Origin of the sequence: Microcoleus sp. EPA2 (assembly GCA_020882975.1) — a bacterium.
Taxonomy (GTDB): domain Bacteria; phylum Cyanobacteriota; class Cyanobacteriia; order Cyanobacteriales; family Microcoleaceae; genus Microcoleus.
In genome coordinates this window covers 1-57,671 of sequence record JAHRFD010000004.1, presented here as the reverse complement: position 1 = coordinate 57,671, position 57,671 = coordinate 1, and the positions used below count along the sequence as shown (strand labels likewise).

General features: G+C 43.5%; 45 protein-coding genes and 3 pseudogenes (1 of these 48 running past the window's edge). 26 read left to right on the top strand and 22 right to left on the bottom strand.

Features of this window, described 5'->3' with window-relative positions:
• Positions 1 to 474: the start of a hypothetical protein gene (locus tag AAFP14_RS05995; RefSeq protein WP_341731385.1), read on the bottom strand. It extends 1,488 nt beyond the left edge of the window; 474 of the gene's 1,962 nt are visible here — the first part of the coding sequence; the start codon lies at positions 472 to 474; its stop codon lies off the left edge, out of view.
• A gap of 58 nt (positions 475 to 532) precedes the next feature.
• On the opposite strand from AAFP14_RS05995, the pseudogene AAFP14_RS05990 reads away from it, so the two are divergent.
• Positions 533 to 2,182 (top strand): annotated as a pseudogene (locus AAFP14_RS05990) (glycoside hydrolase family 38 N-terminal domain-containing protein); the annotation flags it as partial.
• Between the two features lie 39 nt (positions 2,183 to 2,221).
• Entirely contained in the window at positions 2,222 to 4,969 is a 2,748-nt protein-coding gene (locus tag AAFP14_RS05985; protein WP_341731550.1) for an alpha-mannosidase, read from the top strand.
• A 215-nt stretch (positions 4,970 to 5,184) separates the two neighbouring features.
• On the opposite strand, the gene AAFP14_RS05980 is transcribed toward AAFP14_RS05985, so the two are convergent.
• The gene (locus AAFP14_RS05980) at positions 5,185 to 5,421 is read right to left on the bottom strand and encodes a hypothetical protein (RefSeq protein WP_341731384.1); all 237 of its coding nucleotides are present in this window, start codon (positions 5,419 to 5,421) and stop codon (positions 5,185 to 5,187) included.
• 189 nt (positions 5,422 to 5,610) lie between these two features.
• Here AAFP14_RS05980 and AAFP14_RS05975 point away from each other — a divergent pair, with 189 nt between their 5' ends.
• Positions 5,611 to 9,561, top strand: a complete 3,951-nt coding sequence (locus tag AAFP14_RS05975; protein ID WP_341731383.1) for a PAS domain S-box protein — start codon at positions 5,611 to 5,613, stop codon at positions 9,559 to 9,561.
• A gap of 87 nt (positions 9,562 to 9,648) precedes the next feature.
• Here AAFP14_RS05975 and AAFP14_RS05970 read toward each other — a convergent pair whose 3' ends face one another.
• Positions 9,649 to 12,903, bottom strand: coding sequence for a tetratricopeptide repeat protein (locus AAFP14_RS05970; RefSeq protein ID WP_472851027.1), 3,255 nt, complete (start codon positions 12,901 to 12,903; stop codon positions 9,649 to 9,651).
• A gap of 324 nt (positions 12,904 to 13,227) precedes the next feature.
• On the opposite strand from AAFP14_RS05970, the gene rpiA reads away from it, so the two are divergent.
• The 3 genes from rpiA (at position 13,228) to AAFP14_RS05955 (ending at position 16,202) form a co-directional block, all read left to right on the top strand.
• On the top strand, positions 13,228 to 13,950 hold the full coding sequence (gene rpiA, locus AAFP14_RS05965) for a ribose-5-phosphate isomerase RpiA (protein WP_341731381.1): 723 nt from the start codon (positions 13,228 to 13,230) through the stop codon (positions 13,948 to 13,950).
• 201 nt (positions 13,951 to 14,151) lie between these two features.
• On the top strand, positions 14,152 to 15,336 hold the full coding sequence (locus AAFP14_RS05960) for an aldo/keto reductase (protein WP_472851026.1): 1,185 nt from the start codon (positions 14,152 to 14,154) through the stop codon (positions 15,334 to 15,336).
• A 110-nt stretch (positions 15,337 to 15,446) separates the two neighbouring features.
• Positions 15,447 to 16,202 carry a superoxide dismutase gene (locus AAFP14_RS05955; RefSeq protein WP_341731380.1) on the top strand — a complete coding sequence of 252 codons (756 nt, stop codon included), beginning with the start codon at positions 15,447 to 15,449 and terminating at the stop codon, positions 16,200 to 16,202.
• 276 nt (positions 16,203 to 16,478) lie between these two features.
• Here AAFP14_RS05955 and rsmG read toward each other — a convergent pair whose 3' ends face one another.
• From rsmG to AAFP14_RS05940, 3 genes are all read right to left on the bottom strand, one after another.
• Entirely contained in the window at positions 16,479 to 17,198 is a 720-nt protein-coding gene (gene rsmG / locus AAFP14_RS05950; RefSeq protein WP_341731379.1) for a 16S rRNA (guanine(527)-N(7))-methyltransferase RsmG, read from the bottom strand.
• A gap of 349 nt (positions 17,199 to 17,547) precedes the next feature.
• Positions 17,548 to 18,219: an ABC transporter ATP-binding protein gene (locus tag AAFP14_RS05945; protein WP_341731378.1), complete on the bottom strand. Its 672-nt coding sequence runs from the start codon at positions 18,217 to 18,219 to the stop codon at positions 17,548 to 17,550.
• 317 nt (positions 18,220 to 18,536) lie between these two features.
• A complete protein-coding gene (locus tag AAFP14_RS05940; protein WP_341731377.1) occupies positions 18,537 to 18,758 on the bottom strand; it encodes a 16S rRNA (guanine(527)-N(7))-methyltransferase RsmG in 222 nt (73 codons plus the stop codon).
• Between the two features lie 110 nt (positions 18,759 to 18,868).
• Between AAFP14_RS05940 and AAFP14_RS05935 the strand changes: the two genes are divergently transcribed.
• Complete coding sequence (locus tag AAFP14_RS05935) at positions 18,869 to 19,891, top strand: Sll0314/Alr1548 family TPR repeat-containing protein (RefSeq protein WP_341731376.1); 1,023 nt, start codon at positions 18,869 to 18,871, stop codon at positions 19,889 to 19,891.
• 15 nt (positions 19,892 to 19,906) lie between these two features.
• Positions 19,907 to 20,359, top strand: coding sequence for a DUF3531 family protein (locus AAFP14_RS05930; protein WP_341731375.1), 453 nt, complete (start codon positions 19,907 to 19,909; stop codon positions 20,357 to 20,359).
• A 169-nt stretch (positions 20,360 to 20,528) separates the two neighbouring features.
• On the opposite strand, the gene AAFP14_RS05925 is transcribed toward AAFP14_RS05930, so the two are convergent.
• The 4 genes from AAFP14_RS05925 to AAFP14_RS05910 form a co-directional block, all read right to left on the bottom strand.
• The gene (locus tag AAFP14_RS05925; protein WP_341731374.1) at positions 20,529 to 20,894 is read right to left on the bottom strand and encodes a phage holin family protein; all 366 of its coding nucleotides are present in this window, start codon (positions 20,892 to 20,894) and stop codon (positions 20,529 to 20,531) included.
• Between the two features lie 21 nt (positions 20,895 to 20,915).
• Complete coding sequence (gene ychF / locus AAFP14_RS05920; protein WP_341731373.1) at positions 20,916 to 22,007, bottom strand: redox-regulated ATPase YchF; 1,092 nt, start codon at positions 22,005 to 22,007, stop codon at positions 20,916 to 20,918.
• 195 nt (positions 22,008 to 22,202) lie between these two features.
• Positions 22,203 to 22,451 (bottom strand): gamma-aminobutyric acid A receptor, epsilon-like protein, encoded by a 249-nt coding sequence (locus AAFP14_RS05915; protein ID WP_341731372.1) that lies wholly within the window; start codon positions 22,449 to 22,451, stop codon positions 22,203 to 22,205.
• A 259-nt stretch (positions 22,452 to 22,710) separates the two neighbouring features.
• A complete protein-coding gene (locus tag AAFP14_RS05910) occupies positions 22,711 to 23,370 on the bottom strand; it encodes an NAD(P)H-binding protein (RefSeq protein WP_341731371.1) in 660 nt (219 codons plus the stop codon).
• A 131-nt stretch (positions 23,371 to 23,501) separates the two neighbouring features.
• Between AAFP14_RS05910 and AAFP14_RS05905 the strand changes: the two genes are divergently transcribed.
• The 3 genes from AAFP14_RS05905 to AAFP14_RS05895 all read left to right on the top strand — a co-directional run bounded on the left by AAFP14_RS05905 (position 23,502) and on the right by AAFP14_RS05895 (position 28,301).
• Positions 23,502 to 24,215, top strand: a complete 714-nt coding sequence (locus AAFP14_RS05905; protein ID WP_341731370.1) for a DUF1997 domain-containing protein — start codon at positions 23,502 to 23,504, stop codon at positions 24,213 to 24,215.
• Between the two features lie 232 nt (positions 24,216 to 24,447).
• On the top strand, positions 24,448 to 26,661 hold the full coding sequence (locus tag AAFP14_RS05900) for an ATP-binding protein (RefSeq protein ID WP_341731369.1): 2,214 nt from the start codon (positions 24,448 to 24,450) through the stop codon (positions 26,659 to 26,661).
• Positions 26,662 to 26,837: 176 nt separating this feature from the next.
• On the top strand, positions 26,838 to 28,301 hold the full coding sequence (locus AAFP14_RS05895; protein ID WP_341731368.1) for a response regulator: 1,464 nt from the start codon (positions 26,838 to 26,840) through the stop codon (positions 28,299 to 28,301).
• A 102-nt stretch (positions 28,302 to 28,403) separates the two neighbouring features.
• On the opposite strand, the gene hisG is transcribed toward AAFP14_RS05895, so the two are convergent.
• Positions 28,404 to 29,048, bottom strand: coding sequence for an ATP phosphoribosyltransferase (hisG, locus tag AAFP14_RS05890; protein WP_340520728.1), 645 nt, complete (start codon positions 29,046 to 29,048; stop codon positions 28,404 to 28,406).
• 110 nt (positions 29,049 to 29,158) lie between these two features.
• Between hisG and rppA the strand changes: the two genes are divergently transcribed.
• Positions 29,159 to 29,845 (top strand): two-component system response regulator RppA, encoded by a 687-nt coding sequence (gene rppA, locus AAFP14_RS05885; protein WP_341731367.1) that lies wholly within the window; start codon positions 29,159 to 29,161, stop codon positions 29,843 to 29,845.
• Positions 29,846 to 29,930: 85 nt separating this feature from the next.
• On the opposite strand, the gene AAFP14_RS05880 is transcribed toward rppA, so the two are convergent.
• The 4 genes from AAFP14_RS05880 to AAFP14_RS05865 all read right to left on the bottom strand — a co-directional run bounded on the left by AAFP14_RS05880 (position 29,931) and on the right by AAFP14_RS05865 (position 36,630).
• Complete coding sequence (locus tag AAFP14_RS05880; RefSeq protein WP_341731366.1) at positions 29,931 to 30,761, bottom strand: metallophosphoesterase; 831 nt, start codon at positions 30,759 to 30,761, stop codon at positions 29,931 to 29,933.
• Between the two features lie 204 nt (positions 30,762 to 30,965).
• The gene (locus tag AAFP14_RS05875; protein ID WP_341731365.1) at positions 30,966 to 32,384 is read right to left on the bottom strand and encodes an adenylate/guanylate cyclase domain-containing protein; all 1,419 of its coding nucleotides are present in this window, start codon (positions 32,382 to 32,384) and stop codon (positions 30,966 to 30,968) included.
• Positions 32,385 to 32,499: 115 nt separating this feature from the next.
• Positions 32,500 to 32,886: a response regulator transcription factor gene (locus tag AAFP14_RS05870; RefSeq protein ID WP_340520738.1), complete on the bottom strand. Its 387-nt coding sequence runs from the start codon at positions 32,884 to 32,886 to the stop codon at positions 32,500 to 32,502.
• A gap of 132 nt (positions 32,887 to 33,018) precedes the next feature.
• A complete protein-coding gene (locus AAFP14_RS05865) occupies positions 33,019 to 36,630 on the bottom strand; it encodes a GAF domain-containing protein (RefSeq protein ID WP_341731364.1) in 3,612 nt (1,203 codons plus the stop codon).
• Positions 36,631 to 37,442: 812 nt separating this feature from the next.
• Between AAFP14_RS05865 and AAFP14_RS05860 the strand changes: the two genes are divergently transcribed.
• Positions 37,443 to 37,919 carry an ATP-binding protein gene (locus tag AAFP14_RS05860; protein WP_340520745.1) on the top strand — a complete coding sequence of 159 codons (477 nt, stop codon included), beginning with the start codon at positions 37,443 to 37,445 and terminating at the stop codon, positions 37,917 to 37,919.
• 218 nt (positions 37,920 to 38,137) lie between these two features.
• On the opposite strand, the gene AAFP14_RS05855 is transcribed toward AAFP14_RS05860, so the two are convergent.
• Positions 38,138 to 38,419: a DUF6439 family protein gene (locus tag AAFP14_RS05855; RefSeq protein WP_340520747.1), complete on the bottom strand. Its 282-nt coding sequence runs from the start codon at positions 38,417 to 38,419 to the stop codon at positions 38,138 to 38,140.
• Positions 38,420 to 38,504: 85 nt separating this feature from the next.
• Here AAFP14_RS05855 and AAFP14_RS05850 point away from each other — a divergent pair, with 85 nt between their 5' ends.
• The 3 genes from AAFP14_RS05850 to AAFP14_RS05840 all read left to right on the top strand — a co-directional run bounded on the left by AAFP14_RS05850 (position 38,505) and on the right by AAFP14_RS05840 (position 41,239).
• Positions 38,505 to 38,879: a sll0565 family protein gene (locus AAFP14_RS05850; protein WP_340520749.1), complete on the top strand. Its 375-nt coding sequence runs from the start codon at positions 38,505 to 38,507 to the stop codon at positions 38,877 to 38,879.
• A gap of 94 nt (positions 38,880 to 38,973) precedes the next feature.
• A complete protein-coding gene (asnS, locus tag AAFP14_RS05845; protein WP_341731363.1) occupies positions 38,974 to 40,365 on the top strand; it encodes an asparagine--tRNA ligase in 1,392 nt (463 codons plus the stop codon).
• 127 nt (positions 40,366 to 40,492) lie between these two features.
• Positions 40,493 to 41,239, top strand: coding sequence for a Uma2 family endonuclease (locus tag AAFP14_RS05840; RefSeq protein ID WP_341731362.1), 747 nt, complete (start codon positions 40,493 to 40,495; stop codon positions 41,237 to 41,239).
• 84 nt (positions 41,240 to 41,323) lie between these two features.
• Here the strand turns inward: AAFP14_RS05840 and AAFP14_RS05835 are convergent, their stop codons facing one another.
• The gene (locus tag AAFP14_RS05835; protein ID WP_341731361.1) at positions 41,324 to 42,805 is read right to left on the bottom strand and encodes a M16 family metallopeptidase; all 1,482 of its coding nucleotides are present in this window, start codon (positions 42,803 to 42,805) and stop codon (positions 41,324 to 41,326) included.
• A 198-nt stretch (positions 42,806 to 43,003) separates the two neighbouring features.
• Positions 43,004 to 44,602 (bottom strand): M16 family metallopeptidase, encoded by a 1,599-nt coding sequence (locus AAFP14_RS05830; protein ID WP_341731548.1) that lies wholly within the window; start codon positions 44,600 to 44,602, stop codon positions 43,004 to 43,006.
• A gap of 281 nt (positions 44,603 to 44,883) precedes the next feature.
• Between AAFP14_RS05830 and AAFP14_RS05825 the strand changes: the two genes are divergently transcribed.
• The gene (locus tag AAFP14_RS05825) at positions 44,884 to 45,501 is read left to right on the top strand and encodes a TetR/AcrR family transcriptional regulator (RefSeq protein ID WP_341731360.1); all 618 of its coding nucleotides are present in this window, start codon (positions 44,884 to 44,886) and stop codon (positions 45,499 to 45,501) included.
• On the opposite strand, the gene AAFP14_RS05820 is transcribed toward AAFP14_RS05825, so the two are convergent.
• On the bottom strand, positions 45,502 to 45,864 hold the full coding sequence (locus AAFP14_RS05820; protein ID WP_341731359.1) for a hypothetical protein: 363 nt from the start codon (positions 45,862 to 45,864) through the stop codon (positions 45,502 to 45,504).
• Positions 45,865 to 45,936: 72 nt separating this feature from the next.
• Between AAFP14_RS05820 and AAFP14_RS05815 the strand changes: the two genes are divergently transcribed.
• Positions 45,937 to 46,812 carry a cobalamin biosynthesis protein gene (locus AAFP14_RS05815; protein ID WP_341731358.1) on the top strand — a complete coding sequence of 292 codons (876 nt, stop codon included), beginning with the start codon at positions 45,937 to 45,939 and terminating at the stop codon, positions 46,810 to 46,812.
• Here AAFP14_RS05815 and AAFP14_RS05810 read toward each other — a convergent pair.
• Entirely contained in the window at positions 46,712 to 47,083 is a 372-nt protein-coding gene (locus tag AAFP14_RS05810; protein ID WP_341731547.1) for a phage holin family protein, read from the bottom strand. The genes AAFP14_RS05815 and AAFP14_RS05810 overlap by 101 nt on opposite strands.
• 109 nt (positions 47,084 to 47,192) lie before the next feature.
• Here AAFP14_RS05810 and AAFP14_RS05805 point away from each other — a divergent pair, with 109 nt between their 5' ends.
• Both AAFP14_RS05805 and AAFP14_RS05800 read left to right on the top strand, forming a co-directional pair.
• Positions 47,193 to 47,690 carry a pentapeptide repeat-containing protein gene (locus AAFP14_RS05805; RefSeq protein WP_341731357.1) on the top strand — a complete coding sequence of 166 codons (498 nt, stop codon included), beginning with the start codon at positions 47,193 to 47,195 and terminating at the stop codon, positions 47,688 to 47,690.
• Positions 47,691 to 47,785: 95 nt separating this feature from the next.
• A complete protein-coding gene (locus AAFP14_RS05800; protein WP_341731356.1) occupies positions 47,786 to 48,166 on the top strand; it encodes a hypothetical protein in 381 nt (126 codons plus the stop codon).
• Between the two features lie 61 nt (positions 48,167 to 48,227).
• On the opposite strand, the gene AAFP14_RS05795 is transcribed toward AAFP14_RS05800, so the two are convergent.
• Entirely contained in the window at positions 48,228 to 48,992 is a 765-nt protein-coding gene (locus AAFP14_RS05795) for a class I SAM-dependent methyltransferase (protein ID WP_341731355.1), read from the bottom strand.
• A gap of 240 nt (positions 48,993 to 49,232) precedes the next feature.
• Between AAFP14_RS05795 and AAFP14_RS05790 the strand changes: the two are divergent.
• From AAFP14_RS05790 to AAFP14_RS05780, 3 genes and pseudogenes are all read left to right on the top strand, one after another.
• Positions 49,233 to 49,853 (top strand): annotated as a pseudogene (locus AAFP14_RS05790) (Tll0287-like domain-containing protein); the annotation flags it as partial.
• Positions 49,854 to 49,994: 141 nt separating this feature from the next.
• A pseudogene (locus AAFP14_RS05785) lies at positions 49,995 to 50,708 on the top strand (adenylate/guanylate cyclase domain-containing protein); the annotation flags it as partial.
• Between the two features lie 91 nt (positions 50,709 to 50,799).
• A complete protein-coding gene (locus AAFP14_RS05780) occupies positions 50,800 to 52,212 on the top strand; it encodes an adenylate/guanylate cyclase domain-containing protein (protein WP_341731354.1) in 1,413 nt (470 codons plus the stop codon).
• A 236-nt stretch (positions 52,213 to 52,448) separates the two neighbouring features.
• Here the strand turns inward: AAFP14_RS05780 and AAFP14_RS05775 are convergent, their stop codons facing one another.
• Complete coding sequence (locus AAFP14_RS05775; protein ID WP_341731353.1) at positions 52,449 to 55,007, bottom strand: EAL domain-containing protein; 2,559 nt, start codon at positions 55,005 to 55,007, stop codon at positions 52,449 to 52,451.
• A gap of 288 nt (positions 55,008 to 55,295) precedes the next feature.
• Between AAFP14_RS05775 and dapB the strand changes: the two genes are divergently transcribed.
• The 3 genes from dapB to AAFP14_RS05760 all read left to right on the top strand — a co-directional run bounded on the left by dapB (position 55,296) and on the right by AAFP14_RS05760 (position 57,371).
• Positions 55,296 to 56,123 (top strand): 4-hydroxy-tetrahydrodipicolinate reductase, encoded by an 828-nt coding sequence (gene dapB / locus AAFP14_RS05770; RefSeq protein WP_341731352.1) that lies wholly within the window; start codon positions 55,296 to 55,298, stop codon positions 56,121 to 56,123.
• 54 nt (positions 56,124 to 56,177) lie between these two features.
• Complete coding sequence (locus AAFP14_RS05765; RefSeq protein ID WP_341731351.1) at positions 56,178 to 56,558, top strand: four helix bundle protein; 381 nt, start codon at positions 56,178 to 56,180, stop codon at positions 56,556 to 56,558.
• Between the two features lie 108 nt (positions 56,559 to 56,666).
• Complete coding sequence (locus AAFP14_RS05760) at positions 56,667 to 57,371, top strand: phosphate ABC transporter permease (RefSeq protein ID WP_341731350.1); 705 nt, start codon at positions 56,667 to 56,669, stop codon at positions 57,369 to 57,371.
• The last annotated feature ends 300 nt before the right edge of the window (positions 57,372 to 57,671 follow it).

Here is a 57,671-nt window from a genome sequence, read left to right as displayed (position 1 = left end):
GGCCAGGTTTCGGGTAAAGTGTGTTTGTGTCCCTAAAGCCTGTGGTGTCACTGGGGCTGGCAAATTTTCGGCTGTAATTACAAAGGATAAATTTTCGGATTTTGTCCTTGTTTGCGATGGGAGGAGTATATTTTCAGCCATGTGCACGATATCTACGATCGCACTTTCTGCGCCTATCTCCTCATCCCACCAATTTGGGGATGAATTCTGAGAAAATTTGAGATTTTCTCTTTCAGCAAATTCCTGCAATTCTGGTAAATCTATTTTTTGACTTGATTCCCGCAGTTGTCTGGCTAACATTCGCGAACTTTGCACCAGCAAGTATGCTGGATAAAGTAGAATTTGGGTAGTGTTAAGCGTTGCCGATTTAACTTGTCGCCAAGTGCGATCGCAATTTTCGGCAATTTGGCGGGACTGTTTGGATATAAATTTTAATAGTCGGCTTTGGTACGGGCCGTAGTTACTTGAAGACATAATTTAATTTGAGGTTGATTAAACCTTGTTTCTGTCTAATTCTCAATCTTAGCGAAATATGAGTGCTTCTGTGTCATCTGCTAGCAATAATATTTCTGAAGTTGTCCAAAGGTTGCGTCGCCTCACCCTATGGGATGCACAGTCTGGCTGGAGGTACTACGACTCAGACTTGGCTGTTGTCCATGGGGTAAATATTTGTAACTGGCCTGTTGCCGAACTTAACCATAAAGGACATCTTGCTTGGCCCTCTGGTAAACAAGTTTTTTATTTGGGACAAAAATTTGTTGTTCCTGCAAGTTTGTCAGCCTATCCTGTGACGGGGTTGCGTTTGCTGTTGAGCTTGACTTGGTGGGCCGACAATGTTCAGATTTTTGTGAATGGGGAGTTAGTTGGAGTCGGAGATTTATTTGATTGTACGGTGCGACTTTTGTTAAGTCCCTCTGTCCTTCCGGGAGATGAATTTTTAGTAATTTTGCGTTTGGTGAGTCCCGGTCACGATTCGGGTGCTTTGGTGAAGTCAGTTTGTGTGTATGAAGCTGCTGATTCTGCTTGTTTTGACCCTGGTTTTGTGGCTGATGAATTGGAGATTTTGCAAAATTCCCTGTCTGGTAATTTCTTAAATTTAAATTTCCAATACTCCCCCACTAAAAATATAGTCGATGGGGGGTTGGTTGTCAAGGGGGAAATGCTAAAATCTCAAGTTGAATTGGCGGTTGGTTTGATTGATTGGTCTGTGGTGGGCGATCGACAAAAGTTCGATCGTTCGCTTTCTAGTTTACGGCAAAATTTACTGGGATTTTTGGCAGGTTTTCAGGATGGTTTAAAGGTTGAAACCGCAGAGGGCACAGAGGGCGCAGAGGGAGGTGGCAGAGAGAGGTTTTTTGGGAGGGGAGAAAGTGGTGGGAGTACATCTATATATATAGGAGAATGTAGGGAAAATTGTTCTATATATAAAGGTAAAATTTATTTAGTTGGTCATGCTCATTTGGACTTGGCTTGGTTATGGCCTGTTGCGGAAACTTGGGAAGCTGCACAACGGACTTTTGAGTCAGCGTTGAAATTACAATCGGAGTTTCCTGGTTTAATTTTCTGTCATTCAACTCCTGCACTTTATGCTTGGATAGAAGAGCATCGGCCTGATTTATTTGCAGAGATTACAAAACAGGTAGTTGCTGGACTTTGGGAAGTTGTTGGTGGGATGTGGGTGGAACCAGATTTAAACTTGATTTCGGCTGAATCCATGGTGAGACAAGTTGTTTATGGACAGCGTTACTCCCTGGAAAAGTTCGGGGAGTTAATGCGGGTAGTTTGGCTACCGGATACTTTTGGTTTTGGATGGCAATTACCTCAGATTTTGCGCGATGGTGGAGTTGATTATTTTGTGACGCAAAAGTTGCGTTGGAATGATACCACTGAGTTTCCCTATGGTGCATTTTGGTGGGAAGGTTTGGATGGTACTAAAATATTTAGCATGATGTCGGGTCCGATCGGTGAAAACATCGAATCTGTGAAAATGGCGAATCATCTTTTTGATTGGCAAATTAAAACGGGTTTGCAATCTGCTGTTTGGCTACCGGGAGTTGGCGACCACGGTGGCGGCCCGACTCGTGATATGTTGGAGGTTGCTAAACGCTGGGAATTGTCGCCTTTTTTTCCGAGGTTGGAGTTTGCGAAGGCTGTGGATTATTTGGCGTTGATTGAGAGTCAGTTTTCGCCGGAAGTTTCCCAGTCTCAAGCTGATGTTTCGATGCGAGACAATTCGGCTGTGGTTGAATCTGCTAATTTGAGTGAAATTTCCGAGTTTCCAGTCGCTGTTTCGATGGGGGAAAAGCCGCCAATTTTGAAACAGGGTGAAATTGGCAATTCGGCTGCGGTTGAATCTGCTAATTTGAGTGAAATTTCCGAGTTTCCAGTCGCTGTTTCGATGGGAGACAATTCGGCTGCGGCTGAATCTGCTAATTTGGGTGAAACTTCCCTGTCTCCAGTCGATGTTTCGATGGGGGAAAAGCCACCAATTTTGAAACAGGGTGAAATTGGCAATTCGGCTGCGGCTGAATCTGCTAATTTGGGTGAAATTTCCCAGTTTCCAGTCGCTGTTTCGATGGGAGACAATGCGGCAATTTTGAAACAGGGTGAAAGTGGCAATTCGGCTGTGGTTGAATCTGCTAATTTGGGTGAAATTTCCCAGTTTCCAGTCGCTGTTTCGATGGGAGACAATGCGGCAATTTTGAAACAGGGTGAAAGTGGCAATTCGGCTGTGGTTGAATCTGCTAATTTGGGTAAAACTTCCGAGTCTCAAGCTGATGTTTCGATGCGAGACAATTCGGCTGTGGCTGAATCTGCTAATTTGGGTAAAACTTCCGAGTTTCCAGTCGATGTTTCGATGGGAGACAATTCGGCTGCGGCTGAATCTGCTAATTTGAGTGAAATTTCCGAGTTTCCAGTCGCTGTTTCGATGGGGGAAAAGCCGCCAATTTTGAAACAGGGTGAAATTGGCAATTCGGCTGCGGCTGAATCTGCTAATTTGGGTGAAACTTCCCTGTCTCCAGTCGCTGTTTCGATGCGAGACAATTCGGCTGTGGTTGAATCTGCTAATTTGGGTGAAACTTCCCTGTCTCCAGTCGCTGTTTCGATGGGAGACAATTCGGCTGCGGCTAAATCTGCTAATTTGGGTGAAATTTCCCTGTCTCAAACTGATGTTTCGAGGCTTCCTCTTCTTCCCCTGTGGAAAGATGAACTTTACCTGGAATTCCACCGAGGTTGTTACACAACTCACGCGGAGCAAAAGCGTTACAATCGCCGCTGTGAGGAGTTGCTTTACCAAGCTGAGTTGCTGTCTTCCCTCGCCACGATTGGCGCGGGTGCGATTTATCCGAAGTCTGAATTAGAAATAGCCTGGAAAAAAGTTTTATTTAACCAGTTTCATGATATTTTGCCTGGTTCTTCGATCGCCCAAGTTTATACTGATGCTAATCTAGGATGGGCTGAGGTCGATCGCACTTGTCGTTCAATTGTGCTAACATCTTTGGATGCGATCGCCAGTCAAATTTCTCTGCCTTCTCCACCCCAACCTGATGCTCAACCGATTTTAATCTTTAACTCCCTCAATTGGTCGCGTTCGGAAGTTGTCTCTTTATCCCTTCCCGATTCCGCTGCTACCACTTGGGCGATTTATGACTTGTCAGGACAACGGCTGACTACGCAAATTCAACAGTGCGATCGACCACAACCACAATCTACACTGTTATTTTTGGCAAATAATCTCCCCTCAGTCGGCTACCGGGTGTTTTGGCTCTGTCCCGAAGCTGCTGAAACCCTTGAAAATTCGTCGCCCTTACCAGAAAACTACAATCAGACATGGTTAGGTGAGGTTACAACTAATATTGCACGAAACGAGGGTGTTTGTCAAGAAACTCCTTTTGTCCCTCCAATAATGCTGCTAGAAAATGAATTTATTCGAGTAAAAGTAGACAGCGAAACTGGAAATTTATCGAGTATTTGGGATAAACTAAATGATAGGGAAGTCTTGAATGGAGCTGGAGGGAATCAACTGCAATCATTTCAAGATAGCGGTCAATATTGGGACGCTTGGAACATCGATCCAAATTATGCAAAACATCCATTAGCAGCGCCGATACTGAAAGATGTTACCTGGATATCCCAGGGAGAAATACGGCAGAGTTTGCGTGTAGTCAGACAAATTGGTAAATCGGAATTTTACCAAGATTATATAGTAGAAATTGGTTCGCCAGTGCTGAAAATTAAAACAGTGGTAGATTGGCAAGAAAAGCAGGTTTTAGTAAAAGCAGCCTTTGGGTTAAATGTAGAAGCAGATTTGGCAACGTGCGAAATTCCCGGAGGTGCGATCGAGCGCACAACTAAACCGCAGACTGCGGCGGAAAAAGCCAAGTGGGAAGTGCCGATCTTACGGTGGACAGATATCAGTAATGATGATTTTGGAGTAAGCATACTGAATGATTGTAAATATGGTTGCGACCTTCAACCAAATCAAATTCGCCTCACATTACTCAGGAGTTCGACTTGGCCCGATGCACAAGCTGATATCGGCATTCATGAATTTACTTGTGGAGTTTATCCTCACCGCGGAAATTGGCAAGATGCTGGTACTGTACGACAGGGATATGAATTGAATTTGCCACTATTAGTCAAGGTATTTCCCAAGTTAGAGGAAAATCACCACCGCACTTTGCCGACTGTAGGTAAATTCCTGGATTTGTCAGCCGACAACTTAGTTTTGATGGCTTTCAAACAGTCGGAAGACCATGCTAACTTGTGGATTTTACGGTGTTATGAATCCCAGGGTAAAGAGGCTCGGTTAGAATTAGAGAGCGATTTGAGTTTGGCGATTAGTCAGTCAGTGAACTTGTTAGAACAACCGACAACTTTACCAGAGAAATCAGAGGATGGGAAAGGTTTCCAAATATCCCCTTGGAAAATTTCCAGTTTTTCGATCGCCTATGGTGACAACAAATAAGTTTAGTAGAGCCAAAAATAAGCAATCGCCAAAGTAACCAAGGTTAGTAGGAGTCCAAAGCTAAAATGTTCCTGAAAAGTCAAATTATTACCTGATTTTGTGGCTATTGTGGTGTTGTTTAGAAAAAATGTTGATAATATACCGCTACCAAAAGTAACAGCGAGTAAAATATTGAAAGGAGAACGAGTAAAGCGAGTCAAAAACTCTAATGCTAGTTAAAAAAAGCCGGATGCTCCCAAGGTAGAATTAATAATCATCATTCCGAGTAAAAAAACGATGGTACTTGGGTCGATCGCGTCCCAGGCGGTTTTGAGATTAACTATGCCTAAAGCCACCATAAAACCTGACCCAACAATAGCGATCGCAGCCCGGTTCATCCGTAAACCCGGTACATACCCTAACCCAAAACCCAGGTCGGTTAATCCCAACAATAGATATTTCAGTGTTATCATATATATTTAAAACCTTTGATGAGCGTAAACTAACACAGGGCTGGGATTGGGAATCGCAAACGTCCCCAGGGACAGAGTTGTAAATTTGTTACAGCTAAGCAGCTTTATTGTAAAAATAGGTTTGACTTTGTTTCATAAAAAAGTTGAACCAGAGTAAGTAAATTTAATTACAATTGAGTTAATTTAAAAGTGTTTGCTAACAATAATCATTCAATTAACCCAGAAACAAACAATTCTCATGTCATCTGCATGGGGAACGAACTCGGAACATCTAAAATTTCGTGCATTCGAGAAATTGAAGGCAATTGGTATCGTAATCTTTACGATAATTTCCCAGGCATTTACTTCGTTCTCGACGCTTTGGGAAGAGTATTTTCGCTCAATCAGTTCGGTGCATCTGTCCTGGGTTACAGAGCCCAGGAATTAGTTTCTCATTCAATTTTTAACATATTTGAAAGCCAAAATCCAGGTAAATTGCACGCAGAATTTGCCGAATTTGTACAACCAGAAGATAGTGGTTATAGCCAAAAAAGGAAGACTTGGGAATGCAGTTTGACTTGCAAAAATGGTAGAAAAATCTGGGTAAAAGCAACTGCATTAACTTTGCCAGAACCAGCCTGGGAAATAGTCAAAAATAGTAATAATTCCTTTGAAAATTTTCAACTGCCAAGCGTACTGCTGGTTTGCGAAGAAATTACATTACCAACATATCTAACACCAGAGGCAAAAGCTCAGGAAATTTGGCGAAATCAAACTCAGGCGATCGCCAAATTAGCCAAAAGTCAAGCTGCTGAAAAGAAAAATGTAGAAGAATTTATCCGAGAAATCACGGAAACGGCTGTGAATGTTGTAAAATGCGATCGAGCTAGCATTTGGCTGTACAGCGAAGACCGCACCCAACTTCACTGTATGGATCTTTACGAACAAAATACCAGACTCCATTTCGTACAAATAATTGTCACAGCAGCAGACTGTCCGGCTTATTTTCGAGCGTTGAAGTCCGAAAGTACGATCGCAGCCGTGGCTGCAACCAACGATCCCAGAACGCGAGAATTAGCGGGTCTTTATTTTTCCGATCGAGGTATTACTTCCCTATTAAACGTACCAATTATGTTGGCTGGTAAAATGGTAGGAATTGTCAATATTGAGCGTGGTGCTTGTGACAGTGAGTGGACGGAAGACGAACAGTATATCACCAAAATATTAGCAGATTTTGTCTCAACAAGTTTGTCAATCAGTGAAAGATCAAAAATTGAATTGACGCGACGGGAACAGCAGCAAAACTTGCTGAATGATTTTTACGAAAAACTAGAAGCACGAGTAGAAAAACGCACAGTAGAACTCACTAAAGCCAATCAAAAACTGACCGAAAAAATATTTAAAAAAGAACAAATAGAGGCAGAAATTCGACAGCAGCAGCAAGAACAGCAAATTATTCTGGATTCCATACCAGCCATGATTTGGTACAAAGATACCGAAAGCCATTTGCTGCGAATTAACAAAGTGGCAGCAGCATCTAGAGGTTTGCCTCCAGAGCAATTAGAAGGTAAATCATTTTATGAAATCTATCCCGACGAAGCAGAGCAATATTATTTAGAAGATTTACAAGTAATTAATTCCGGCGTTCCCCGATTAGGCAAAATTCACCAATTGCCCACTGTCTCCGGTCAAAAATGCTGGGTGCGCACTGACAAAATACCTTACCACGACAGTGCAGGTAAAGTAGCAGGTGTCATAGTTTTTTCAGTAGATATTACAGAGTTAAAGCAAGTAGAAATAAGACTGCGAGAATCGCGCGATCGACTGAAAGAAAGAGTAGAAAAACGCACGGGAATGTACAGGCAGGCTATGACTGCTTTGTACTCAGCCAATATGCAGCTTCAACAACTAATAAAAAATGAGAGTTTGCCGGAAAAAATTAACCGCAAAACCGCCACTGATTACCTGCTAGAATGTGAAGCTTATTTTGAAGCTGTTGCCATCGCAGACCGTGACACAATTTTGAATGTCAGCAAAAATTTTGCTGAGTTATTCGGTTACAAACCGCAGGAAATGGCGGGGATGAGTTTGTTGGAACTGCTGTCGCCACAATCTTATAAACAAGCACCACAAATGATTTCAGCAGCCAGCAATACAATCTGCGAAACTGTTTTTATCAAGCGAGACGGGACAACTTTTCCGGCTGATGTTCGCAGCAAGTTCGTATTATATGAAGGTCGATTACTTCAGGTTAAAGCCGTGCGAGACCTGACAGAAAGTAAATTACTAGAAGCAGAATTAGAGAGGTCGCGTTCTATTTTGCACGCGACTTTGGAAGCGACAGCAGATGGTATTTTGGCTGTCACTACAGCAGGAGAAATGATTAGTTTTAATGAAAACCTAGTCAAAATGTGGGGCATTAGCGAAGAAATTAAAAACTCAATGGATCGCAGGATGCGCTTGGCTTTTCTCACTCAACAAGTTAAAGACCCCAAAGCTTTTATCTGCCGAATTAAAGAAATTTATAACCATGCTGAAGCTGAAATCTGCGATATTCTAGAATTTAAGGATGGTCGCACTTTTGAACGCTATACTCAGCCTATTAGAGTAGGACACAATATTATTGGCAGGGTATGGCGCTTCCGTGATATTACCTCTCGCTCTAAGGTGACGGCAATGTTGGGAGATAGTCAAAGACGTTTTCGGGCAATTTTTGATTCTTCGTTCCAATTTGTCAGTCTCTTGAAACCGGATGGTACTTTGTTAGAGGCTAACCAAACTTCTCTAGATTTTGCAGGAATTAATCTGCGGGATGTGGCTAATCTTCCATTTTGGCAAGGACCTTGGTGGGGAGGGGTTCAGGAAATTCAAGAACAGTTAAAACAAGCAATTTCTCGCTCGGCACAAGGTGAATTAGTCCGCTATGAAGTTGAGTTTAAAGGTACAAATCGGACGGCAATTATAGATTTTTCCCTGAAACCAGTAACCGATGAAACTGGTCAAGTTGTATTGTTATTGCCGGAAGGTCGAGATATTACAGAAAGCAAGCAAGCTCAAGTTGCCCTGCGACAGCAGGTAGAACGGGAACGCCTAATTGCGCAGATTCAATCGCGCATCCGTTCTTCCCTAGACCTCCAAGATATCCTCAATACTACGGTAGCGGAAGTGCGGGAGTTTTTAGCAACAGATCGAGCGATCGTTTTCCGCTTTCGACCTGATTGGAATGGAGATGTGGTGGTGGAGTCGGTTGGGGAAGAATGGATACCACTTTTGGGGAGGGTTTTTGATGATTGTTGTTTTGCGCATTCTTATATCGGACAGTATTTGAAAGGCAGAATTCGAGCTGTTGAGGATATTCAAGCTGCGGGTTTGGATGAGTGTCACGTTAATTTTTTGAAGGAGTGTCAGGTGCAGGCGAATTTGGTGGTTCCTATCCTACAGCAGGGAATAGAACCAAGGGAGGGTAATGCTTCTTGTCATATACCGAAATTGTGGGGTTTGCTAATCGCCCACCACTGTTCGGGACCTCGTAAGTGGCAACAGTTTGATGTGGATTTACTGAGTCAGTTGGCTACTCAATTGGCGATCGCGATCGAACAATCTTTACTTTACCAGCAGTTAGCAGCAGCCAATCAAAGATTAGATGGCTTGGTGAATTTGGACAGTCTAACTCAACTAGGAAATCGTCGCCGCTTTGACGAAGTTTTGAACAGAGAATGGGAGCAATGTAGTAGTTCCCAGCCACTATCTTTGATTATGTGCGACATTGACTGTTTTAAACTTTACAACGACAATTACGGGCATCAAGCGGGGGATGCTTGTTTGCAACAAGTGGCACGGGCGATCGGAGATACTTGTGCAGAAATATCTCCAGAACAGCTTTATTTGCCTGCTAGATACGGTGGCGAAGAATTTGGGGTAATTTTGCCAAATACAGACCTGGTTAGGGCGCGGACAGTTGCTGAAGCAATCCGCAGCCGTGTTAAAGCTTTAGCTATTCCCCACATCAAGTCGGTTGTCAGCGATTGCGTGACTCTGAGCTTGGGAGTTGCTAGCATTTCCGAAGGTCAAAACTCACCTAAAATGCTGATAGAAGCGGCGGATAAAGCGCTTTATCAAGCTAAGTCTAGCGGGCGCGATCGAGTAGGGATTAATCAGTAGTTCATAAATGGTTTGTAGCAATAACTTTAGTCGTGGAATAGCTAACAGCTTGCCAAGCTAACTAAAGCGATTGCTACCAAGTATGAGTTATTTAGTTAACAGTTGTTGAAACACTTCATACATTTCCCTTGCTAACTTCTGAGGATTCCACAAAGGTGCAAGATGTTCGGGCTGTTTAGATTTAATCAAGTGTTCTTTCACCGCATTTCGGAAACTAGCATCTCGCCCAAACTTAACTCCCCACTGCGTGTATTCTTCCCAACTCCAAGCCGCGCCCACATCCAGATTTGCACTTTTGAGAAAAGCATAACCCATCCGCGAAAGATATTGGTCGCCGGATCTAGTTACCACTGGCAAATTCGCCCACAAAGCCTCCAAATTATGAGTACCACCATTATAAGGATAGGAATCTAAAAGCACGTCAGCCACATAATAAATGGCGCGGTGTTCTTCTTCCGTTTTGGTTTGCCCGACAAACTTAATCCGAGTAAAATCTACTCCTTGAATATCGCATTCTTCGCGGTAAGTGCTGTGAATTACTTCAGGATCGCCTTGACCTTTACGGATTAGCAAACTATCAGGAACTTCTTTGAGTATTTTAACTTGAGCGCGCACCATTTCAGGATTAGTTTTTCTCCCTGGCGCAACGCAGAGATAAGTCATTTGATCTACCCCGATACCGAGGGAAGTTCTAATCGCTTCTCGATTCACTGAAATGCTTTCTAATGCCCCAATTGCTACGGAACAACTAGGCAATCTCACTAACTGTTCTAAGTAATGTTTTTCAACACCCGCAGGGTGAGTGTGTTCGTCGCACAGAAAATAGTGATTGTCTGAGATATAAGGCGCATCAAATCCTAGCCAAGAAACACATAGGCTAGCGGGATACTGGTGTAACACTTCTACATTTGTTGGTACTGTCATCGAGTCTAAATCGATTAATACATCCAAATCGTCTTGCCGCACTTCGGCGAGAATTTCACCACCATCTGCAAAACCATTTGGATACTTTTTGGGCCAGTAAAATTTGCCTGCCATGTCTTCAAATCGCTGGGTTACTTCATCTTTGTTAAGTTTGCCGGTGACGTAGAGGTGAACGTGGGGAGTGATGCGGCTTAATTCCCGAATTAAAGCTTCGCTGCACCAGCCGACGGAGTGACGACGGAAGTGTTTTGAGAGGAAGCCGATTCTTAAAGGTTTTTGGTTGGTGTGGTAATTGACTGGTTTGATTCTGTCGATTGATTGCCGTGGAGGAAGGACTTTTTTGTAGTATTCATTGGCAACTAATCGGTAAAAGCTGGCATTTTTCTCGCGATTATCTCGCAGGTGAGAGACTGCAAATAAGAAGATTTCGTAGAGGAGTTTTAGTTCGATATTGGTAAAGGTTTCGATTTTTTCGTAGGAGAGTGCTTCGATTTCTTCTAATTTCTGAAGGGCTTGTTGGCTAACTCCTGATTGCAGATAGGAAAAAACGTAGGCTGTGGCTGACATAACTGGTACTTGTTCGCCACAGTGTTCGCAGTAGTTGTCAGCGACTCTGCGAGCTCCTGCTAGGTTGGTGGAATGGCTTAGTAAGTCGCACAATTGTTGGTGGGCTTCGCTGAATTTGGGGTTGAATTCGATCGCCTTTTCAAAATTGGCGATCGCCTCCAAGGGCTTATCCTGCTTTTGAATGTGTCCCATCCGACAGTAAACTTCTGCCCAATTTGGTTTGAATACCAGGGCTTCTTGATAGCTGGCTTGGGCTTCTTCCAGTTTGCCTAACATAGATAAAGCGTTGCCTAAATTGGCGTGAACATCTGCCCAGTCTGGCTTTATTTTGAGGGCATTTTGATAACTGGTAACTGCTAATTCGTACTTTCCTTGCTGCAAAAATGAATTGGCAAGGTTGGAGTGCAAAACTTCTAATTCCGGCTTTAATTCTACAGCTTTTTGATAATAAGTAATGGCTGCATCGAGATTGCCTTGTTGCGATCGCGCACTGCCGATGTTAGCATAGGCTTCTGCCCAATCTGGTTTAATGGCGATCGCCTTTAAATAGCTTTCAATAGCTTCATCGCGCTTGCCTTGAGTGAAAAGTCGGTTAGCTAAGTTAAAGTGGAAGTCTGCACCGACTAGCTGGGGATTAAGTTCGGATGTTCTCTGAAAACAGGCGATCGCGGCTTCGATGTTGCCATATTTGTGATATACTTTACCTAAATTCCAGTGAGCGCCCGCTAAATTTGGACTGAGGACAATGGCTGCTTCATAATGGGCGATCGCCTCTTCCAAGCGATCCATTTTGAAATACATACTGCCGATATTAGCGCGGACTTCAGCAAAATTTGGTCGCAATTCTAAGGCGTGAGAATAGGAGCGAATTGCTGCTTCAAGTTTGCCTATAGCTTGCAGAGCATTCCCTAAAGTGACGTAAGCGTGAATGTAATCTGGTCGAGTTTTGATGGCCAAATGACAAGCTGCGATCGCTTCGGTAACTTTGCCTTTTACCAAACAATCTTCTGCCAGATTTTTGTAATGTTCAACTTCTTTAAAACTAGCAACTTCGTCGTTATTTGGAACATTCAATTGAGAAACTTGTTCCGAAACTTCCGCTGGATTTGTGAAAGAACTATTTAAATTATCATTAGTTTCCGAGGGCGGTAAATTAATACTAGAAGGCTGTAAACCATAGCCTTCGTCCTTGTTGACAGTTACCCCTTGTTCTGGGTGGGATTCTGGTTCTAATTCCAGAAAATTGCTAGGGGTATTTTCCTGCTCTTTTTGTTTAAGTAAATCGGATAGTTTCTCTGCTGTGCTGGCATCTTCCGGTTGCATTTCCAGGACTTTTTGATAACAAGCAATGGCTGCATCTAACTTGCCTTGATAGTGGAGAACGCTACCAAGCATCAAACGTACTGAACACAAATCTGGATTAATAGCAATAGCTGTTTGGTAAGATTTTTCAGCTTCAGATAATTGTCCTAATTTGTAATACATACTGCCCAAATTAGCACTGGCTTCTGCAAATTCAGGCTGAATTTTCAAGGCTTGTAAATAAGCTTCAATTGCCATCTCCAGCTTGTTTTGACTATGTAAAGCATTGCCCATTGTCAAGTAAGCGGGAGCAAAACTAGGGTTAAATTTAACGGCGAGATGGCAGGAGTCGATCGCCTTTTCAAATTCCCCTTGCAAAGCATAAACTTCCGCCAAGGTTTTGTAAACTTCTGCATCTTCCCCATTGAACTCTAGAGATTTATGATAATGTGCGATCGCCTCATCAAGCCTACCTGTGTCTTTGAGCCGATTTGCCTTTTGGAAATAAGTTTGAGCTGCCTCTAAATTCACCAAAGATTCCGCAATCATTTGTTCTACCACTGTTACAGTTTTGATACTAATACTATTCAGCCATTTTACCCGCGATCGGGATTGCACCCACCAAGTACAGGATGGATAGGGCAATTATCCATCGATTTGTGAACTAGATTTTTTTTTATTAAACCACAGAGACCACAGAGGGCGCAGAGCAGAAATAGAGAAGAAATAGATAAGTTCCCAAATGATATAAAACTTATCGCTGAGAATTTGGTAGTTTCATCTCTTCCTGTTCCTCTCTGTGTTCTCTGCGCTCTCTGCGGTTCATTAAATCCATCAGTGCTATAATTTTAAAACTATTCAGGATTATTGAACATGACCACAGAACAAGACCCCGTAAAATTGATGAAACAGCAAGTAGGGTTTGCTGCCGCCGATCGCGTACAGTCAGGAATGATTGTGGGACTGGGCACGGGGTCAACTACAGCTTATACTATTCAGGCCTTGGGCGATCGCATAAAATCAGGTCAACTCCAAGATATCAAAGGAGTGCCAACATCTTTTCAATCAGAAGTGTTAGCCAAACAATACGGAGTCCCGCTGACAACCCTGGATGAAATTGACAGAATAGATGTGGCGATTGACGGTGCGGATGAAGTCGATCCGCAGCTAAACTTAATTAAAGGTGGTGGCGCAGCCCACACTCGTGAAAAAGTTGTCGATTGCCTCGCCGCTCAGTTTATTGTAGTAGTTGACAGTTCTAAAATGGTAGATAAATTGGGTTCGACTTTTCGAGTCCCCATCGAAGTGATACCAATGGCGATCGCCCCTGTCACCCGCGCCATTGAAAAACTGGGAGGAAAACCAGAACTTCGCATGGGAATCAGAAAAGCAGGGCCAGTAATTACCGACCAAGGTAACATGGTAATTGATGTCCAATTCGACAACCTAGACAACCCTGTCGAACTTGAAAAAACCTTAAATAACATTCCCGGCGTGTTGGAAAATGGCTTGTTTGTTAACTGCACAGATTTAGTTTTGGTTGGCGAAATTAAAGATGGCAAACCTGTAGTCCGCGAGATTTTCAAGCAATCATAACTTACCCACTGGTAATCAATCATCGACTTTTGGTAGAACAGGCAAAACGCCTGTTCTTTAAAATAGCATAATAGGTAATTTCCATTAATTTAAAATAGTCAAATTCTGATTTATTAAAATAAAAAATGATTTGAATCTGACGACTGCTTACTTATTCTTTCTTCCTTATTCCTTATTCCTTATTCCTTCTACCTTCTACTTATGATGCAATATCGCAGATTCGGACGCACAGAATTATCCATGCCAGTCTTTTCCTGCGGTGGCATGAGATATCATTACAAATGGCAAGACGTACCACTAAATGAAATTCCCTTTGACAATCAAGAAAATCTCGAAAAAACAATTCGCTACTCTGTAGAATGTGGCATCAATCACATAGAAACTGCTCGCGGTTACGGCACTTCTGAAATGCAATTAGGATTAATATTACCGAAGTTGCCCCGTGAAAAATTAATAGTTCAAACTAAAGTTACTGTCCAAGCTAACGCGCATAAATTCCGCGAAGAATTTGAGACTTCCTTAGCTTATTTACAACTAGAATACGTCGATTTACTATCCATACATGGCATTAATACCTGGGAATTACTAAAGGATTCTATAAGTCCGGGTGGCTGCATGGATGTGGCTAAAAAATTGCAAGCAGAGGGCAAAGTGCGGTTTATCGGTTTTTCAACTCACGGCCCGACGGATGTGATTGTCAAAACAATTGAAACCAATCAATTCGATTATGTTAACCTGCATTGGTACTACATTAATCAAATTAACTGGCCCGCCATTGAAGCTGCTAAACTTCACGACATGGGCGTTTTTATCATTAGTCCTTCCGATAAAGGCGGTCAACTTTACAACCCGCCCCAAAAATTGATCGACTTGTGCTATCCTCTGAGTCCGATGGTGTTTAACGACTTATTTTGTTTGTCCCATCCGCAAGTACATACTTTGAGTTTGGGTGCAGCCAAACCTGAAGATTTTAACGAACATCTCAAAGCTGTACAATTGTTAGATAAAGCCGATCGACTTTTGCCACCAATATTAGCAAGATTGGAAACCGCAGCAATTAATCAATTAGGAGAAGATTGGTTTAAAACTTGGCACGTCGGTTTACCAACCATAGAAAATACTCCGGGAAATATTAACATTTATGTGATTTTGTGGCTGTGGAATTTAGCCCAGGCTTATAATACTATAGAGTATTGCAAAATGCGCTACAATCTGCTGGGTAACGCCAGCCACTGGTTCCCTGGTCAAAAAGCCGATCGCCTCGATGAATTAGACTTGCGTCGCTGTCTCGCTCACAGTCCCCACGCTGCTAAAATTCCGGGTATTCTCAAAGCAGCAGATCGACTTTTTGGAGGTGAATCTGTTCAGCGCTTATCCAAAAAATAATATCAAAAAATAAGGCTATTTTTGGAGATTTCCTACTTATTGAAGAAGTCGGGAATTGGCGGATAGTGTAATATGGTTTAAACAGTTAATAATTCACTTAGGTACTGTATATGACTCTGAAACGCCGAAATTTCTTGTATTTACTAAGTGCCAGCGTCGGAGCTATTACCGCAGGTGGTTGCCAAGCGTCAGGAAATAATGTAGCGCAAGCAAGTCCAATTGCCGAAGCAACCAAGATAGCTCAAACTCCGGGGCCTTTTACACTGCCACCTCTGCCCTACGAATACAACGCCTTAGAACCGCACATCGATGGGCGGACAATGCAATTTCATCATGATAAACATCACGCAGCTTACGTTAAAAACCTCAACGATGCTGTTAGCAAGTATCCCCAACTCAAAAACATGAGCGTGGAAAATATGCTCAGGGATTTGACTAAAGTACCCGAAGATATTCGCACAGCAGTTCGTAACAATGGTGGCGGACACCTAAATCACAGTATGTTTTGGGAAATCATGAGTCCCAAAGGCGGCGGCGAGCCCACAGGTAGTTTAGCAACAGCAATTAAGCAAAGTTTCGGTACCGCTGACGATTTTAAAGCAAAATTTAACGACGCGGGAACTAAACGTTTTGGTAGCGGTTGGGTGTGGTTAGTCCGCACTAAAGCTGGCAAACTTGAGATTGCAACTACTCCGAATCAAGACTCTCCTTTAATGGATGGAAATTATCCAATTATGGGTAATGATGTTTGGGAACACGCTTATTATCTCAAATACCAAAACTTGCGCGCTGATTATCTCAAAGCTTGGTGGAATGTTGTGAATTGGACAGAGATTAGCAAACGTTACGAAAAGGCGATCGGTTAATATTGTTTTTAGTAATGACTAAAGTCCTGCTTCACTAACACAAACAAGATATAGCAATCCTTCCAGGAGTCGTAAAATTTTTTACCCCACCCCAACCCTCCCCTTATTAAGGGGAGGGAGTAAGAAATTCACAAATGATTTAGGATTGCTATAGCAATGCTTACAGGAGTCGTAAATCTTTTTACCCCACCCCAACCCTCCCCTTATTAAGGGGAGGGAGTAAGAAATTCACAAATGATTTAGGATTGCTATAGGACTGAATTCCTCACTACAAACTTATACAAGTTTCCGCAAATAAACGCAGTGTCGTACACTATGACTCACGGGAGTTGTGAATGCTTCGACTGACTCAACTGTGCCGCCTAAAGGTTCGATCGCACTTTGCAACTCTGTCTCTTCTTCCACCGTCCAATTACCTCGATAAAGCACAGCTAAACCGCCATTTTTCAGGAAAGGTACAGCATATTTACCACAAACAGAGGCTGCTCCCACTGCTCGCAAAAACGCCAGATTGTAAGCTGCTTTGTGAGGTGGTTGCCGCCAAATTTCATCGGATCTCCCCAGCAAAGTCGCAGCATTTTTTACCGCTAATGATGGTAAAACTGTTTCCAGAAAATCAATTTTTTTGCGGGTAGAATCAAGCAAAGTAACTGATAAATTGGGAAGTGCGATCGCCACAGGCAACCCTGGAAAACCTCCACCAGTCCCGATGTCAATGGCTTTGAGCAGCGACTGTGGGGGGAATTCGCGAATTTCCCCTAAATTATCATTGACTGGTAGCAGCCTCGCAATGCCCCGCAAGGAATCCCACAAATGTTTTTCCCAAAATTCGATCGGCTCAGTAATTCGAGTTAAATTTAAAGAGCGATTACCCTCAAGAATTAATTGGTAAAGTCGCTGAAAATGTTGCTGTTGTGAGTCATTCGGTACCCAATTCAGGGATTCCTGCCACAACTGATTCATTTCCGGTAGCACAGGCATTTTAATCTGATTCATCTTTTATCCCTACTTTTTCTTGACCTACTCTCAACTAATGACCGATGACTAATGACTAATGACTGATGACTGATGACTACTAACTAATGACTAATGACTAATGACTACTAACTAATGACTAATGACTACTAACTAATGACTACTAACTAATGACTAATGACTAATAACTACTAACTACTAACTACTAACTACTAACTACTAACTAATGACTACTAACTAATGACTACTAACTAATGACTACTAACTAATGACTACTAACTAATGACTAATGACTACTAACTAATGACTAATGACTACTAACTAATGACTACTAACTAATGACTACTAACTAATGACTAATGACTAATGACTAATGACTAACAAAGCTGGTTTCTTTAGCTTCTAATTTAGCCCGATCGACTTCCTGCAAATCCCCGCTTTCTAAAGTCCAAAATTTATCTGCAACACTCAATAAATCGCTAGCATCATGAGTAACAATCAACAATGTCCAGTGATTTTTTAACTTACTCAGCAAGCTTACCAACTGTCGGCGCATCGACCAATCCAAACCCGCCGTCGGTTCGTCTAAAAGCAGCAAATGCGGCTGACGAATTAGCTGTACCGCCAGCGCCACCCGTCGCTGTTGTCCTCCACTCAAAGCATGGGGAGAAGTGCTCAGTGGCAAATGTCCGAGTCCCACTTCACCCATGGCTTTGTTAATTTGTTCTTGTCCCAATTCTGGGTGTCCCAAGCGCAATTCTTCTAAAATTGTGCCTCCGCAAAAATGTCTTTCGGGAAATTGAAACACTAAACCTCCTAACTGTTGCAAGTGTTCGGGAGTTAATTCTTGTTCGCGCCAGCGGATGTCACCGCTAGTTTTTTCTGCTAAGCCTGCTAATATTTCTAAGAAGGTACTTTTGCCTGAACCGCTGCGGCCGACTATCAGCCCCATTTGCTGGGATGGCAGTTCTAAATTGATGTTTTTGAGAATAGGATTCGGACAGGCTGTAGGATGATAGACTAGATTTTTTAGATATAGCATGGGGAGAAGGAAGAAGATCGATGTGAAGAAGGAAGAAGGAAGAAGGAAGAGGGAAGAAAATATTTGTTCGCTCTTTAGTTAACTTCTTGGTTGTGCTATTAATAATTAAGGCTTTTTCTGGCTTGTGCCGATCGCCCACCCTGATTTTACATAAATCTTTACAAAAATCGGTCGTTTTTTTTGAACTTGGGCCCTTGATGTTAAAATTGATTTATGGTATATTTTAATAATGGAAGTATGTGCAATTTTTTTATAAATGCTCATATTCCCATTATTAAATTATAGGGCAATAGCCCGCAAAAATCAAGACCATCGTATCATTTTTTGAGTCGCGGCCCCGAAGTCTGAAATTTCAACTGTTTTTCCCAAAACTCGATCGGCTCAGTAATTAGAGTTAAATTTAAAGAGTGATTACCCTCAAGAATTAATTGGTAAAGTCGCTGAAAATGTTGCTGTTGTGAGTCATTCGGAACCCAATTCAGGGATTCCTGCCACAACTGATTCATTTCCGGTAGCACAGGAATTGTAATCTGATTCATCTTTTATCCCTACTCTTTCTTGACCTACTCTCAACTAATGACCGATGACTAATGACTAATGACTAATTTCCGATTCCCAGTTAAAATTTATTGCCTTCAGAGAATTGACGATGATGAAAACCATTTTAGCGTCCCTTGGCAAACAAATTAGCAGAAATAAACAGACAGTGGGGACGATGGCGAGTATGGCGATCGCCTTGAGTATGTGCATCAACTCAGCATTAGCGGGCGATCCGTTTCGATCCAGTAACCCACAGGCGATCGGACCCAAAACCGAAACCGCCTTCAAAACAATGTTTCAGCAAGGAAACTACAAAACAGCAAAAGCTCAAATTCAACAAGCACTATCCTCCGAACCAAACGAGCCACTAGCCTATGCAATGGCAGCGTCATTATCCTACATCGAGCAAGACTTAAACTCGATGAATTCCTACGCGCAAAAAACCCGCGAAATCGGCGAACAACTGACTAAAACAAATCCCCTACGCGGCAACATTTACACAGCAGCAGGTCACTTTCTAGAAGGAGCAAATGTCATAGCCAAACAAGGGACAGCCAAAGGCGCACCCCAAGCACTCAACAAACTGCGAGTCGTATTTCAATATCTAGATGCCGCCGAAAAAATAGCTCCCAACGACCCAGAACTCAACTTAATCAAAGGCTACATGGATTTAATGCTAGCCAGCAACCTGCCCTTTTCCAACGCCAGTGACGCTATTCAAAGACTAGAACAAAAAGCCTCTCCCCGCTACTTAGCCTATCGAGGAATATCCGTAGGCTATCGAGACTTAAAAAAATATGACTCAGCCCTAGAATTTGCCAACAAAGCACTGGCAGAAACACCCCAAAATCCCGAAATTTTTTATCTAAAAGGCCAAATTTTATTTACTCAGGCAAAGAGTAAAGATGGCAAAGAATATAATAAAACTTTACTAGAAGAAGCTCGCAAAAACTTCGATGCTTCCTTAGCAAAATCCGATCAATTACCGAGAAGTTTAGTTGCAGAAATTTTCTTTCAGCAGTGCAGAACCCGCAACCGTCTCGACAATAAATCTCGTAACTGCGACCCAATGCGCGATAAAATTCGAGATGCAGACGGTATCTGGGGACCGGCGGCCTTACCACCATTATAAAAACACCAAAAAATTATGAAAGTACAGTTTCGCGAATTTAATCCCTTTGACTTGTGGATTTGGCTGAAGTTCAGCAATGTGCCTTCCAATGGTGAAAAACAGTACGTTGAAGAGGTGTTTGATTCTTGGTTTTTCTTAGGAAAACTAGGAGGATTTAATGCGGAAAACCTGCAAGTGCAAGATGAGGGGTTAGATATCAATGATATGGATTACGATGTTAATCTTGCCGATGGGAGCATGATGGCTTTGATGCACAATATGGGAGAGATTGAGTACGAGGGAGTTTGGGCTCGTTGTTGGTTTGATTTGGGGACTAGCGATGCGATCGCCCTCGATGTTTTGATTAATGTTTTCCAGCAACTCAGCAAAGAATTTGTGACGGTAGAAGAGCTAATTATAGGCGGTGAAAATGCAGATTGGCCTGTTGATAATAGGAGGAATAGAGAGGGTTTTGAGCCTGACAATTAACTAAAAATACCCCTTTCTCGTCGCTCCCAGGCCTAGCCTGGGAACGTAGATGCTTTGGCTCGGTCTCTGTTTTTCCGGGTCAACAAAGCGAGGCAGAGCCTCTGGATATTGATTCCTAGGCAGAGCCTAGGAACCAGTTACCAATAAACGAGCCCCACGTTACTTTTACCTACCGAGAATTAAGTATTGGTCCTAACAACTCATAAAGCAAAGAGTTAATAAAACCGAGGGCGATCGCCCCCAGTAAAGCACTCCAAATTCCCCATCGCAACCGAAATCCATCCACTAACCAAGCCGCCAATCCAAAAATAGCAGCATTGATAAAAATCATAAACAAACCAAAAGTGATCAACACTGCTGGAAAAGTAAACAATAAAAAAATCGGCCGCACCAAAGCATTTAGTAATCCAAAAACCGCTGCCGACATCATCGCTTTTCCAAAAGTGTCAATATCTACCCCAATTGGCAACTTGGAAATAATAAAAAAGCTCACTGATGTTACCAACCAAGCAATTGCCAACGAAACAATATTCATGTGCCAATCTCCCTGAGAAAGCTAAACATTAAATCGGAACAACAGCACATCCCCCTCTTGTACAACATACTCTTTACCTTCACTGCGAACCAGGCCTTTTTCCTTAGCCGCATTCATCCCACCCGTGGTAACTAAATCTTGATAGGCCACAGTTTCAGCCCGGATAAAGCCCCGTTCAAAATCGGAGTGAATTACTCCCGCAGCTTGCGGTGCCAACATTCCGGCGATAATCGTCCAAGCACGAGTTTCCTTTGGCCCGCTAGTAAAATAAGTCCGCAAACCTAACAATTCGTAAGTAGCTCGAATCAGAGATTTTAAGCCACCTTCTTTCACCCCCAGAGATTCGAGGAAATCTGTGCGTTCTTCCTCGGATAACTCCACCAATTCTGACTCAACTTGTGCCGAAACTATAACAACCTTAGCATTTTCTGCTGCTGCTACTGCCCCCACCTGTTCCACATAGCTATTTCCTGTGGCCAAATCATCCTCAGATACGTTGGCAGCATAGATAATGGGTTTATTGGTTAGTAATTCCAAACCTTTGACTAGCTCAGCTTCCTCCTGGGTGAAACTGTACTGTCGTGCTGGTTTACCCGCATTCAAAACTGCGACCAATTTTTCGAGGATGTCTACTTCTGCCTGAGCTTCTTTATTGTTGCGGGCTAGCTTGCGAGTGCGATCGAGCCTGCGTTCAATTTGAGCCAAATCTGCGAGAATTAATTCGAGATTGATAATGTCAATATCTCGAAGGGGATCGACAGAACCCGCAACGTGAATGATATCATCATTCTCAAAACAGCGGACAACATGGACGATCGCATCTACAGCCCGAATATGAGACAAAAATTGATTTCCCAATCCTTCCCCCTGACTCGCCCCCTTCACCAAACCTGCAATATCCACAAACTCCATCCGCGTCGGCACTATTTGCGCGGAATTGCAAATATCGCTCAGCACCTTCAACCGTTCGTCTGGCACTGCCACGACACCCGTATTTGGCTCGATCGTACAGAAAGGAAAATTAGCAGCAGTCGCCTTGGCATTAGCAACCAGGGCATTAAACAAAGTAGATTTGCCAACATTAGGCAGTCCGACAATTCCGGCGGTAAGCATGGCTATTTAGAAACGTATCACTGTTTCAAAATATCATAAGCAATACCAATATATTTGACTTGTCTGTGCTCGCTTCTACAGCTAAGCTTGTATAAATATGTGAGGTTGATATTTCACAACCACAATTGGAGAAAGTGGGTGTTGGACATCAACCTCACAAACAGTCTGGTATCAGGCTCTCGACTCAAACGTAATTTACACCGGCTCAGGGATTGTCTGAGGAATTGGCCCCGGCACTGTCTGAGGAATCGGCGAGGGTACAGTTTCTGGCACCGGTTCGGGAATTGGCTGGGGAATTGGGGCTGGTACTGGCTCCGGTACTATCCCTGGCACTGTTTCGGGAATCGGACCAGGCACTGGTGGCGATGCGGGTATAGTCGGCAACCCCGGTTCGGTACTGGGAATCTGTGGCCCTGGAAAGGGATCGGGAGTGGGATAAATCACGGCATTTTTATTAATAAGTCTCTATATTCAAGGTAAACAAATAACTCAAAATACAACATCTATCTAAATATGGAAACTTGCTTGAATTTGAAGTTTTATATCATTTTAAATCTACTTTTTGGCCCAGATGAGAGTAATTTAAATTAAATAACCATCGACTCCTCCCCCTCTGCACACCAGAGTCCCGACTGCTTTAATAAGTCGGGACTCCGATCGCCAACTCGTTTTACTTAATCAATTAAGTGGAGCTACAATCTCCTCAAATCACACTGGCAAATAACTGATCGAAACTCTTTTGGGGAGCCTCGGACTTTGCCACAATCTCCACTACCTTATTGCGAGAAGCCGGCTCAAATAGGGCTTCCACGCACACTTGAGCTACCTTAGTGCGGGGAATGCTACCCTCTGATAGTTTGTCTGCTGAGTCCATGACGATCGCATAAGAATTATCCTCATTTTTGAGACCACCCGGTCGGACAATGGTAAAAGTCAAGCCACTTTTTTGCAAATAATCCTCAGCTTGCTTTTTCCACACCAGAATCAGCCAAAACAAATTCAGGGGGTGAAAAAAGTTTGAGACGCACAGAGATGTCACCAGCACAAAATGCTCTATTCCCTTAGCCTTAGCTGCATCCACCAAATTTTTGGTTCCCTCAAAATCCACCCGATAGGGCAATGTAGGGTCAAAGCCTGGGGCTGCACCCGTCGCGCACAGCAATACCGTACTATCACCGATAGCATCGGCAAGAGAAGTGGCATTTAATACATCTCCAGTGACTAACTCTGCTTCCGGGGGTAAAATTTGCCTAGCTGTCTCTAAATTACGGACTAGAGCACGTACCGGAATCCCGCGCTTGACCAATTCTGTGACAATTCGGCGGCCAGTTTGACCTGTGGCTCCTGCTACAAATGCTTTCATAAGTCGAGTTATGCTGAACAAGGGTCATTTTTGTTGCTATGAGCAACTATCCATTTGTTAATTGTAGGGAGTTTCCGAACTTGCTACATCCCCCCAATCGATCGGCATCGTCTATAACAGGAGAGCAAACCATGAAGCAGGATTCCGCTGAATATCCAACCGTTGAGACTTCTGAGGAAATTTGCTACCCAGATGGAAGTTTCCAGCTACCGTCGAGTGGAGGTGCAGATGTCTCCGAGGAAGCAGGGCTGATTTGGTTTAGTACACATTTTGAAGACAGCATGGAGATGTATGCTGATGCTGCTACGGTGGCGCAGCATTTGAACAACCATAAGAGTTGGTTTTCTCAGTGTGCTTTGCCGATGAAGGCTGAGCCGATCGGAGAAAATGGCTATGATTTATTAATCGGGCGTTTTGGTGCTTTCGGCTACCGCGTGGAAGCTAGAATTGGTTTAGAGTTACTACCGCCTGATGCGCGAGGCACTTATTTGATTAAAACCATTCCGATTCCGAATTATACGCCACCGGGATATGAAGTTAATTTTTGCTCCGCTATGGATTTGGTGGAAGTATCTGCGGAGGAGTTTGCCAAAAATAGGCAAAGTGCCGATCGCTCTCAATTACCACCTCTGATTACCATTGCTGAGTGGAAGCTGGATTTAGCTGTCGGAGTTTCGTTTCCGAAGTTTATTCGAGCGATGTCGGAATCTTTAATTAAAAAAACTGGTCAAGGAATTTTGGAAAAAATTATCAAACAAGTTAACCGCCGCTTGACGTATAAAACTCAACTTGTTTTTCATGAAAATTTAGGCATTCCTTTTCCGAAAAAGCCTCATAAACAATAAGTCCCATCGCTCTGAATGTGGATGAATGTTTAAGTAAAAAAAAGTACAGTGAACTACCCGGTTTCCCGAAAAACCGGGTTATTATTTGGGTTGTTGTTTGATGTTTAATCAACCAAAGCTAGTGTCTAAGATCACAAACTAGATCGATCGCCCTCACTGTCAAAAATCATCAAAGTATGTCAAATTAAATAAATAATTTTAAAATAGTTTTTACCAGCTTCTTAAAAAAAATATGACCACAAAACTAAGAGCTACCAACACAGAAAAAATGGAGAGAGACTTGCAGCAGTTGAGGGCAGACCAAGAATTGATTCTCAACCAAGTAGACAATGCGATCGCTCTGTTCGACTCCTCTGACAGCTTAGTTTTGTTTAACCAAAAATTGGCCAATACCTGGGGAATCGCCCCAGAATGGCTGGCAACCAAGCCCAAGTCATACCTGCTGTTTGCGGAAATAGTCGATCGGGGTTACTGGTCACTTCAGCAGTGGGAACAGTTTCAGCAAGCACTAGAAAAAACTCAAAATGACAATGTATCATTTTATTTTGAGCAATCCAATGGGGTTTGTTTAGAAGCCAGCGCCACTATCACCGACAGCGGCGGACGGCTATTTACATTTAGAGATGTTACCATATACCACAACTCTCAAGCTAGCTTAAACGCCGAAGTCAGGCGACTGAGATTTCTCCTAGGTTTGACAGAACGGCTGCAAAACTCGAAAAGTTTGCAGGAAATCGGTCAATTTGCCCTCAGCTATCTAGTAGAAGCCATGAATGCAGCTTTCGGAGATGTGAAGGTGATTAGCGGCAAGGGAAACGAACGACAAGCCGCAGCGATTTCCAACCAAGTTTCCACTCAATTTCTGGCTAGCTACGGGGAACCAGTAGCCGCAAGTATGCAAGAACTCCTCGACAAAGGTATTCCCTACGGCACAGGTTTGCTGTGGGAAGTAGTAGCAACTGGTAAACCTTTGTTTGTGGAGGATTATGCCAAACATCCCAATGCAGTGCCACAATTTCGGCACCCAGGCATCGGTCAATTGGGCATTTTCCCGATCGCCGCCACCGACGGTACAATTATCGGCGTACTAACCCTGGAGTCCCGCAACGTCAAACAACTACAAACCGCCCTCCACCAAGACGTACTCGAAGCGGCTTGTCGGACTCTGGGAGCCGCCATCGAGCGGGCCCAGGCACAAGAAGACTTGCGCCAAGTTAATCAACAGTTAGAGTATTCTTCTCAGTTGAAATCCGAGTTTCTGGCATCAATGTCCCACGAATTGCGGACACCTCTCAACAGCATTCTCGGCTTTTCTGACTTGCTACTGCGGCAAACAGCCGGACAGTTGAGCAACCGACAAGTCCAGTACGTAGAATTGATTGAAAAAAGCGGCCAGCACTTGTTGCAGCTAATCAATGATATTCTCGACCTTTCTAAAATTGAAGCTGGCAAAACAGAGCTGAATTTACAGCCGGTTCGCGTTCACGAACTGGCTACGGACTGTCTGAAAATGATTCAGCCGCGGGCTGACAAAAAACGCATCGCTTTGTCTTTGGAACTCGACTACCGCATTACTAAGGTTTTGCTCGACGAACGGCGAGTCCGACAAATTGTGATTAATTTACTTTCCAATGCCGTCAAATTTACCCCAGAGCAGGGGAAAGTGAAACTCAGCGGGCGTTTGGCCTACGGTAATGAAATTAACGGCGATTATCGCCCTGACTGTTCTCCTGTCAATGCCAGCACACCTTATTTTTGTTTTGAGGTCAAAGACTCTGGTATCGGCATTCCTGAAGACCGCTGGCACTTGCTATTTCGACCTTTTCAACAGGTAGATTCTTCTCTAACTAAGCGCCACGAAGGTACTGGTTTGGGTTTGGCTTTGACTAAACGACTGGCAGAATTGCACGGGGGGACTGTTTCTTTTCAGTCTAGTTGCGATCGGGGAAGTCGGTTCCGCGTTTGGCTACCTTTGACGGAGATGCGTCAAGAGTTGGCAATATCTGTGGCTTCTTCCCTAGACTCCGGTTTTAACTCTGCCTCTGCGATGCCTTTACCCATCGGTAGCAAGCGGATTTTGGTGGTTGAAGACCAGCCTTTGAACCAAATGTTGATTTCTGAGGTGCTGGAATTGGAGGGCTATGGGGTAGAGATGATTGCTGATGGGAAGGGGATGCTCGATCGGATGGGTGCGCCGATTAACGCCCCGGAGTTACTGCCGGATTTGATTTTGATGGATATTCAGTTACCGGATGTGGATGGCTTTGAGTTGATGCGACGAGTTAAGGCAGATCCTGTGTGGAAGTCTGTGCCGATGATTGCCTTGACTGCAATGGCGATGCCGGGGGATCGCGAGCGCTGTTTGGAAGCTGGAGCTTGTGATTATTTGAGCAAGCCACTGGATCTGAATTTGGCGATCGCTACAGTCCGTTCTTTTCTTAGTTAAAAAATATTACAATTTATTACGGGAAAGGCTAGACTCAATAGTAGAGAAATATTGACAATTGCCTAAGTCCTGATGGAGGTTCAAGTTGAATGCTAGGAAACCTAGCTCAGCTATTTTTATAGATTTCAGGGGCATCAGTCTTGCCGATCGGTGACACACTCTACCAATCATATTCAATGTCAAATAAGTCGCCCTATATTCTGTTGGTTGATGATGAGCCAGCTAATCTGATTTTACTCGAAGAATTGTTGCAGTTCAAAGGATACACTACTTTTTCCGCAGTATCTGGCAGCGAAGCACTTTCCCAGGCCAGAGTCCATCGACCTGAGTTGATTTTACTCGATATTATGATGCCGGAACTCAACGGCTTTGATGTGTGCGATCGCCTGCGGAAAGATCCGACTTTGCAAACAGTACCCATAATTTTTTTAACAGCCCTTGATGACGATACCTCTAGGCTCAAAGGGTTAGAAATGATGGCAGATGATTATTTAACCAAACCTTTTAACAGTCGCTTGTTGTTGGCCAAGGTTGAGAGTGTTTTGCAGTTGAGCCAAATGCGATCGCAAGTTGTCTCAACGGAATTTAACCAGCAGGTAAAAGAGCAAAGCAAACGCCAAATCGCCGCTGCTTGGGAGGCTAACGAGTATCTTTCGGAAAAATTTCACCTATTTGTGCCGGAACAGTTGCTCGAACGAATTGCCCCTCAAGGAGTAGAATCTATTCAGTTAGGCAATGTCACAGAAGAAGAGTTGACAATTTTATTTTGCGACATTCGCGGCTTTACGGCGATCGCCGAATCTCAAGAAGCACGCGAAACATTTGAATGGCTGAATGCTTTATTTACTAAAATGAGTGATTGCATTAGTTCTCACGGAGGTTTTATAGACAAATACCTAGGCGATGCAATTATGGCGGTTTTCGATCGGCCCAATTCTCACGCTAGAGATGCGATCGAGGCCTCCGTAGCCATCCAAAAAAGTTTGCAAGAATTTAATGCCGATCGCCATCAATACAATTTATCATCTCCAGTCAATATCGGTACAGGAATTCATACAGGTATCGGCATGATTGGCACCTTAGGGTCCGATCGACGCATGGATTCTACGGTGATTGGCGATGTTGTTAATACAGCTTCTCGCTTAGAAAACTTCACTAAAATATACGGCTGCACAATTATTGTTAGCGAAACAGCCCTCCTCCATGCCAGAGAATTTGTCAACACCATCAATTCTCACTCAGATTCCCAGGAACATCTCCTATTAAAGTGCGAATTGGAAGGAAAAGCTCAGGAAAGCATTCTTGCTACTTCTCAGACAACAGTCATGGACAGCCAGGTGCCCAGTACAAATTATTATTATCGCTGGATAGATAGAGTAACGCCACGGGGAAAACAGCAAGCTATTGAAATCTATGAAGTTTGGAGTTCATCCAGTCCTGATTGTGAGGTAAAACAGCTTACCCAGGCACTATTTAACAAAGGAATTCAAGGGTGGCAAGCGGGAAAATATGTCGCCGCCTTGGGATATTTCCAGCAGCTAGCAGCCCAAAACCCTGTGGATACAGTCGTGAATCTTTACATAGAAAGATGTCAAGAAAAACTGGGTTTAGTACCAGCTTCTAAAAACCCTAATTCTTAAAAAATTAGAAGTTCTACAACTGCTATTTTTTACCCGTTACATTCTGGTTGAGTCAGTTGGGCCAGCAAAGCGCCGCCCTTCTGCCTTCCGCCTTCGGCTAAATCAAACCGCAGCCAAAACTTGCTCTCTCATTTTGCCAATCACCTCATTCACACCACCGGAATTCAAACGGTAACTCAAAGGATGACCAATCAAATAAGCCGTACTGTGAAACAAAACATCAATCTCAACCAAACCATTTTCCTGTAAAGTTTTGCCCGTCGCCACCAAATCCACAATGGCCTCCGACATTCCCGTAATCGGTCCCAATTCCACAGAACCGTAAAGCGGCACAATTTCCACCGGTAAATTCAAATTATGAAAATATTCCCTAGCACAGTTGACGAATTTAGAAGCAACTCTACCATGAGGAGGTAAGTCCACACTTCTGCGGTAAGAACTAGATTTTTTCACTGCCACAGATAGCCGACATTCACCAAATTTTAAATCAATTAAGCTGGCAACTTTTGGCTGTTTTTCCCGCAAAACATCATAGCCGGAAATCCCCAAATCTGCTTGACCATATTCCACATAAACCGGCACATCATGGGTTCTGACTAGCAAAGCTTTTGCAGTTCCAGTAGGGTCATAAATTTGAAGCTGGCGGTTAGATGAATCCAAAAAAGCACTGAAGTCTAATCCAACAGCTTTAAACAGTCGAATGCTGTCTGCTAACAGTCCACCTTTGGGAAGTGCTACGGTAATCATAAAAATACTCGGTAAGTGGGAAACAAGCGTGGCTTGAGCCTAGAGAGGGAAAGGACTTTTTCCTAGACTACAATAGCACAAATTGTTCCCATCTAAAATCTAAAATCAGAATGCGGATTCTTTTAGTTGATGATGAAGTTGAATTAACTGACCCCTTGAGTCGAGTTTTAACCCGCGAGGGTTACAGGGTTGATGTGGCTTTTGATGGCGCAACGGGCAACAATTTAGCAATTCAGGGCAATTATGATTTGCTAATTTTGGATTGGATGTTGCCTCAGAAAACAGGATTGGCAATTTGTCAACAATTGCGATCGCAAGGACGGAATACACCAGTCCTATTTCTCACGGCCAAAGATACCCTAGATGACCGCGTACAAGGATTGGATGCCGGTGCAGACGACTATCTGGTAAAACCTTTTGAATTGCGAGAACTCCTCGCCAGAGTCCGGGCCTTATTGCGGCGACCTCCGACTTTTGAGGCTGATGTGGGTGTGGGAAGGCTACAAGTTGGTGATTTGCAACTAGACTACGACAATCAATTAGCTTATCGGGGCGATCGCACCATTGACTTATCCGAAAAAGAATGTCAGTTGTTAGAATATTTAATGCGCCATCCCGGTCAATTGCTGACCCATGAACAAATTCACCAATATTTGTGGCATGAAGCAGAAAAACCCAGCAGCAATGTATTAGCTGCTCAAATTCGCCTGCTACGCCGCAAAATAGAAGCCCCTCGCGAATCTGTGCTGATTCACACAGTCTATGGCAGAGGTTATCGGTTTGGGGAAGGAAGTTAAACATAGGGTTAATAGGAATTAAGCACAGGCTCAATATATGTAGGGTATTTCTTAGGGGCAATTCCTCCATCCTTGCCCCGGTTACTCATTCACAAATTAAAGTAATTACTGTCACTTCCGGCGGACAAAATAGCCTTCCGGGGGCATAGGTTCCCAAACCGCGATTCACGTATAGTAAATTATTCCCTACCCGATGTAAACCACTGGCCCATTCCCAGTGAGTAACTACTCGATCGTCAATGGATAAAAAAGGCATCCAATTGCGTACCCATTGAGGAATAGCAGAGCTAATTTTTTTTAGCCAAGCATACACAGGCCCAATACCGGGAATCACTATTTGACCACCGTGGGTGTGTCCCGACAACTGCAAATCAATCCGGTATCCTTGCAGCTTTTCCGCAGTATCAGGATTGTGAGACAAGACAATCCGAGGAATCGATAGATCGACTGATGTCATTACAGGTTCAGGTTGAAAATCCCCAGACCAAAAATCCGCCAGCCCAATTAAAGCTAAATTTTCCCCCAAAGGATAGGTAGCTTCATTGTACAAAACCCGAATTCCCGCGTTATTTAAAGCATTAGTAACCTCTCTTTTACCCCCCGGCCAATAGTGGTCGTGATTGCCTAAAACAGCATAAATTCCCACCCGACTTTGCAAGTTTTTTAATCGTTGCACTAAGTCGTGAATCGGGGCGGTTTCCAGAGTGATAAAATCCCCGGTTAAGAAAATCAAGTCTGCTTCGGCTTCATTGGCCGCAGCGATCGCCTCGAATAGTAAACCTTCCGAAAGCCGCACCCCGTCATAATGAAAATCAGTCAGTTGTACCAGTTTAGTACCCGATAGATTTGCTGGCAGATTGGCGATCGGTATGGTTAAATGTTCTACCCGCAGTTTCCCAGTTAATAACCTGTGCATAAATCTAAGGTTTATTGACAGAGTGCAATTTCTAGCTTAACAAATAAACCGCCCAAATCGCCCAACTATATTTAATAACCTCTTTTCTGATTCCTATAGCAATCCTAAATCATTTGTGAACTTCTTACTTCCTCCCCGAACTCGCGGGGAGGGTTGGGGTGGGGTTAAAATTTTGTGACTCCTGCAAGGATTGCTATATTTAGTTCATTTTTGATAAATCACCTCAAAAGTTTTTACAGCTTTCTTCTTACCTTTAACTATCACTTGACCCATCTCTTTAAACTCAAACATATCTTTAGTAGCGCTATACACACTATCGCTAACCAAAATTTGTTTTCCCTTAGCAATGGACTGCAACCTAGAGGCAATATTCACCTCATCCCCGATAGCAGTATAATCCATGTGCTGCGGCGAACCAATATTTCCCACAACCACTTCACCCGCACTAATACCAATACCTGTGAGAAAGTTATCCCTAATCCAAGGAATCGAAATTTCTTCAATGCGACGCTGCATATCGATCGCTGTTTCGATCGCTTTCCGTTCTCGATCGGCAACTTCCGAAGGAGCCCCAAACATTGCCACAATCATATCTCCCACAAACTTATTTACCGTACCTTGTTTACTAAAAATCACCTCTACCATCTGGGTAAAATATTCATTTAAATATAGCACTATTTTTTCAGCCGGAAGTTCTTCGCACTTGGTAGTAAAATCTCTAATATCCGAAAAAAGCACCGTGATATTGCGCTTAGTTGGACTCATAGAAATTTCTCCTTTAGCTTCGATAACTGCTTGGACAACATGGGGAGAAAGATATCTTTCCAAATTATTCTTGATCCGTTCTTCCTTCAATTTACTTTCATGCAATAGCGCATTCTCGATCGCCGCTGCTGCTTGGGAAGCCAAAGCAGTCAACAGTTTTAAATCCTGTGCTGTATAGTTAACCAGTTGATTATTGCTAACATTGATGACACCAATCGTGCCATTTTGTGTAGTTAAAGGAGCGCAAATCAGAGAACGCAGATTATTGTTTCCCACAACATATCTGGGATCGGAAAGCACATCATTGACTATTTCCGCTTTTCCCGAAACGAGAATGTGACCTGCTATCCCCACATTTGGTCCAATTTTTGTTTGGGTATTATACTTTTTCCCCTTGGCTGAAATCACTTCTAATTTTCCAATTTTAGGATTAACTAACATCAGCAAAATATTGCTAGCGTCAATCAATTTTTTAGCTTCTGTTACCACTAAATCAGTGACTTCAGAGACTCCTAAACAACTTGAAATTTTACTAGAAAAATCATACAAAAAATTCACTTCTTCGTACTTTTCCAAAGTATCCATAGCCAAAATTCTTGTATCCGAATCAGCTTGAGCAGCATAGCCAATCAAATCAGCAATGAATTTTGCTTTTTGAGAGCCTGTGACATAACCAATTACTTCATCGGCTAGCACCACAGGGTATTTGTATAAGCATGGATGACTGTCTTCGCCCAATAAAATAACTCCCTCAATATTACGAATTGCGATCGGAGCATCTAGAGCCGAAATAGCACCGTTAATAACTGCCTGAAAATCTTTTTTAGAAATCAATTTTTTCAGATTAATACGAACCATTAATTTTGGTATTTAGTTAGGAGTATTCTCGCGTGAGTTGTTTTTAAATCTGTCACTAACTCTCCCAAAAATAATTAATAAAGGCAGAGCTATGTTGCAGATATTTGTAAGTGTGTCAAGTCAAACCGAGAACTTCTCTAGCTTTTTGCAGGACTTCTTTCGGGCGGAAAGGTTTAGTCATATAAAGATTTGCCCCCACAGCCATACCACTTTGTTTATCATACTCTTGCCCCTTGGCGGTCAACATAATAATATAAACATCATCCATTTTCAGCTCGTTTTTAACAGTGTTGCATACTTCTAGTCCGCTCATTTTCGGCATCATGACATCAAGAAAAACTAAATCCGGCTTTTCTTCCTGAATCAGTTCCAGTGCTTCCAGTCCATTTTTAGCCGTGATTAATTCTACGTCATCCTCATCTTCCAACTTTTCCAGAGCCTGCTCCATCAAAATCAGAATGTTCGGTTCATCATCTACAATTAAAACTTTTTTAACTGCCATTTTTCCTCAAGGTTTTTCAGTAAGTTGTTCAGATTCAATCCGTAAATTTAAGGATTTTAAGAAAGTATATTTCTGTAGTCAATCCTAATCTAGCGCAGATTTTTTTTAAGGTTTATAGGTGTTGTTGTTTGGTCAATCTACTTTTTTAGGTAGGGTATTTTCTGACAGATTTCCCATAAAAATTAAGGAAACATTTTCCAAGCCATCAGTCAGGCGCAAAGTTTTGACAAGTTCTTTTTCTTGAGATAATACTTCATCAATAATAATCAAATTTGGCTTCCTTGATATAGCTAGATCTAGACATTCTTCAGCATTATAGGCTTTAATGACATTATATCCTTGAAAGACCAAAGCATCCGAGACAGTTTTCAGATTTGAAGGATTGCGATCTACCACCAATACAGTCTTGTTAGAGATAGTTGGATTTAGTAGCAAGCCAATTTCTCTCAATAGTCTTCCTACGTTAATAGGTTTTGTAAAATAGCTGTCTATTCCCAAGCGAGCGCCCCTTTCCAGATCGTGAATCAAAGAAACTATGACAATGGGAATACCCATAGTCTGGGGGTCATGTTTGAGAACAGCAGCGACATCGAAACCATCTATATGTGGCATCATGATATCTAAAATAATCAGGTCTGGTTTCACTGATTTGGCCTTAGAAATAGCATCGATGCCATTAAATGCTTCCGTAACTTCATATCCTTCTTCTTCCAGTGACTGTCGGAGCAGTTCCCGGATGTTAGGCTCGTCGTCAACAACGAGAATCTGCTTGAGTTCTTTAGTGTTTGTGGCAGTTCTGCTGACAACCTGATGTTTTAATTGTGAGATTAGAGCGTTAAAATTTTCCCATTTCTCTACAGGTGGAACGTTGTTTATGATGGGTATGCTAAAGGAAAAAGTGCTGCCGCGACCAACTTCACTTTCTAGCCAAATTCTACCGCCGTGATGTTCAATAATTTGTTTGGAAATTGGCAGTCCCAAGCCTGTACCTTTCGGCTTTTGGGTGAGGATATCTCCCACTTGTTTAAATCTTTCAAAAACTTTGCTTTGGTCTTCTGGTGCAATGCCTATGCCAGTATCTATAATACTAATAACTATCTCATCATTCTCTACTCTTGCTTTGCAAGTAACGGAACCTGATTGGGTAAATTTTACGGCATTAGAGAGCAAATTGATAGATACTTGAACCATGCGATCGCGGTCAACTAATACCTGGGGAAGTCCCGGCTTAAAATCTTTAATCAATTTCAAATTATTTTTTTCTAATAAAGATGAAGTAGCCGCGATCGCCTGTTTCAATATTTGCACTGGATCTGTTGGTCGCAACTGCCAATCTACTCTGCCCGCCTCCATCTTAGCAATATCTAAAACATCATTAATCAAAGATGTCAGTCTCTCAGCTTCTGAGACAATAATATTGATATTATCTCCCACTTTATGCACAGCTTTTTTGGTTTTTTTGTCTTCGATAGGTATGGCAGGAAAAATTACATCTTCTAGTTTTTCTTTGATGATTGAAGCAAAACCCAAGACAGAAGTTAGAGGTGTCCGCAGTTCGTGAGAAACTGTAGCCAAAAAGTCTGTTTTCATTCGGTCAACTTCTCGTTCAACGGTGACATCCCTAATCAAAATAACCGAACCAAGGGAGTGATCTACTTCATCATTCACAGCTTCTTTGAGAATATTTGTTGCCAAAGCTTGACCGATTCGGTTATTGCCCAGTTCCACCTCAAGGGTCACAATTTCTCCCTCATTGCGTTCCGCTTCATCAGCCAGCTTAGCCAAGTTTTTAGCAAAAATATCAGAGACTTTTTTGCCTTTCAACTCCACATCTTTTAATTCAAACAGCGCGAGGAGAGCTGGATTAAACCTAGTAATTTTACCCTCTATATCTGTGACTAATAATCCGTCAGCCAAGTTGTCAACAATGGCATTCAAATCTGCCAAAGTTGTCTGCAATTCCCAGGACTGCTTTTTAGTTTGATCTAGCAATTCTGCTTGGTGCATGGCTACTCCCAATTGACTGCCAATCTGAGCCAGCAACCTGACTTCTCCGGGTTCCCACTGACGAGAACTTGAGTTTTGATAAGCTGCTAGCAAACCCCAGAGATTTTTACCTACAAAAACTGGGGCGACACAATATGCTTTGGCTTCAATTTGCTGTAGAATTTCTAGGTGACACTGAGAGTGACCAATTTTGTAAATATCATTTACTACAAAAATCTCCTGATTGCGATACCTACCTCCCTGAGTATTTTGCAAGTATTCATCTTGCCAGACGGTTTTAATTTTTTCAGTTACTAAAGATATCCAGCCTTCGGCTACGGACTCCGAGACAAATTCGCCACTCCAGTCAGGAAAGAAACGGTAAACTGCTACGCGATCGCAGTTGAGGATTTGGCGAACTTCTTGAGTAGTAGCACTGAAAATTTTGTCAATGTTTAGGGTTTGACGAATCCTTTCAATTACTCTGGCTAAAGTCCGCTCCTGTTCGGCTGCTTTTGCCTGCTGTTTAGCTTGAAATTGAATTTTTTCGAGGTATTCTAACTGCTGCAATGCCACTCCCAAATGGGTAGCAATTTGAGTCAGTAGCTTGACTTCATTTTCTTCCCAATGTCGGGGACCACTGTGTTGAAATGCACTCAGCAGTCCCCAAAGTTTTTCTCCTTTAAAAATTGCAACTACGGCACAGGATTTAACACCAAAATATTCTAAAGCTTCGATGTGGCACTCACTCTGACCGGCGTTGTAGATATCGTCAGCGATAAAGATTTCGGCATTGCGGAATCTGCCTCCTTTGTGTTCGTTTAAGTAAGGGTCTTCCCAACCACTGCCTACCAATTTCGGCCATTCCCCAGATTCGGATTCAAAGATAAAGTCACCGAAATAGTCTTCACGAAATTGATAAATAGCAATGCGATCGACATTCAACAGTTTTCGCACCTCTGTGGCTGCTGTCTGGAAAATTATTTCGATCTCTAAGGTTTGACGAATCTTGTCAATCATGCGAGTTATGGCTCGTTCTCGCTCTGCTTCCTTAACTAATTCTTCAGTCCGTTTTTGCAATTGCACCTCAAGAGTTGTCTGGAGCGCTGTAGACCGCCTTTCAGCTTTTTCTAAAAGTTCTGCTTGCTGTATTGCTACTCCTAAATGAACTGAAATTTGAGTAACAAACTCAATTTCATCTTCCTGCCAACGTCGTGGACTACGACATTGGTGAATGCAGATTAATCCCCATAGTTGATTGCCTTTAATTAAAGGTACAATTAGGTTAGCTTTGACTTGAAACCGGGAAAGAATAGCAATATGACAATCGCTCAATCCGGCGTTGTAAATATCAGTAACTGCTTGAATTTTTCCTTGTTGATAGTTGACTGCGTATTGTGTTCCAAAACAACGATCGTGTACCTTGATGGCTTTGGCGGAGTCAAACTCCGGCAGCACGTCTTCTGAGACAAATTCCCCGTCGTCAAATCCTGAATTGGGGTCAAACTGAAACATTCCCACTCGATCGGCATTCAGCAGTTGACGTACTTCTGTAGCGGTTGATTTTAAAATAATATCTAAATCTAGAGACTCGCGAATTTTGGTCACTACGGCAAACAGTGCTTTTTGTTTGGCAACTCTAGCGGACTCTTGTTTATCTGCCAGTTCTAGTTCCGCCAGCCGCCCTTTCAGGGTTGCGAGCTCTCTTGTGAGGGACTCATAAGCCTCGGCATCTAATTTTACGTATTTCTGTGACATGGCATTTACTTGTGTTTTGGTTGATTTATCTAGTTTTTATAATTTTTTAATTTTAATATTAATTTTAATTTTAATTTAAAATTATAGATATAAACTTGCACTCTGATTCATTAACTGTCGATCGCCTTTAATCCTACACACAATCGCCAGCCCAGTACCTCCCTTAATACTTACGTAAAAACACTATATTACTTACATAAAAAAAAACAAAATGAACCACGGCGGCCAGTAGAACCCGGTACGAGGGTGGCGGTTATGGCTGGGTTTGTTTACTTCATGTAAAAAATTACAGGAATTACGGAGGCTAGTTATCCGTAAGATTGGCTAGAGGACCAGTGTCCCATCCCGGATCGAGAACTCCCCCCAGGCCACACCCTAGATTTTGTGTTTCCTCTGCGTAAGTTAAATAAATTAATTATTTACATTAATTATTGTATCAAAATAGTTTGACAATGGTAACTTATGGTAATTCCCTACCGAAGCAGAGCTAGCAATCCACGGGGACTGAGCAGGGATCGAGGGATTAAAGTAGGTTTTGTACTGATTAATATTGGGGATCTGGGATAGTGGCAAGTTGAGGTTTTTAGGAATGCGACTTGGTGAAGTCCCCTGACAGGGTGGCTGAGTGAGCAAAAAGTCCTATTGTGAGAGTCGCAAAATATTTTGTGAGGATCTTTGCTTTGATCCAGGGTTTTGATACTCTAAAATATAGATAGAGCTGTGGCGCTCAATCGATCGGCATTGTTAATACTAGGGGAGCCAACTATGCAGGGTGTGAAAATTATTCACCTGAAAGTTAGGGAGTTTTCTGAGTGATTGCTATCTCAGCCCGTCCAGTAGGGCGCAATTGGATTACGATTAGCTTCGCTTCTACTCTATACCTTTGTCCTGTTTTGGATCTGCTCCTAGCAGAGGTTCCGGTTCACTGGCAAGCGGAATTACGGTTAGGGCTTCAAGAAGCTTTGGTAAATGCTGCTAAACATGGAAACAAATTGGACCCCAGTAAAACTGTTGGAGTCCGTTTTTCCATCGTACAAAATCAATATTGGTGGGTGATATCAGACGAGGGAACGGGGTTTCAAGCCCCTTGCAATTGCAACCTTTATACAGATGATTGCGATAGCGATGTTGCAGATAACTGTGAACTCCCTGACGTTGAAAATGAATGCGGCAGGGGGTTGTTTATTCTTTACCAGATATTCGATCGGGTGGAGTGGAATTCTCAGGGTACAGAGTTAAGGGTATGCAAACAAGTTCCCAGTTCCTCAAGCCTACCTCGCTGGCGCTAAAACTACTACATATTTGGCAGAATTGTCAACATCAGTCACAACCGGAGAGTTGTCTGGTTGCCGAATCGACCGATCGTACATCTCGATCGGTCTACTTGTTGTGCATAAGTCACTCTCACTAACAAAATATCACACCTCGATGCCGGACTTCTTCCACAAGTCGGGCATCTCAAACCACAGGGTTTTGAGTTTCCCTAGTTTCGATCAAAACTGCATAACTATTTTCCGTGTCCGTGGGTGGGGCAAGGAGGAGCAGAGATCGATCGATCTAGCCATCCTGCGGCCTGATTCAAGCGAGGGAGGGCTTCTTCTGGCTGATTTTTGAGCAAAAAGACCAAGGCAGCCCCAGCTTGCTCAGCGGCGCGAGCAGGACGGTTATTCTTGAGACGATGCCAATCTTTTTCGGAGATGGCGAGGCGGGCGGCAAGAGCTTGGGCTAGTTCTACTGTGGTAAGCTCGTTGAGGTTGACAGTTTTAGGCGTTTGTGTAGTTTCAAGCATAGTTGCTAATCCTAGCGATAATTTAAAAAATATACTGCACATAATAACAACTAAATTTTAATTATTGTCAGATTTGCGTATCAAAATGCCTCAACAGCCGTCAGAGTTTAATCCAGAGACACCAGGAGATGATGACAGCGAGTTTGTTCAAGCTCTCTCAACGGTGGAGCGATCGCTCGCAGCAGTCAAAGAACGTTACACTCAAATTCAGGTCGATCGCCAGCGCCAAGCGGAACTGGGGCATCGGCGCGAAGCAATCCACCAGCAACAGCGCCAAAATCGTTTACCGCAACTGAAGAAAGAATTGCGGGAAATTGAGCAAGAATTAGAAGCGATCGAGTTAAATTTAGAAAGCAGTCTGTTTTCCTGGGCTAGCATAAAACAACCTTTTTGGCAAGCAGTTCGTTTTGGGGGACTTGGTATTTTGCTAGGTTGGATTTTGAAATCCTATGCGGGATAGTTTTTGATTTTTTTTACCGCAGAGGGCGCAGAGGGCGCAGAGGAAGAGAAAACAGAGAAATATAGTGCAAAATATTAAATAAACGGGAGTGGATATGACAAATCAACGAATTGCTGCTATTTTGCGGGCTGGGGAACCTGATGAAACTGTCACTGTTCAAGGCTGGGTTCGCACTAAGCGGGAATTGAAAGAATTTGCGTTTGTGGAAGTCAATGATGGTTCGGCGATGGCTAATTTACAAGTAGTCATCAATGCTGATTTGCCAGATTTTGAGAATGTACTGAAACAATTAAATACAGGTGCATCTGTGGAAGTGTCGGGGGTGTTGGTAGCATCTCCAGCAAAGGGACAGCGCATTGAGTTAAAAGCGTCTCAAGTTCAAGTTTATGGGGATGCCGATCCCCAAAGTTATCCGCTGCAAAAGAAGCGGCATTCTTTGGAGTTTTTGCGAACTATCGCCCATTTGCGGCCGCGCACTAACACCCACGGTGCTGTGTTTCGGGTTCGCAATGCTTGTTCCGCAGCGATACACCAATTTTTCCAAGAACGGGGTTTTTTGTGGGTGCATACTCCGATTATTGCTGCTAGCGATTGTGAAGGTGCGGGGGAAATGTTTGCGGTTACTAACTTCGATCTGAAAAATATCCCGCGCACTGATTCTCAAGAGGTTGATTATGCGAAAGACTTTTTTGGTAAACGCGCTTATCTGACAGTAAGTGGTCAGTTGGAAGCGGAAATTATGGCGATGGCTTTCGGCAATGTTTACACTTTTGGCCCGACTTTTAGAGCGGAAAATTCTAATACTTCGCGGCATTTGGCTGAGTTTTGGATGATTGAACCGGAGATGGCTTTTTGCGATTTGCAGGGTGATATGGATTTGGCTGAGGCGTTTTTAAAGTATATTTTTAAATACGTGTTGGATCGTTGCCCGGAAGATATGGAGTTTTTCAACGATCGCATTGACAAGACGGTTTTGGCTACTGCGGAAAATATCATTAACAATCAGTTCGAGCGGATTACCTACACCGAGGCGATCGCACTTTTGGAGAAAGCAGACAAAAAATTTGATTTTCCCGTCAAGTGGGGTTTGGATTTGCAGTCGGAACACGAGCGTTATTTGGCTGAGGAATTGTTTAAAAAGCCGACAATTGTCACAGATTATCCCGTGGGAATTAAAGCATTTTATATGCGGTTAAATGATGATGAGAAAACCGTGCGAGCCATGGATATTCTGGCTCCTAAACTGGGCGAAATCATCGGTGGTTCCCAGCGGGAAGAACGGCTGGATGTGTTGGAAAGACGCATGGAAGCGCAGGGGATGAACAAGGAGGAATTGTGGTGGTATTTGGATTTGCGCCGCTACGGTACTGTGCCTCATGCTGGCTTTGGTTTGGGGTTTGAGCGGTTGGTGCAGTTTATGACTGGAATGGGAAATATTCGCGATGTGATTCCGTTTCCGAGAGCACCTTTGACTATTGATTTTTAGGATCTTTATTTGTCGTCGGGCGCGGGCGGGTTTACAAGATTATCGGTTTTAGGCAATGATTGTTGGTGAACCCGCCCCTACAGGAATGCTGATTCTTAAGATACTAAAAATAAAATGGTATAGGCTCATGGTACTTCAAATCTCGTCGAGTTCCAAAGCACTAACTGTCACCTGGGAACCCCTACCAGCCGACTTTGTTTTACCGGACGATCCCGTGGAAAATATTCAACAACCACCCCTTGCGGCCGCTCTCACCGATGCTTTGGGGGCCGCTGGACGCATTGCGCCGATCGCACTTATTGGTTCTAATTTTGGACTGGTAGCGACTATCAATAAGAAAACTGTAGTGAAAGCACCGGATTGGTTTTACGTGCCGCAAGTGCATCCAGTTGCTGAGGGGACGATTCGCCGCAGCTACACGCCCAATCTGGAGGGTGCGCCGGTATCTGTGGTGATGGAGTTTTTGTCTGACGAAGATTACGGCGAACTGTCGGTGCGATCGACTCCTCCCTACGGTAAGCTCTACTTCTACGAGCAGATTTTGCAAGTTCCTACCTATGTTACCTACGATCCCTACGATCCCAAGTTGGAAGTGCTGTGCTTGCAAAATGGCCGCTATGTAACCCAGACTGCTGATGCACAAGGACGGGTGCGGATTCCAGAGTTAGATTTGTGGCTGGGGATTTGGCCGGGGGAACGTTTGGGGCAAACTATGAATTGGCTGCGCTGGTGGGATTCGCAGGGAAATTTGCTGCTGTGGAGTTCGGAACAAGCGGAATATGAACGGCTGCGGGCCGAACAGGAACGGCTGCGGGCGGATTTATTGGCGGCAAAGTTGCGGGAGTTGAATATCGATCCCGATCGACTGACGTGAAAAATAGAGGACTAAAGTCCTTACTACGAACCTAAAAATGGTTTGTAGTGAGGACTTTAGTCTTGATTATGAACTTATTACCGATTAAGTTGCCGAGGGAATTGTGATATCCACAGATTGCACTTTCACCGAAGTTCCCAAACTGGATAATGGTGGTTGAATTGCCGCAGTATTTCCCACTACTAATGTCACCAAATTTTCCGGTTTCAAGTAAGTATTGGCGACGCGCTGTACGTCAGCAATTGTGGCTGCTTCAACGCTGCGACGGTAGCTAAAAATGAAATCTTGCGGATAACCGTAGTATTCGTAGTTCATTAAGCGCGCCAAAGTTTGACTGGGGTCTTCAAATTTGAAGATGAAGGAATTGATTTTTGAATCTTTAGCAAAAGCTAATTCTTCTGGGGTAATTGCTTCGGTGCGAATGCGATCGATCTCTGTGTTAATTGCTTTGATAAATGGTACGGTTGCTTCCGATCGCGTTTGGCCTCCTGCGACGAATACCCCTGGATAGTCAAACCTCGCACTCCAAGCAGCATAGACTGAATAAGCTAAGCCTTGGCGCGATCGCACGTTATTGAACAAACGGCCACCAAAACCGTTCAAAACCCCATTCATTACATCCAAAGCACCGTAATCTGGACTATTGAGCATTCCACCCAAATGTCCCATTTGCACGTAACTTTGAGTTAGTTGGGGCTGATTTACAAAAAATATGCCACCTTTATTGGCTGCTGATACAGTGGGTAAGGGCGGCACTTCTGCCATCTCAGTCGGTTGCCAATTGCCAAATTTTTGCTCGATGAGCGATCGCATTTTTGCCGTATCAAAGTCCCCAGAAATCCCCAAAATCATATTTTTAGGGTGAAAGTATTTCTGGTAGAAACCCACCAAATCTTCGCGGGAAATATTCGCCAGGGTTTTGTATTCTACCGTGCGGGCGTAAGGACTGCGATCGCCATAAATCAGTTTTTGAAACTCACGGCTGGTAATGTCGTCGGGATTGTCATTGCGGCGCGCGATTCCACCTTGCTCTTGTTTCTTCGCTAAATCCAACTTTTCTTGATCAAAAATTGGCTGTTGAATGACTTCTGCAAACAAGTCAAATACAGGCTCTATATCCTCAGCTAAAGCCGTAAAATTAGCGCTTCCCGAAGTAGAGCTAATCCCTGTTTCTACCGAAGCAGCGCGACGTTCTAGCAACTGATTTAGTTCGTCTGACGTATGCTTTTTCGTACCGCCAGTGCGCATTACTGTCCCAGTTAAATTTGCCAGTCCGATTTTCTCGCTTGGCTCAAATCTTTCTCCGGTGCGAAATATCGCATTTCCTCCGACTAAGGGGAGTTCTTTGTCTTCCATTAAGTAGACTCGCATCCCATTTTTAAGTTCAAAGCGAGTGTATTTAGGTAGTTTCAATTCTGGCAGTGCCGGAAATGTCAATTCGTCGTAGTGCTTCGGTCCCGCCGCGAAGGAAGGTAATAAATTAAATGTTGATAATGAAACTGTAAAGAAGCAAAGCGCCAGCAGAAATAACTTTACTTTTTTCAGTTTCAATTTAGTCCTTTTCATTCTTTCTCCTAAGTTGCCTGTGGTAACTATTCTATCTCTTAGTCTGCGGAGGCAGACTTCGTTTGTGTAGACGCGGTTTCAACCGCCGAGTATAAATCGAGGCAGAGCCTCTGGATATTCGTTCCCAGGCAGAGCCTAGGAACGAGTCTTCCCTCTTCCTTATTCCTTATTCCTTCTTCCTTCTTCCCTCTTCCTTCCTTACAGTGGTAAAAGCTTACCAATAGTCTTGTTTTCAGGGCGGAAAGTTGTCTGGGCGACTCGTTGAATATCCGTGGGACCTACCTTAGCAATAGCATCCAATTGCTTAAACAAATTGCGCCAAGAACCAGTTTTTACTTGATAATCCAGCAGGGAAAATGCCATGCCCATGTTAGAATCGAGCGATCGCAATAAACCAGCCCTCGCCTGAGTTTTCACTTGCTCCAATTCCTCAGCAGACACCGGCTCTGTTTTCAAGCGATCGATTTCCTTGCTCAAAGCCATCGCCACCTCATCAACGGTGCGCCCCGGAGCAGTTTGAGCGTAAAATAACATTAAATTCGGATACTTTTCTCCCGGATAACCGCTAAAACCTTGAGCCGCCAAAGCTAATTGCTTTTCTACTACTAAAGATTTGTAAAGTCGAGAAGTGCGACCATCGCTGAGCAAAGAACCAATTATTTCATAAATCGCATTGTCGGGATGGTTCATCGCAGGTCTGTGGTATCCTTCCAAATACCAAGGTTGAGTTTGCAATTTCAGCGTTACTTCCTTAGTTTGGGCTTGGGGAGGTTCGACAATTTGCAATTCAGGAGCCGCTGGCTTCGCTTTGTAGCGGCCGAAATAAATTTGTGCCAGTCGCTTCACCTCCGAGGCTTTCACATCTCCTACCACTGCCACAGTCAGCTTGCTGGGGACGTAATGAGTGTCAAAAAACTTTTGTACATCGCTACGGGTGAGGTTTTGAATGTCTTGAGTGTAGCCAATTACGGGGCGACGATAGGGATGGACAGAGAAAGCTTTTTCAGCAAAAAGTTCCACCATTTGTCCGATGGGGGAATTTTCGGTTCGCATTCGGCGTTCCTCTAGAATCACCTGTTTTTCTTTGTAAAATTCCCGAAATACTGGTTCTAGAAATCGCTCCGATTCCAGGGACATCCACAGTTCTAATTTATTAGCTGGCAGGCTATAAAAATACATGGTGGCGTCGGTAGAAGTGGCGGCATTGAGCCCGACTCCCCCTGCTTGTTCGACAATTTTACCAAATTCGTTGCGTTTAACAAATTGCAATGCTTCGTTTTCAACTTTGTCAAATTCTGCTTGGAATTTAGCGAGTTCTGCGGTTTTACCGCTGGCTTTGGCTGCTTGGATTTGCGCGAAGAGTTTGTCTTGTTTTTCTAGGAGTGGTTTTTCAGCTTTGTAATCAGTAGTGCCAATTTGGGGCGTGCCTTTGAAGGCTAAATGTTCGAGGTAGTGAGCGACTCCAGTTTGCCCGTCGGGCTCGTTTGCTCCTCCCACGTCAGCATGAATTAGAAAGGATGCTACGGGTGCTCTTGGTCTTTCGAGTACGATGAATGTCATGCCGTTGTCAAGCTTAAATTCGGTGACTTGGCGAATTACTCGATCGAGCGATGGCATAACAGACACTGCTGCGGAGCCGTTAGCAGGGTTTTCGCGGGCGAGGGCGATTTGCGGGTTAATTCCCCACCACAGCACCACAGCGGCCAGCAGGGAGGCTAGCAGTCGTGTTTTCGATGTGAAGGAGTCCCTGTGGGATAGCTTCGGTTCACGAGGAGGTTTTTGAGACGGCGGAGTCATGGGATTTGAGATTTGAGATTTGGGATTGGGCATTGTCACACAGCAAGATGTTTATGCCGAATAAAAGAGATTCTTTTTTAAGCATAAAGATTTTTTGAGTCATAAGCGATCTGTTGCGTCGCAAGTGCTACGCTGATACAGCCCAGCTCAAAAATAATCTAGGGTTGAACAAGGAGTTTTGAGTTTAAGATTAAAGTCAACTACAACTTAAAACTTAACATAATTTAGTCCCTCAGTCCCCAAGTCTATCTTCCAATTCGCCAATTACCGATTACAAAGCTATGCGAATTTTTAATCAGTCTCCTCCTTCTGAAACAGAAACCAAAAAACGGATTTTACAAGCGGCTCAACGCTTGTTTGCTCGTAGTGGATATGATGGCACTACCACTCGCGATTTAGCAGCGGCGGCGGGAGTGGCAGAGGGGACTCTGTTTCGGCATTTTGATAATAAAAAAGCAATTTTGATTGAGGTAGCTACAGAAGGATGGGTAGAATTACTGACCGATTTGTTGACGGAATTAAGCGAAATGGGCAGTTACAAAGCTGTGGCTCAGGTAATGCGACGGCGGATGCTCAATATCCGCGAGAATAGCGACATGATGCGGGTTTGTTTTTTGGAGGCGCAATTTCACCCAGATTTGCGCGATCGAATTCAGTTAGAAGTAATTGGCAAAATGAGTGAGGTAGCCGAGGCTTTTTTTGAAACGGCAATGGAAAAAGGAATTTATCGGCAGATGAATCCGAAAATTGTGGCTCAGGTGTTTTTGGGGATGTTTGCAGTGGCAGGTTTTAGTCAAAATACGATTATGGAGCCTAATGCTTCTCCGCAGCAAATGCAGGAAATGGCAGAAGGACTCGCCGACATTTTTCTAAATGGGGTTTTAATTAAAGATGAGTAATTACTCGATAAATTCGTACATTTGTTGCACCCAATTCTCCCGGTATTCCTGCCATTCCTCCGTCACTACTTCCCAAGTTGTATTGCTTTCTAGTTCCAATAATAAACTTGAAAATTCTTCAAGAGTCGAGGCTATTTGACATTCTTTGATCCAACTTTTACGAAGCTTTTTCCATTGACTTTGTACGGCATCGGGCTGAAAATTTGATTCTAATTCAACTAGCAATTGTGCTAGTTGTTTTTCGTCACTTGCTGCTGAAACGTCGCTTACCCAATCGTCGCGACGTTCTTTCCATTCTTCCGTCACTGCTTCCCATTCAAGGTTTGCTTCAAACTCTAACAGTAATTGGTTTAGTTCTACCATAGTCAATGTTGTATTTTTGGCAGTTTGTGCTATTTTACAACTTTTGTTTAAAAATAATGTTAAATTTTTATAATGATTAATCAATTGACTTTAGAGTGGCTAGAGAGTTTAGGTGGTTGGAGTCGTGGGTTCGGGGACTGGCCAGGAGTCGCGGCGGTTATGGCTAGGGGAGAAAGGGTAGAAGTAATTCAAGAAGTGGGTTGTAGGTTGTGGAAAAATTCTTTACTACAAGGACATTCATTGTGTTGGGATGGTGACAATCTCTCAGTTGTCAAAGGGAGGATTTGGATTAGTTTTAGGCACAGAAGATTGTTGCCGGCATCGGCTTTGCCACAGGTGCAATGGCATCCGAAAGTATTATGGATAGGGATAGGTTGCACCGGGGGAACATCGAGAAAAGTCATCGAAAGCGCGATTAAACAAGTATGTAGCAGTTATCATTTAGCGTTAAGTGCGATCGCCGGTATTGCGACAATAGACACGAAAGCCAATGAATCTGGAATTATCGAACTTTGTCAAGGGTACAACTGGCATTTAAAAACCTTTTCTGCTAGTGTCTTAAACTCTGTAGAAGTTCCCCATCCTTCAAATATAGTAGTGGCAAAAGTCGGGACTAAAAGTGTAGCAGAAGCCGCTGCACTAGGCGCGATCGAACTTGGATATTGTCCCATTGTCAAAAACAGGCAAGATGCCTGTTCCACAAACAGTGAATATGGTTGTGGGGTGGGCATCTTGCCCACCCATGAAAGGCTTTTAGTTCCTAAACAAATATTTAGAGCGGAAGAAAAAGCAGGCTGTGTAACTGTAGCCGTTGCAGCTTGCCCGATCGCACATCTAAGATTGGATGTTACATATCCAAAGAGCGATCGGCATTCACAAATCGACCAATCAAGCCAGAAACAAAGGACAAAACAATTGAACCAAACAAAGCAGGCCAAAAACCATTAACGGCAAAACCGATACTGAAGACACCAGCCAACCACGACGCCAAGGAAAGCGAAATCGCATTCACCACAAATAAAAACAAACCCAAAGAAAGAATGCTCAAAGGCAGCGTCAACAATGTCAGAATCGGTTGCACCACCGCATTCACAAATCCGATCACCACGGCTGCTAGCATCGCCGCCGGAAAGCTAACTACTGTGATACCTGGTACAATGTTAGCTGTAATCACCAGCGAAACTGCTGCTACTACCCAAGTTAATAAAAAACTTAGCATATCGTTTTTTTCATCTCCATCACTATTAATTGAGATTTTAACTCTTGAGTCGATCGCCCAAAGTTCGGAATACACTACCAAATATCCACCTTGCGAGAACACCCAACTTATGAGACTCCGGCTACTAGCTACCTTCCTATTGACACTCTGTATCTTAATCTTCCCCCTGCCGGCTTGGGGCCAATCTAAATATTATGCCCCACCCCTGTCCTTTAGCAATGCCGAACTGACAAGACGCGATTTTTCCGGTCAAGTTTTGCGCGCTGCTGAGTTTTCTAACGCTAATATGGACTTGACTAATTTTTCTAAGGCCGATTTGCGGGGAGCAATTATGAGTGCTTCGGTGATGACTCAGGCGAATTTGCATGGAGCAAATTTAACTAATGCGATGATCGATCAAGTTAAATTTACTAATGCCGATCTCAGTGACGCCATTTTAGCAGAAACTATTTTGCTGCGTTCTACCTTTGAGGGAGTTGACATCACCGGGGCTGATTTTACTGATGCCATTATGGATGGCGCACAAATCAAAGAATTGTGCAAAATAGCTAGTGGGACTAATTCACAAACTGGCATTGATACTCGCGATTCTTTGGGCTGTCCCTGATGTCCTCGGATGGCCGGCACTCTTGGCACAGCCCCTACCAAGAATGAAACCGCCTTGGGGCGTTCTTCTTCCTTCTTCCTTAATTCCTGATAATTATGAACACCAAAACTTCAAAATCTGGCAATTTGATAATGCGGGTGGCATTAAGTGCGATCGCCTTTTCCACTTTTTTCCTACCTCAACCAACCTTAGCTCAAGCTAGTAGCTTAACCAATGGTCAGCCCCTGCAAGACTTTCAAACTAACGACAATCCCGATCCTTTTTCCGGCGGCAATGGCGGCAGCCGAGTATTGGATTTAATTCACCGCTCCCGATTGGGAAATGGCCGCAGCATGGAAGAATTTAGTAGCGAACAGCGACAAAATTTAAACGATGCGGCCACCGAATTTCGGAACAAACAGCGCCTACTGCTGGAAAAACCAGCAGTAGCTTCACCAGAGGAAACACCCACTGAAATTACCGCACCTATTCCCTAAATTTCCTCCTACTCTGTTAGTGCGCGCACCATCGGGACAAAAGTTTGTGTAGACAAGGTTTTTAACTGCCGGGATGCGCCTTGACAAACCCCCCAAATACGGCCATACCGTAATATTTCCAAGGGACTGCGATCGCCTCAAATCCCGCTTGGGCTAGCATGGCCAAATGTGTATAGAGTGTCGCTAGGCGATCGGGATGAGAATACCCATAAGATACACTCATCCCCACATTCCCGCGAATTTCTGCCAATTTTTCCCCTTGACTTGCAGCCCACTCTTCCCGCGCCACTTGATAAATCTTTTGCACGATCGCCGATTCTGCTAACATCGGATCGGCATTCCAAAAACAGCCATGAGGATTCAAATTTTCATGAATACGTTCAAACAATTTCAACTTCATTTCATCATCCAGATGATGAATTGCCAGAGATGAAATACAAGCATCAAATTTATCACGCAAACCCGAAAAATTCGGATTAGTCGCCCATTCTCCAAAATCCAACTCGACTCCAGTCCACCTAGATCCATATCCTGCCAACTCTATTTTGGCACGAGCAAAATCAAGCATTCGTGGCGAATAATCCAACGCAACTATTTCCGCAGATGGATAGCGTTCCAGAACTTTTAAACTAAGTTCTCCGGTACCGCAACCCAATTCTAAAATCCGGTGGTTTGCATTCAATATACAACCTGCTAATACATCCAGCATTTCATCATATTTAGGCAAAATTCGCCGAATGCCGATATCAAAATCCGCAGTATTGATAAAAACTTCTCCCGGCAATATCTCCTTGTTTACAGGTGAGGCACTAGAATCAGAATTCACGATCGCTAACCATAAACTACAATTGTTATCTTAACCGACATACATAAATAACTACAACTAGCGTTATTAAGTTATGCGTACTTTTACGGATAACTCAAGCCATTGGAGTAAACAATTATAAACAACCTCTGACACTCTACTGTCTTTCTCTAACTCTCATGGCCTAAAAATTCCCTAAAAAAGCAGTGTTATGTTGGTAGTAAATCAAAATAACCATCAAACCTCACACTTGAGGATACCATGCAACACTTAATTTCTGGCAGTCTGGCGGCGATGGGTCAATTAGTTTACAAACGAGTTATCCTAGCAGTAACAATCCTATTCTGTGTAGGTGTAGCCATAGCGATGACCAATATGTCGCAGCTTTCATCCACCCTAATTACATCCCAAGCACTCCAAAATGCCACCCTCTACGCCCAAGCTATTAAAGAAGCCCGCACCCTTTACAGTTCCGATGCTATCAAACCCCTAACCACCGCTAATGCGATTAGCTTCACCCACGACTACAATCCCACAAAAACCAAAGTAACAGTACCAGTACCAGCAACATTTTTGATAGAACTCGGTCAACATATCACCCAAAAAAATCCAGAAGTGTCAGTTCGTCTGTACAGCAACTACCCATTTCCTTGGCGGGAAAAAGAAGGTGGGGCTAAAGACAATTTTGAACGAGAAGCCCTCAGCTATTTGACAAAAAATCCCACAGCCAACTTTTTTAGAAGAGAAGATTTTCTCGGTAAACCAGCATTTCGATATGCAGAAGCAGACATTTTAACTCCTAGCTGCGTTAATTGCCACAACACCAACTCCTACAGTCCTAAAAAAGACTGGAAAGTAGGAGATGTGCGGGGCATATTAGAAATTACTCAACCTCTCAATACCATCACTCAAAAGACTCACAATGGACTCAAAAACTTGTTTTTCCTGTTAGTCGGACTTTCAGTATTAGGGATATCAGGCTTAAGTTTAGCTATCAGTAGATTGCGCCAAAACGCTAAACAATTAGAGCAGCGAGTCCGGGAACGAACTGCCCAATTGCAAGAGACAAATATAGAATTGGTAAAAGAACAAGAAAAGAGCGATCGCCTGTTGCTCAATATTTTACCAGAATCCATTGCCAACAAGTTAAAAGACGGTCAAAATACCATAGCTGATGCCTTTGCCGAAGTCACGATTTTATTTGCTGATATCGTCGGCTTTACCGTACTTTCATCTCAGATATCTGCGGAAGAATTGCTCATTTTGCTCAATGAAATATTTTCAGGCTTCGATAGTCTGACAGAAAAGTACGGTTTGGAAAAAATTAAGACCATTGGCGACGCTTATATGGTAGTTGGAGGCTTGCCAAATCCCAGTACAAACCATGCCGAAAAAATTGCCGAAATGGCTTTAGATATGCAGCAGGAATTAGTTAAATTTAACGCGAAACATCAGGCGGCAATTAGTCTTCGCATCGGCATCAATACTGGTCCAGCAATCGCCGGAGTTATTGGTACTAAAAAATTCATTTATGACCTCTGGGGGGATGCCGTGAATACAGCAGCACGCATGGAATCCCACGGACTTCCTGGCACTATTCAAGTCACTAAATCCACCTACGATATTTTGCGAAATAAATATCTGTTTGAAGACCGAGGAATTATCCATGTTAAAGGCAAGGGCGATATGAATACCTATCTGCTGGAGGGTAGATTACTTAGTTCACAGTCTGTTTAAATTGTCTACAATAATTCAGGGCGCATTTTCATAAATACTGACTGCTGAATTCTGCCTTCTCATAATTAGCCATTTGCCAAACAGTAATTTTATGTCATTCAGGTTTTTGTCATTTTTAGGTTTTTTCAAATCTCGCTTATCTCGCCAAATAGCCCTGTGGGTATTTGCGAGCATTTTAGTAATAGAAGCAATTATTTTAGTTCCCTCTTATTTTCGGCGGGAAGATGAACTATTAATGCAATTAGAACAGGTGTCTCGCGCTACGATTGACTCCCTAGTATTTTTGCTCAAACAAGATATCTCCGATCGCCTGTTTTTAGAAAACCAAGTAAAAACTGCTATCAAACAATCAAAAATCATCTTAGGATTATCTATTTACATGACCAACGGTCAGCTAATATATACATTTGGCGAAGCACCAGAAATAAAATTAGAACAAACAAAAAATGAGCGAATCTTACGCAAGCATTCTCTTGATTGGAAACGCTATGATGTTGCTTGGACTAATGAATATCTGGGAGGAAATTATACTTTAATTGTCCGCCACGATGCTTCATCTGTTCAACCAGAATTATACGCATTTATCTGGCGGATCTCAATTTTAGTTTTGATTATAACAGCCTTTGTTACTACTGTGACCATGCTATTTTTAGGGGGAACAGTAATTGCACCTATCTTGAGACTGCGGGATGACTTGATAGCTGCGGGAGATGCTTTAAGCCAAAATCGCATACAACCTGATTTTTATTCTTTTTCAGTCAAGCGCGATGATGAATTAGGAGAAGTAATGGTGGCTTTCAATCAAATGTTTTGCCGAGTCTATAAAGAAATTGCCCAGCGACAAGCAGCGGAAGAAATATTGCGTGCCGAACAAGAAAACTCCGAACGTTTATTATTAAATATCTTACCAAAAACCATTGCCGATCGCCTAAAAACAGGTCAAATCAACATAGCTGACGGATTTGCCGAAGTCACGATTTTGTTTGCGGATATTGTGGGATTTACCGAAATATCCTCCCGCACATCTCCTCAAGAATTAGTAGAATTACTGAACAAAATCTTTTCAGCCTTTGACCATTTGAGCGAGCAATACGGACTGGAAAAAATTAAAACAATCGGTGATAACTATATGGTAGCTGGCGGTTTACCAGTCTCCTGTGCAAATCACGCCGAATCTATTGCAGAAATGGCCATAGAAATGCAGCAAGAAATTATGAAATTTAGCGACGAAAGCGGCCAACCACTCCAGATTCGGATTGGTATTAATACAGGTCCAGTAGTTGCCGGTGTCATCGGCACAAAAAAATTTATTTACGACTTATGGGGAGATGCTGTCAACACAGCAAGCCGCATGGAATCCCAAGGAGTTCCTGGTAAAATTCAAGTCAGTGATTCCACCTATCAATTGTTGTGTGATAAGTATTTATTGAAAACACGCGGTACAGTCAATGTCAAAGGTAAGGGAGATATGACTACTTATTATCTAATAGGCAGAAAAATTTAAAATAGGAGAAGTTGTGGACAAACGTGAGTCATATCGTTTCTGGTTGTATGGTCATGATTTAACCGCAGAGAACACAGAGGACACAGAGGGAGAGAATAGAGATGTGAATAATTCAGATGCTACCGGATTTGATATCAGTTGAAAGCTAACAACAAATAACCAACAACAAACAACCAACAACCAATAACAAATAACAAACAACCAACAACCAATAACCAATAACAAATAACCAATAACTACCACTGTGGCCGAGAAGCCATCAAAGCAGTGGCCGCCTCACTCGGTAAAGGCTTAGCAAAAAAGTAACCTTGGCCGTACTCGCAACCGATCGCCCTTAACCTAGCCAATTGTGCCGCCGTCTCCACACCCTCGGCAATCACATCCATACCCAAAGCATGGGCGAGGGTAACAATCGTCCGCACGATCGCGACATTCTCCCCCTCGCTTTCTATCTCCATCAGCCCCACAAAGGACTTATCAACCTTCAAAGTATCCGTCGGAAACCGACTCAAATAACTCAAAGAAGAATAACCAGTACCAAAATCATCAATTCCTAACTTGACATTCAGGGCTTTCATATGCTTTAAAACCGCGATCGCCGACTCCACATCATCCATCACCACACTCTCAGTAATCTCCAACTTCAAACTCTGGGCACTCAAACCCGTGGTTCCCAAAATCTGCTTAATTCGCGCCACCAAATCCGGCTGTGCAAACTGCTTCCCAGACAAATTGACACTCATCATCAAAGGTCGATCGAAATCAAACATCCCCTCCCACAGACGCAACTGACGACAAGCCTCCTCCAACACCCACTCACCAAGGGGTACAATCGCCCCCGTCTCCTCAGCCACCGGAATAAACTTCACCGGCGACACCAAACCGCGCACCGGATGCTGCCAGCGCACCAAAGCCTCAAACCCAATAATCCTCCCAGTTGCCAAACACACAAACGGCTGGTAGTGCAGCAAAAACTCCCCACGCTTGAGCGCCATCCGCAAATCCGTCTCCAACTGCAACCTCTCCAGGGCCAAATCGTGCATCGAAGCATTAAACAACTGATACCTTCCCATCCCCAAAGCCTTCGCTCGATACATCGCCGTGTGGGCATCCCTGAGCAAATGTTCCGGCTGTTCCCTAACGGTAGCTGTGGCTTCGCCTCCCACCGCAATCCCGATGCTAGCGGTGACAAATACCTCTTGCCCTCTCAACTCAAAAGGTACAATTAAAGCTTGGTGAATGCGATCGGCCAAATTCAGCGCACTATCAACATCCGTATTTCTCACCAAAATCGCAAAATCATCACCCCCCACCCGCGCCACAGTCTCCCCATGGCAAAGACTTGCTCTCAACCGCAGCACAACCGATATCAGCAGTTCATCCCCTGCCAAATGACCCAAAGAATCATTAATTACCTTGAACCGGTCTAAATCCAAAAACAGCACCGCAAACAAATAACTGTGGCGACCTCTAGTATTGCCGATCGCCCGCCCCAGACACTCCACAAACAAATCCCGGTTAGGCAAACCAGTCAGCGAATCGTGAAAAGCATCGTACAGCTTTTTGTAAGCACTGACACCCACACCAGTCATCACCAAACCCAAAGTCGGCGACACCAGAGGCACCCACCCACCCACTGTAAAAATGCCAAAACTCACCCCCAACAGCCCCACCAATACCGCAACCCCACACAATCCAGCCCGCAGAGGGTGCTGAATCCGCCAAGCTATAGTCCCCCCCAGCACCGCCCAGGAAGCATTCCACAAAATTTCTGCCCAGGATGGCCACATCCAAAAAAGCGATCGCCCATCCAACACTGCACTCAACAATTGGCTCAGCATTTGAGCGTGCAGCAGCACCCCCGGCATTTTTGGACTTTGCTTAAGCCCTGGGCTATAGGGTGTCAAAAACAAATCTCTGGCACTAGGTGCTGTTGTCCCAATCAACACAATCTTGTCTTTCACCCAACTGGGGTCAATTTCTCCCTTCAACACCTGCGTGATACTCACCTGTCGCGCCACGTTGTTAGCAGAATGGTATTGGAGCAAAATTTGGTAGCCTTTGGTGTCAATATTGGCATAGCCACCACTGTGAGGTTTTAAAGGTTGGAATTGTGCCTTACCCCAGTTGATTTGGTTGGCATGAACAGGGCTATTTTCTGGTTGCAAACTGTCTTTGAGATACAGCAAAGCTAGTTGTACAGAAAATGAGAAAGCAATAGTTCCATCCGGTTTTGACACAGAAATCAAATTGCGACGCACCACACCATCAGCGTCGAGTACAAAGTCGTTAAAGCCCACTCGCTCTGCTGGCATCCCCGTTGGTGGAGATACTCCCGGACTTTCCCCATCGCTCAATTTGTTGATGGCCACCACATTCGGTGCTTTCAGTTGCGTCAACAACTCCTGATGTCCCGGTGCTTGTGGCAAATCCCGGTACAAGTCCAAACCGATCGCCCTTGGATGATATTTTTGCAATTTTGTCAAGGTTTGAGCAAGTGATCGATCGGTAATCGGAAATCTGCCCAAGGCTTGAATATCCGCCTCAGAAATACCCACTACCAATAGTCTAGGATCGGTGTTCTGCGATGGCTGCAAGCGCACTAAAGAGTCAAAACTGCCTAATTCCAAGCTTTGGAACCCTCCCAACCGACGCACTCCCAGATTCAGTAGGGTTACTGTTGCGCCCGCCAATACAGCAGGCAAAACCCATACTCGCCCACCTTGACAACTCAAACCCAGGGGAGTTAGGACCGAAAACAGCGATCGAATATTTTGAGATAATTTGGAACTCATCCGACAGTAAATCGCAGAAAGCAGAAGGTCGAAGGCATAATTAAACCTCATAAATTCAGAGAGAGAGCTTTGAGGCACGCAGCAACTTCTGCCATCAGCAAAAATTGACCTATACAAATTTGCTTCTCCCAGTCTGTTTTCACAGAATGGTTTCAGAAGTTGTGGCAAAAACGAGTTTGCCTCAAATAATTGCTTGATTTCACAAAGTTTATAGGAACCTTAAGAGTGTGTCAGTCCTGGTAGAGTTAAAATTTAGTCCATAGACTTTCAGAATTTTTTTTTGAGATTATGGCGAATCAACTTCCAATTCCGGTGATTGTTAACGGTGCCGCAGGCAAAATGGGCCGCGAAGTAATTAAGGCGATCGCCAAGGCTCCAGACCTCACCCTATTCGGGGCCATAGACCACTCTCCTGAAGTCCTCAACGCCGATGCCGGAGAATTAGCAGGGGGCGGGCCGTTGGAAGTTCCCATTACCGACGATTTGCAAGGAATGCTGGTATTAGCAGCCCAGGAAAAACAGCCAGGGGTGATGGTAGATTTTACACACCCGAAGTCAGTTTACGAAAATGTGCGATCGGCCATAGCCTACGGCATTCGTCCCGTCGTCGGCACCACTGGTTTGAGTACCGAGCAAATTCAAAACTTAGCCGAGTTTGCCGACAAAGCCAGCATTGGCTGTTTAATTATACCCAATTTTTCCATCGGCATGGTTCTGCTACAACAAGCCGCTGTCACAGCATCTCAATATTTTGAACACGTAGAAATTATCGAACTCCACCACAATCAAAAAGCCGATGCACCCAGCGGCACTGCCATTCAAACCGCCCAAATGCTAGCAGAAATGGGAAAAACATTCAATCCCCCAGAGGTGGATGAAACCGAAAAATTACCAGGAGCTAGAGGCTCTTTAGCCGACGAAGGAATTCGGATTCACAGCATCCGCTTACCCGGTTTAATTGCTCACCAAGAAGTAATTTTTGGTGCCGCAGGTCAAGTTTATACTTTACGTCACGACACGAGCGATCGCGCTTGTTATATGCCCGGAGTCATCCTATCTATACGCAAAGTAATTGAATTGCGATCGCTCGTTTACGGCTTAGAAAAGATACTCTAGGGAATTGGGAATGGGGAATTGGGAATGGGGAATTGGGAATAGAGGGGTGTAGATATGAGTAGACCAGATTTTGAGGATTTGGATGTTTCCAAGTTGGCTGAAAAGTTAGCAAATGAGGTTTGGTTTATCGTCAAACAATGGGATTATTTCACGAAAGATACTATGGGTCAGCAAATTGTACGCTCCGCCGATAGTGTTTGTGCTAATATCGCAGAAGGACGTGGCAGGTATAATCATCAAGACAATCGGCGTTTTATTAAAATTGCCAGAGGCTCTTTATATGAAACAATCAGTTGGTTGAGATTGGCATACGCCAGACAGTTGTTAGCAGATGAACAAGTAAAAAAAAATCAACCAATAATTGATGAACTGCCACCAAAACTCAATGCTTATCTAAACTCAATAGGTGACAAAAAAGATCGAATGAGTGATTGAAAACTTGAGACAGATAGCCAATTCCCCATCCCCCAATCCCCAATTCCCCATCCCCAATTCCCAATTCCCAATTCCCAATTCCCCATTCCCAATTCCCAATTCCCCATTATGCTAATTCCCTTAACCCGCGAAACATTTCAAGAACTAATTCCCGCCGTCGCCACCGGAGCCCAATACAAATACTTCTGGGGAAAACCCCCAGACTTTTTGAGGAGAATGCTCATATCTGCCGTAATCGTAGTTCTCCTCGTAGTCATCTACAACTTCGCCGGTTCCGATGTCGGCCCCCTAGTATTAATCACCGGATTGATTGCAGGCTTGTACTGGCTGTGGGGGCCGATTTTCTGGGCGAGTTTAAAAAACGCAGAATGTCGCAAATATAAATATTGCGGTTTTTGGCAAGGACGAGTTTTGGATATATACATCACAGATGAAGTCACAAGTCAAGAAGAAACAGTCAACCAAAAAGGACAATTAGTAATTGTAGACAACTTAGAACCGCGAATTAACTTAGAAGTCGGCGACAAAACCGGATTTACTACCACACTTCGAGCGCCCTTGCAGAAAAATCATCAAGGAATTGCCCCCGGCCAAGCTGCTTTGATGTTAATCATGTCGAATCAAGAAGATTTGGGCAGAATTGCCAAAGTTTCAGATATTTACATTCCCAGCCGCGACGTGTGGGTAAGCGACTATCCTTATTTGCGTAAAGATGTGTTTGTAGAGATGAGCGAACAGATTAAAAAAGGCAGAAAAAAAGACCGCGATCGTGATAATAGAAGCACAAAAAAGCGATCGCCCGCTGATTATTAATCCGACGAAAAACCCCCACAAACCCCAACCTCGTAGGGGCGGGTTTCACCAACCATAATGGCCCATAATCCACCATCTCGAAAACCCGCCCAACCCCACCACAAAACCCCCACAAACCCCAACCTCGTAGGGGCGGGTTTCACCAACCATAATGGCCCATAATCCACCATCTCGAAAACCCGCCCCTACGAGGTTGGGGTTTGTGGGGGTTTTTCGTCGGATTAATAATCAGCGGGCGATCGCTTTTTTGTGCTTCTATTATCACGATCGCGGTCTTTTTTTCTGCCTTTTTTAATCTGT

Excerpts from the sequence above, each read along its gene's own strand:
- AAFP14_RS05985 (WP_341731550.1), top strand. The coding sequence starts at position 2,222 with ATGCGAGACAATTCGGCTGTGGTTGAATCTGCTAATTTGAGTGAAATT.
- AAFP14_RS05980 (WP_341731384.1), bottom strand. The coding sequence starts at position 5,421 with ATGATAACACTGAAATATCTATTGTTGGGATTAACCGACCTGGGTTTT.
- AAFP14_RS05970 (WP_472851027.1), bottom strand. The coding sequence starts at position 12,903 with ATGATTGCGGAATCTTTGGTGAATTTAGAGGCAGCTCAAACTTATTTC.
- rpiA (WP_341731381.1), top strand. The coding sequence starts at position 13,228 with ATGACCACAGAACAAGACCCCGTAAAATTGATGAAACAGCAAGTAGGG.
- AAFP14_RS05960 (WP_472851026.1), top strand. The coding sequence starts at position 14,152 with ATGATGCAATATCGCAGATTCGGACGCACAGAATTATCCATGCCAGTC.
- AAFP14_RS05955 (WP_341731380.1), top strand. The coding sequence starts at position 15,447 with ATGACTCTGAAACGCCGAAATTTCTTGTATTTACTAAGTGCCAGCGTC.
- rsmG (WP_341731379.1), bottom strand. The coding sequence starts at position 17,198 with ATGAATCAGATTAAAATGCCTGTGCTACCGGAAATGAATCAGTTGTGG.
- AAFP14_RS05945 (WP_341731378.1), bottom strand. The coding sequence starts at position 18,219 with ATGCTATATCTAAAAAATCTAGTCTATCATCCTACAGCCTGTCCGAAT.
- AAFP14_RS05940 (WP_341731377.1), bottom strand. The coding sequence starts at position 18,758 with ATGAATCAGATTACAATTCCTGTGCTACCGGAAATGAATCAGTTGTGG.
- AAFP14_RS05935 (WP_341731376.1), top strand. The coding sequence starts at position 18,869 with ATGATGAAAACCATTTTAGCGTCCCTTGGCAAACAAATTAGCAGAAAT.
- AAFP14_RS05930 (WP_341731375.1), top strand. The coding sequence starts at position 19,907 with ATGAAAGTACAGTTTCGCGAATTTAATCCCTTTGACTTGTGGATTTGG.
- AAFP14_RS05925 (WP_341731374.1), bottom strand. The coding sequence starts at position 20,894 with ATGAATATTGTTTCGTTGGCAATTGCTTGGTTGGTAACATCAGTGAGC.
- ychF (WP_341731373.1), bottom strand. The coding sequence starts at position 22,007 with ATGCTTACCGCCGGAATTGTCGGACTGCCTAATGTTGGCAAATCTACT.
- AAFP14_RS05910 (WP_341731371.1), bottom strand. The coding sequence starts at position 23,370 with ATGAAAGCATTTGTAGCAGGAGCCACAGGTCAAACTGGCCGCCGAATT.
- AAFP14_RS05905 (WP_341731370.1), top strand. The coding sequence starts at position 23,502 with ATGAAGCAGGATTCCGCTGAATATCCAACCGTTGAGACTTCTGAGGAA.
- AAFP14_RS05900 (WP_341731369.1), top strand. The coding sequence starts at position 24,448 with ATGACCACAAAACTAAGAGCTACCAACACAGAAAAAATGGAGAGAGAC.
- AAFP14_RS05895 (WP_341731368.1), top strand. The coding sequence starts at position 26,838 with ATGTCAAATAAGTCGCCCTATATTCTGTTGGTTGATGATGAGCCAGCT.
- hisG (WP_340520728.1), bottom strand. The coding sequence starts at position 29,048 with ATGATTACCGTAGCACTTCCCAAAGGTGGACTGTTAGCAGACAGCATT.
- rppA (WP_341731367.1), top strand. The coding sequence starts at position 29,159 with ATGCGGATTCTTTTAGTTGATGATGAAGTTGAATTAACTGACCCCTTG.
- AAFP14_RS05880 (WP_341731366.1), bottom strand. The coding sequence starts at position 30,761 with ATGCACAGGTTATTAACTGGGAAACTGCGGGTAGAACATTTAACCATA.
- AAFP14_RS05875 (WP_341731365.1), bottom strand. The coding sequence starts at position 32,384 with ATGGTTCGTATTAATCTGAAAAAATTGATTTCTAAAAAAGATTTTCAG.
- AAFP14_RS05870 (WP_340520738.1), bottom strand. The coding sequence starts at position 32,886 with ATGGCAGTTAAAAAAGTTTTAATTGTAGATGATGAACCGAACATTCTG.
- AAFP14_RS05865 (WP_341731364.1), bottom strand. The coding sequence starts at position 36,630 with ATGTCACAGAAATACGTAAAATTAGATGCCGAGGCTTATGAGTCCCTC.
- AAFP14_RS05855 (WP_340520747.1), bottom strand. The coding sequence starts at position 38,419 with ATGCTTGAAACTACACAAACGCCTAAAACTGTCAACCTCAACGAGCTT.
- AAFP14_RS05850 (WP_340520749.1), top strand. The coding sequence starts at position 38,505 with ATGCCTCAACAGCCGTCAGAGTTTAATCCAGAGACACCAGGAGATGAT.
- asnS (WP_341731363.1), top strand. The coding sequence starts at position 38,974 with ATGACAAATCAACGAATTGCTGCTATTTTGCGGGCTGGGGAACCTGAT.
- AAFP14_RS05840 (WP_341731362.1), top strand. The coding sequence starts at position 40,493 with ATGGTACTTCAAATCTCGTCGAGTTCCAAAGCACTAACTGTCACCTGG.
- AAFP14_RS05835 (WP_341731361.1), bottom strand. The coding sequence starts at position 42,805 with ATGAAAAGGACTAAATTGAAACTGAAAAAAGTAAAGTTATTTCTGCTG.
- AAFP14_RS05830 (WP_341731548.1), bottom strand. The coding sequence starts at position 44,602 with ATGACTCCGCCGTCTCAAAAACCTCCTCGTGAACCGAAGCTATCCCAC.
- AAFP14_RS05825 (WP_341731360.1), top strand. The coding sequence starts at position 44,884 with ATGCGAATTTTTAATCAGTCTCCTCCTTCTGAAACAGAAACCAAAAAA.
- AAFP14_RS05820 (WP_341731359.1), bottom strand. The coding sequence starts at position 45,864 with ATGGTAGAACTAAACCAATTACTGTTAGAGTTTGAAGCAAACCTTGAA.
- AAFP14_RS05815 (WP_341731358.1), top strand. The coding sequence starts at position 45,937 with ATGATTAATCAATTGACTTTAGAGTGGCTAGAGAGTTTAGGTGGTTGG.
- AAFP14_RS05810 (WP_341731547.1), bottom strand. The coding sequence starts at position 47,083 with ATGCTAAGTTTTTTATTAACTTGGGTAGTAGCAGCAGTTTCGCTGGTG.
- AAFP14_RS05805 (WP_341731357.1), top strand. The coding sequence starts at position 47,193 with ATGAGACTCCGGCTACTAGCTACCTTCCTATTGACACTCTGTATCTTA.
- AAFP14_RS05800 (WP_341731356.1), top strand. The coding sequence starts at position 47,786 with ATGAACACCAAAACTTCAAAATCTGGCAATTTGATAATGCGGGTGGCA.
- AAFP14_RS05780 (WP_341731354.1), top strand. The coding sequence starts at position 50,800 with ATGTCATTCAGGTTTTTGTCATTTTTAGGTTTTTTCAAATCTCGCTTA.
- AAFP14_RS05775 (WP_341731353.1), bottom strand. The coding sequence starts at position 55,007 with ATGAGTTCCAAATTATCTCAAAATATTCGATCGCTGTTTTCGGTCCTA.
- dapB (WP_341731352.1), top strand. The coding sequence starts at position 55,296 with ATGGCGAATCAACTTCCAATTCCGGTGATTGTTAACGGTGCCGCAGGC.
- AAFP14_RS05765 (WP_341731351.1), top strand. The coding sequence starts at position 56,178 with ATGAGTAGACCAGATTTTGAGGATTTGGATGTTTCCAAGTTGGCTGAA.
- AAFP14_RS05760 (WP_341731350.1), top strand. The coding sequence starts at position 56,667 with ATGCTAATTCCCTTAACCCGCGAAACATTTCAAGAACTAATTCCCGCC.